Genomic DNA, 57,671 nt, shown 5'->3' with positions numbered 1-57,671 from the left:
GCTGGATCTGTTCATTTGCCAGGACATCTTTATGACGCAGACGACCATGCTCGCCGACGTCATCCTGCCCGCTACCTCTTGGGGCGAGCACGAGGGTGTCTTTACCGCATCCGACCGTAGCTTCCAGCACTTTGACGCGGCCGTTCCGCCCAAGGGCGAGTGCCGCCACGACTGGGAGATCTTCGCGGACCTGTCCACGCGCATGGGCTACCCCATGCACTACGACAACACCGAGCAGATCTGGAACGAGTGCATTAGCCTGTGCCCCAACTTTGTGGGCGCGACCTACGAGAAGATGGCTCCCGAGGGCGGCTACGCCCAGTGGCCCGTCAAGAGCACCGATGTGAACGACCACGGCACGGCCGACATGTTCGCTGGTGGCAAGTTCACCACCAAGGACGGCCGCGCCAACCTGATGGCACACGACTGGGAGGCGCCCTCCGAGCTTCCCGACGATGAGTACCCGCTCATCCTGTGCACCGTCCGCGAGGTCGGCCACTACAGCTGCCGCTCGATGACCGGCAACTGCAAGACGCTGGCACTGCTTGCCGACGAGCCCGGCTTTGTCCGCATGAATCCCGCGGACGCCCAGGCACGCGGCATCAAGAATGGCGACATCGTCTCGATCCACAGCCGCCGCGGCCAGGTATACAGCCGCGCCGACGTGAGCGACCGTATCAACAAGGGCACGGTCTATATGACCTACCAGTGGTGGATCGGCAAGTGCAACGAGCTGACCATGCACAAGGTCGACCCGGTCTCGCACACGCCCGAGGACAAGTTCTCCGCCTGCCAGGTCGACGCCATCGCCGACCAGGTTTGGGCAGAGGGCGAGGTGGAGCGTCAGTACACCGAGCTCAAGCAGGCTCTGGTCGACGCCGCCGCTCCCCAGGACGTTGAGCCTGGCGCCGCCAAGTTCGACGACGAGACGCACGTGAATCAAATCGTGTAGTCCCGTTCTCGTTGGCTTTTTGGGCCGGGCGTCCCGTACGTTCGGGAGCCCGGCCCGTTATTTTGAAAGGAAGTGGGGATGAACCGCTTCATCGACATCAACCCGGAGAGGTGCATCGGTTGCGGAACATGCCAGTCCGCCTGTGCCGACGCCCACCGGATGCAGGGTCTTCAGGATACGCCGCGCCTGGCGCTCGTGAAGACCGGCGGTATTTCGGCCGCCCTTGCCTGCCACCATTGCGAGGGTGCCCCCTGCGCCGAGGTCTGCCCGGTGAATGCCATCGAGCACGATGGCGATCGCATCCACGTCAAGGAGCAGGAGTGCATCGGGTGCAGGCTGTGCGCCATCGCGTGCCCCTTCGGAGCCATCCATCCCGATGGCACGTCTATCGCCGGTGTCGCAGGCATGTGCGACCCGACGCCTTCGTATCCTAAGTCCCTGAGCAGCCTGCTTACGTGGGCTCCCGGCCAGTACACCTGTGCTGTCAAGTGCGACCTGTGCGCCTTCGATCCGGACGGCCCGCATTGTGTGGCGGCGTGCCCCACCAAGGCGCTGACCGTCATGGGCGGCGCGGCCGATCGCGAACTCGACGAGGCCAAGCGCCTGCGCTCGATCGAAAACGGTCCGTCCGTCGACGTTACCGCTGTGGCCCAGGGTCTGTCCGAGAAAGCAGAAGGGAGCGTAAACAATGGATAGCATGACGCTGTTTATCGCATCGCTTGCCGTCTCGTGCATCGGTGCGCTCGCCTCGGTTCTGCTGATTAAGGCCGACAACGCCGCCAAGACCGCCGGCTGCCTGATCGGCGCCGTCGCCGCGGTGCTTTCGTTTGTGGCCGGTATCCAGGCCGTGCTGGGCGATGTCACGTCGGTCGACACCATCGTGTTCTTCCCGTTTGCCCATTTCCAGCTGCTGCTCAATCAGCTGTCCGGCCTATTCGTGGCGCTCATCTCGGTGCTCGCGTTTGCCGGTTCGATCTACGGTCTCAACTACTTTGATGAGTATCCGGGCAAAAAGGGCCGCGCCGGCTTCTTCTTTAACACCTTCGTGGCGTCCATGATGCTCGTCATCACCGCCGACAACGTGTTTTGGTTCCTGGTCGCCTTTGAGCTCATGTCGCTGACCTCGTACTTCCTGGTCGTGATAGAGGAGAACGAGAACTCCATCCACGGCGGTTGGCTCTACTTTGTGATCGCGCACGTGGGCTTCGTGCTCATCATGGCGAGTTTCCTTACCATGACCAACTTCGCTGCTGGCTCGTTTGCCTTTGCGGATTTCCGCGCTACGCAGTTTAGCCCCGCGGTCGCATCCGTGTGCTTCGTGCTCGCCTTCTTTGGCTTTGGCGCCAAGGCCGGTATCATCCCGCTGCACGGCTGGCTGCCCAAGGCACATCCCGAGGCGCCGTCCAACGTGAGTGCCCTCATGTCCGGTGGCATGATCAAGATCGGTATCTTCGGCATCCTCAAGGTTGGTCTCGACCTGCTCTCCGCCTCGGGCGTTCAGGTCTGGTGGGGCCTTATGGTCATGGTCTTCGGTGCGATCTCGTCGGTTCTCGGCGTGGCCTTCGCCCTGCAGGAGCATGACATCAAGCGCCTGCTGGCCTATCACTCCGTCGAGAACATCGGCATCATTCTGCTCGGCGTCGGCGCCTCCATGGCCGCCATGGCGCTCAACTCTGTCGGCATCGCCGTCCTGGCTTTGATGGCCGCCCTCTACCACACGTTTAACCACGCGATGTTTAAGGGCGAGCTGTTCTTGGGCGCCGGTGCGCTGCTGTACTCCACGGGTACGCGCAATATGGAGAAGATGGGCGGCCTGTTCCGTCGTATGCCGGCAACGGCCATCTGCTTTCTCGTTGGCGCGCTTGCCATCTCGGCCATCCCGCCCTTCAACGGCTTTGTGTCCGAGTGGTTTACCTACCAGTCGCTCTTTAACGCCGCCATGCAGGGCGACAAGGCCGTCATGATCGTGGCCGTGTTCGCTGCCGTCGCGCTTGCCATTACCGGCGCGCTGGCCGTCACGTGCTTCGTCAAGGCCTATGGCGTCTCCTTTGCCTCCGCGCCCCGCTCCGAGGCCGCGGCCAATGCCAAGGAGGTTCCCGCCCCCATGGTGTTTGCGCAGGGCCTGCTCGCAGCCATCTGCGTCGTGCTGGGCATTGGCGCTCCCGTGATCGCGCCCGTGCTGGTCGATGTCGCCGCGTCCGTGCTGCATCCGTACGGTGGCGTGTTTGCCGCCGAGGGCATGGAGCTCATGAACCAGTACTCCGGCGCTGCCACCTCCACGCCCGCGATCGCTCTTGCGCTCGTGGTGCTTGTCGGCCTTGCCTGCGGTTATCGCAAGCTCAAGACCGTCGGCAAGGTGCAGAAGTCCCAGCCGTGGGCATGCGGCTATGCTCCCAACGAGCATATGCCCGTCGTGGCCACGACCTTTGCCTCAGAGGTGTCCTGGTTTATGCAGCCGCTCTACACGCTGCGCGACCGCTGCACGGCCGTCTGCTGGTCCATCGCGCACTTCTTCCAGAAGCTCACCGGTGTGGCCGAGGCTGTGGAGCCCGTACCCGACAAGGTTCTCGTCGATGCCCCGCATAAGGGTGTCGAGAAGCTCGCCGACCTCGCGACTAAGCTCGAGGGCGGCAACTACAGCATCTATATCTGCTACATCGTCGCGGCACTCGTGGTGTTCCTCGTGCTCGCCGTGCAAATGGGTTAAGGAGGGGAGAGCATGAACAACATCGTACTTGCCGTTCTGCAGGGCGTGGTCGTTATGGCCGTCGCGCCGTTCTTCTCCGGTCTCGGTCGCGTGATCCGCGCCAAGATGCACAACCGTCGCGGCCCCAGCATCATGCAGGACTATCGCGACCTGGCCAAGCTCTTTGCGCGCCCCGAGTCCCAGAGCGAGGACGCGAGCTTTGCGCTGCGCATTATGCCGCCGCTGTTCTTCGCCGTCGCCTTTATGCTCGCTATGGGCTTGCCGCTCTTTACGGCGCAAAGCCCCATCCCGGTCTTTGGTGACGCCATCACCATCATGTACAGCCTGGCGCTCGCCCGCTTCTTCTTCGCCCTCTGCGGTGTGGATTCGTCCAACGCCTACGCCGGTATCGGCGGCGTCCGCGAGCTGCTCATGAGCGTGCTCATCGAGCCGTCCATGCTGCTGGCGCTGTTTGCCGCCGCCCTGGTGTGCGGTTCCACCGACATCGCCACCATGGGTCAGCACATCATGACGGGCGCCGTCGACGCGCCGGTCGCCGTGATCCTCGCCGGCATCGCCTTTGCAATTGCCTGCTACATGGAACTCGGCAAGCTGCCGTTTGACCAGGCCGAGGCCGAGCAGGAGCTCCAGGAAGGTCCGCTCGCTGAGCTTTCCGGCCCGTCGCTCGCCATGGCCAAGCTCGCCATGTCCATGAAGCAGGTCCTGGTCGTCGCCTGGTTCTGCGCGATCTTCGTCCCCTGGGGCGAGCCCGCGACCGTGGGCGCCGCCGCCGTTCTGGGCGCGGTCATCTTCCTGGTGAAGTGCCTGATCGACTTTGTCGTATGCGGCGTGATCGAGAACTCCTGCTCGCGCTCGCGTTTTAAGGTGCTCGGCAATCAGACCTGGGCCGTCGTGGGCATCGCCGTTCTGGCGTTTGTCTTCGTGGTCGTCGGCGTGTAGGAGAAGGGAGAAACAATGTCATTTGCAGTCAGTCTGTCCCTTCTCGGCTTGGTCGCTATCGCGGCCCCGATGGTGGCCTCGGTGCTCGTCGCCCTGTTCCCCCGTCCGTACGCCAAGTGGTTCAGCGTTTTGGGTGCCGCCGTCTCGACGGCCTGCACCATCGCCCTCGCCGCGAATTTCGCTGGCGCCGGCATGCCCGACACGCAGGTCCCCCTGATCTCGTTTGGGCAGACCCTCGTCATGGGATTCACCTTCGATCGCATGAGCACGCTGCTCGCGCCCGCCTTTGTGGGTATCGGCCTGTTTGTCGTGATCTATTCGATTCCCTATATGAGCGAGAACAACCGTGAGCATCCCGACGCACCGCGTCGTCGCTTCTACGCGTACCTCGCGACCTTCATCGGCGCCATGGCCGGTCTTGTGTACAGCTCGACCCTTTTGGGCCAGCTCGTGTTCTTTGAGATCACGGGTGCGTGCTCTTGGGGCCTCATTAGCTACTACATGACGCCTACGGCCAAGAAGGCCGGCATGAAGGCCCTGATCATTACGCATATCGGTGCGCTCGGCCTGTATCTGGGCGCCGCCATCGTGTTTGCCCACACCGGTACCTTCGCCATTACCGCGATTGCCGGTCTCGACGCCAAGCTCAAGGCTATCGTCCTTTTGCTCGTGCTGTTTGCGGCCTGGGCCAAGTCCGCACAGGTTCCCATGTACATGTGGCTGCCTTCGGCCATGGAGGCGCCGACGCCTGTTTCGGCCTACCTGCATGGCGCCTCGATGGTCAAGGTCGGCGTGTGCGTGTTCGCACGTGCACTCGTCTCTGCCGGCGAGATTCCCGAGATCGTGGGCTGGGTCGCCATTATCGACGCCATGGTCACCATGCTCTTTGGTTTCCTTATGTACCTGCCGCAAAAGGATATGAAGCGCCTGCTGGCCTTCTCCACGATCGCCCAGCTCTCCTATGTGTTCTTTGGTCTGGGCCTTTCGGTCTTTGGCAGCCAGCTGGCCTTTGATGGCGCCGTGTGCCACATCTTTAACCACGCTTTCGCCAAGACGCTGTTCTTCCTGATCGCCGGTTCGTTCTCCTTTACGCTCGGCACGCGTATGCTGCCCAAGCTTCGCGGCATCGTGAAGAAGTACCCGATCTCGGGCGTGGGCTTTGGTGTCGCGGCACTCGCCATTGCCGGCGTGCCGCCCATGAACACGTTCTTCTCGAAGTTCCAGATCATCGCCGGCGGCTTCTCTGTGGGCGCCGGCAACGTCGCGATCCTGGTGCTCGTGTGCATCATGGTCGCCGAGACCGTCGCCACCTTTGCCTGGTTCCTTAAGTGGATGGGCTATTGCCTGCCCGGCGAGCCGAGCGAAGAGGTCGCTGCGGGTGCCCCGCTTCCCCGCGCGATGGCGTTCGTGTTCATCGTGCTCATCATCATGGTCATCGTCAGCGGCCCGCTTTCGGCCAGCTGGATCGGTTAGGAGGTAGAACGACATGGGTTATTCGATCGTCAACATCCTTGGCGGCCTTCTGATCGTCACGTCCACCATGGTGGTTGTCTCCAAGAACATCAAACATTCCATCCACTGGTATGCGGTGCAGTCGCTGGTGCTCGTGGGGCTTCTCGCCACGCTCGGTGTCACCACTGGTGCGCAGGAGCTGCTTATGTGGGCTGGATCTGCCTTTATCACTAAGGTCGTCCTGGTCCCTTACATCCTCAACCGCGCATACAAGAAGATGGGCGAGCCGAGCGACGCATCGCTCAAGGCCGGCCTTAAGCCCGCGTGGGCCATTTGCATCATCGCCGTGGAGGTCGCGATTTGCTTTGCCGTCGTGACGCAGATCAGCCTGCCCACGGCCGAGGTCGCAACGCCTGCGCTCGCTATTAGCTTCGCTCACTTCTTTGTGGGCCTCACCTGCATCATCTCGCAGCGCAACATCATGAAGCAGATCTTTGGATACTGCCTTATGGAAAACGGCAGCCATGTGACGCTCGCGCTTTTGGCCCCCACCGCTCCCGAGATCATCGAGATCGGTATCGCCACCGACGCCATCTTTGCCGTCATCATCATGTCCATCGTCGTGCGTCGCATTTGGGACGACTCCCACTCGCTCGATGCGCGCGACCTGTCCGAGCTGAGGGGGTAGTCCATGGAAACGTTGATTCTCGCCCTGCTCGCGACTCCTTTGGTGTTCTCGCTGGTCATGGCGTTTTTGCCCAAGAACACGTCCTATAACGTGTTTGCCGGTCTCAACCTGGTCTCCGTCGCAGCCGTCCTGGTGCTGTCGATTGTGACGGCCGGTGACGTCCTTATGAGCGGCGACACCGCGAGCGCTCTTGGCCTGTGGTTCCACCTCGATTCGCTGGGCGCCATCTTTGTGCTGCTCATCGGCTTTATCGGTTTTCTTACGGGGCTGTTCTCGCTGCCCTATGTAAAGGCCGATATCGAGGAGGGCTCCATGCCCGCCGAGCGCGCCAAGCAGTATTTTGCGCTGTTTAGCCTGTTCGTGTTCACCATGCTGCTCGCGTGCCTGTCCAACAACATGATCCTTACGTGGGCCGCCGTGGAGGCAACCACGCTTTCCACCGTGTTCCTCGTGGGTATCTACAAGAACAAGATGGCCCTCGAGGCTTCTTGGAAGTATGCGATGGTCTGCACCGCCGGCGTGGCCTTCGGCCTGTTCGGTACGCTGCTGATCTACGCCAACGCCGCCGACGTGATTCCCAACGCCCACGAGGCCGCATTCCTGTCGTGCGTGCTGCCGTATGCCGACCAGTTCGACCCGACGCTCATGCGCCTCGCCTTTGCGTTTATCGTGATCGGCTTTGGCACCAAGGCCGGCCTGTTCCCCATGCACACTTGGCTGCCCGATGCCCACTCCCAGGCCCCGAGCCCTGTCTCGGCCCTGCTCTCGGGCGTGCTGCTTAAGTGCGCCATGCTTGTGATCATGCGCTTCTACGGCTTTATTATCCAGGCCGTGGGCGCCGAGTATCCGCAACTTTTGCTGCTGATCGTCGGCACGCTGTCCATTTTGGTGGCGGCACTCTCGATGTTTCGCCAGGACGACCTCAAGCGCCGCTTTGCGTACTCGTCTGTGGAGAACGTGGGCGTTATCGCCCTGTGCCTGGGTATCGGTGGCCCGCTGGGTATCGCCGCGGCCCTGCTGCACTGCGTGTTCCACGGCTTTACCAAGACGCTTGCCTTCTGCGTTTCCGGCAACATCCAGCACGCCTTTGGCACGCGTAGCCTGGCCAAGATCCAGGGCGTCGTCGAGGTTGCACCCGCAACCGCCGCGCTCGCCATCCTGGCACTGCTCGGTCTTGCCGCCTTCCCGCCCTTTGGCATGTTTATTTCCGAGTTCCTGACTTTTGTCGCCGGTGTTACCGCCGGTCCCATGTGGCTGGTCGTCGTGGTTGCCCTCGGTCTTACCGTGGCCATCTCCGCGCTCACCCGCATCGCACTCAAGTCGGTATTCGGCCATGCGCCCCAGGGCATGGGCAAGCATGAGGCCCCGGCGCTCATGCTTATCCCCGAAATCATCCTGGCTGTCATGATCTTGTGGTTTGGCATCGCCACCCCGCTGCCTCTCGTGCACGGTGTGGAGACCGCGACCGGCATCGTGCTCGAGCAGAGCACCGAGGAACTTCACGCGACGCCGATGTACCGCGCTGTGTTCGGTACCGAGACCGCTCAGAGCGAGGTGGAGTAACGAATGATTGAAACTGAGAACAAGGTGTATGTCCGTCGCTGCGAGAGCCATGTCGAGGCCCTGCGCCGCGCCGTTCCGGGCTGCATCGAGAAGGTCGAGTGGCAGTGCGAGGACCAGCTGACGATTACCGTCAAGCAGGACCGTCTGCCCGAGGCCGTCCACTACCTGTATTACGAGCGCTACGGTTGGATTCCCGTGATCATCGGCAACGATGAGCGCAGTCTGTGCGGCCGTTACGCCGTGTACTACGTCATCTCCATGGAGGGGGAGGACCCCGGCTGGGTGACCGTGCGCACCGAGGTCGATCCCGCCAAGATGACGTTCCCGTCCGTGACGCCGTTCGTCCCCGCCTGCGTGTGGGGCGAGCGCGAGCTTCGCGACATGTTCGGCCTGATCCCCGAGGGTCTGCCCGATCGTCGTCGCCTGGTGCTGCCCGACGATTGGCCCAGCGGCCTGTACCCGCTGCGCAAGGACTCCATGGACTACCGCTTCCGTCCCGCTCCCGCGAGCGATATGGAAAACTACGAGTTCTTGGCCGATACCAAGGGCAAGGAGACGACGCTCGTCCCCATGGGCCCGTTGCACATTACCTCCGACGAGCCCGGCCACTTCCGTCTGTTCGTTGAGGGCGAGACGATCGTCGACGCCGACTACCGTCTGTTCTACGTGCACCGCGGCATGGAGAAGGTTGCCGAGACGCGCCTGAACTATGACGCCGTGACGTTCCTCGCCGACCGCATCTGCGGCATCTGCGGCTGCGCCCACTCGGTGGCCTATGCCGAGGCCGTCGAGCGCGCCCAGGGCATTCATGTCCCGCCGCGCGCCCAGTACATCCGCGCCATCATGCTCGAGGTCGAGCGCCTGCACTCGCATCTGCTCAACATTGGCCTGGCGTCGCACTACACCGGCTTCGACTCCGGCTTCCAGCAGTTCTTCCGCGTCCGCGAGAAGTCCATGGACCTGGCCGAGAAGCTCTCCGGTCACCGCAAGACCTACGGTCTCAATGTGATCGGTGGCGTGCGTCGCGATATCCTGGCCGAGCAGAAGCTTTCCACGCTCACGACCATCCACCAGCTGCGCTCCGAGGTTCAGGAGCTCGTCGACGTCTTGCTCTCCACGCCCAACTTTATTGAGCGTACGAGTGGCATCGGCATCTTGGACCGCAAGATCGCACGCGACTTCTCGCCGGTTGGCCCGCTCATGCGTGGCTCGGGTTATGCCCGCGACGTGCGCTTTGACCATCCCTTCGACGGCTACGCCGATCCGGATATTCAGAAGATGCATGCCGCCACGGCCGACACCTGCGATGCCTTCGGTCGTACCGCCGTCCGCATTCAGGAGGTCTACGATTCGATCGACATGATCGAGACCATGCTCGAGAACTGCCCGTCGGGCCCCATCCTCACCACGGATTGGGAGTACACCCCGCACAAGTACGCCATCGGCGCCACCGAGGCGCCGCGCGGCGAGGATGTGCACTGGGCGATGCTCGGCAACAACCAGAAGTGCTACCGCTGGCGCGCCAAGGCCGCCACGTACAGCAACTGGCCGGTCCTGCGCTACATGTTCCGCGGCAACACCGTGGGCGACGCGGCGCTGATCGTCGGCTCGCTCGACCCGTGCTACTCCTGCACCGACCGCGTGACGGTGACCGATGTCGCCGCCAAGCGCGACCACGTGCTCGACAAGGAGCAGTTCGAGAACGTCTGGCGCGACAAGTCGCCGCTTGCGGGCGAGGGCACCATGGCCGCTCCGCTCGATGAGGAGGCGCTCTAATATGCTGAAGCTTTGGAAGGTCAACGCCAAGGCCGGCGACGCAACGGTCAAGTACCCGTTTGCGCCGTTTCCCACCAACAAGGACATGCGCGGCAAGCCCGAGCACAACGCCGAGCTCTGCATCGCCTGCGGTGCCTGCGGCGTGGCGTGCCCGGCCGATGCCATTCGCATGGACACCGACCTTGCGGCCGATACCATCACCTGGTCGATCGACTACGGTCGCTGCATCTTTTGCGGCCGCTGCGAGGAAGCCTGCCCCATGGAGGCCATCAAGCTCACCGAAGAGTTTGAGCTGGCCGTCATGAGCAAGGATGACCTCACCAGCAAGAGCGTCTATACGCTCGAGCACTGCTCGTGCTGCGGCAAGCCGTTTGCCCCGCATAAGGAGATCGACTACGCCAAGCGCCTGCTGCAAAAGGTCGGCGGCATGGAGGCCATCCAGGCCGCCCGTACTGTCGGTATGTGCCAGGAGTGTAAGCGCGAGCTCGACGCCCTGCGCGCCGCCTCGGCCGTAAAGACCGGCAACGCGCGCGGCATGGCTGCCAACGAGACGCTTGCGTCCGGCGAGCCCCAGGGCCCCGGCATGGAGTATCTGGGCGGCCACGGCGTGAACCCCGAGTATGTCGACCGCGAGCTCAACCCCGATGCGCCCGAGATTCCCGCCGGTCCTGCGCCGGTCGAGGGCATCATCATGGATTTTGATACGAAGGAGGAGTAACCATGGCCGAACCCACGCTTTTGCCCGAGCGGCTCCAGTACCGCCCGACCAAGATCGAGCTCGACGAGAGCATCGAGAAGGCCAAGGCGACCCTTCTTAAGAAGATCAAGCGCTCGGTGTACGTCTACCGTGTTGACTGCGGCGGCTGCAACGGCTGCGAGATCGAGATCTTCGGTTCCATCACGCCCGTCTTTGACGTCGAGCGTTTTGGCATCAAGGTCGTGCCCTCGCCCCGTCACGCCGATGTGCTGCTGTACACCGGCGCCGTAACACGTGCCATGCGCATGCCGGCCCTGCGCGCCTTTGAGGCCGCGCCCGATCCCAAGATCGTGGTGTCCTATGGCGCGTGCGGCTGCACCGGTGGCATCTTCTACGACAACTACTGCGTCTGGGGCGGCACGGACAAGATCCTGCCGGTCGATGTCTACATCCCCGGCTGCCCGCCCAGCCCCGCGCAGACCGTCTACGGCTTTGCCATGGCGCTTGGTCTGCTGGACCAAAAGCTCCATGCCGAGACCACGGTGGAGGCCGCCGGCGAGCAGGCCGATATCCTGCACCCCGGCGTGCCGTACAAGCTGCGCGTTGCCATCGAGCGCGAGGCTCGCGCCATGAGCGGCTACCGTTACGGCCGCGACCTGGCCAACGAGTTTATGGATACGCTCGAGGGCGCACCCAAGGGCGATATCCGCGGTGCCATGGCGCTGCTCATCGACAAGCAAGATGATCCTCGCCGCGTTGAGGTCTACTCGGCGCTGCAGGATCTGGTGCTGGCCGGGGGTCGCTAGATGGAACTCACGGACCGCTCTGGTTACTTTGCGGGCCCCGGTATGCTCGGTGGCTCCTTTGGCGATGCCTCGCGCGCAAGCGACGAGGCTGCCGAGGGGGTCGCCGACCCCTGCCTGGGCCATGCGCCCGACCAGGTGGTCTTTTACGAGCTCACGCGTAAGTTTGTGGAGACCGAGGAAGACGTTCCCCAGGAGGCCTGCGACGTGCTGTACTACACACTCGCCGTGGGCCACCACACTGGCGTGCTCGACTGCTTTGAGCCGCGCCTGTCGGTGCCGGTGGATGTGTTCTATACGCTTATCGACGCGCTGCCGGAGGGGGAGGCCAAAACCAAGTTTGAGGCCATCCGCTCCTTTGGTGAGTGCCAGCTCGACAAGGCGGCGGTACCGTCGCTGCTCGAGGCCTGCGACACGCTGCTTGACGAGCGCGGTTTTCGCGGGTCGGCCAAGGCTGGCATCTCGGTGTTCGACGACGACTTTGGTCTGCATGCCCAGCAAGTTGCGTTCTTAATGAAGTTCCGCGATCTGGTTGAACGCGTGCGCGATGTGTCGGGCGTGTATCTGACGGGAAGGTTGCAGTAATGGGTCGCGTTGTGGATGGACGTGTGAACGGTGCCCCGTTTGCGGGTATCGTGCTCACAGCGGGAAGCGTGCTGCGTGCCGACGATGCCGCCGGCCCCGTGCTCTCCAAAAAGATGGAGGACGCACCCATCGCCGGTTGGTACACCATCGACGGCGGTCAGACGCCCGAGGACGACATCATCGAAGTCAAGCGCGAGCGTCCGCCGCGTCTGGTTTTGGTCGATGCCGCCGACATGGCGCTGCCCGTCGGGTCCATCCGTTTGCTCGACAAGCGCGATGTGGCCCGCAAGTCGATGTTCACCACGCATTCGCTTCCTTTGTCGATTCTGATCGAAGAGATTGAGCAATCGTGCGATGATATCGTCTTCGTCGGGATTCAGCCGGGCGACACGGAGTTCTACAACCCCATGTCCCCGGAAGTCTTTGACGCCGTCGACGCCGTGTACGACGCCGTGGCCGCCAACGACTTTTTCCACTTTGTCCGCTTGGGGCAAGAGCAATAGGAGCGCTTGTCCCTGCTGATTAGGAAAGAAGTGATTGACATGGCAGATTCCAAGGTGGAGTACCCCGCTCCCGATTGCTTGGCGCCCGCCGCGATCGAGGCCAAGACCGAGGCCGCCGGCGTGACCAAGGCCAACCTGCCGGTCGCAAAGGCCTTTCTGTTGGCAATGTTCGCCGGTGCGTTTATTGCCTTCGGCGGCCTGTTCTTTACGGTGTTCTTGAGCGATAGCACGCTGGGCTGGGGCGCTCAGCGCGTCGTGGGCGGCCTGTGCTTTTGCCTGGGCCTGGTGCTCGTGCTGGTGTGCGGCGCCGAGCTGTTTACCGGTAATTCGCTTATGGTCTGCGCGCTCAAGAGCAAAAAGATCACCCTGGTCCAGATGCTCAAGGCTTGGGTCGTCGTATGGGTCGGTAACTTTGTCGGTGCCCTGTTCATCGTCTTTTTGGTGTACATGGCCGGCATTTACAAGCTCAACGGCGAGGCGGTCGCCAACTCCATGGTGAGCGTCGCCGCCGGCAAGGTGACGATTGACTGGGTGACGATCTTCTTCCGCGGCATCCTGTGCAACATCTTTGTGTGCCTGGCCGTGTGGATCGGTACCGCCGGCAAGACCGTGGTCGATAAGGTTGTGGGCATTCTGCTGCCCATCGCCGCCTTTGTGGCCTGCGGTTTTGAGCACTGCGTTGCCAACATGTATTTTTTGCCCATGGGTGCCGTGATGCACGCGTGCGGCTATGGCGCCGACGTCGCCGGCGCTGATGCGCTCAACGCCGCGGGCATTGCGTTTAACCTGTCCGCCGCCACGCTGGGCAACATCGTGGGCGGCGCGGTTCTGGTCGCGCTCGGCTACTGGTTTATCTACGCCAAGAAGTCCGAGGCGTAAGGTGCCGTCTGTTTGACGTCGGGCCTCCCGCGGGGCGTTGCCGTGCGGGAGGCTTTTTGGGTCTGGGGCCCGGTGCCGGGCTGTTGGCCTGTTGTGTTTGGCTGATGAAAGGGGTAATCGAGATGGCATCTGCTGTGAAGCGTGACGGTCGCGCCGTGGTGACCACATGCGGGGGATGCTATGCCGATTGCGCCTTTGCGGCCCATGTTGAGGATGGGCGTGTGGTGGCCGAGCTGCCGGTTGTGGGGCATCCGTGCGCGGCGCGTGCCCTGTGCGCCCGCGGGCGCCATCGCCTGGACATGGCGTTTGACGAGCGCGATCGCATCGTGCACCCCATGCGCCGACGAGCTGATGGCTCGGGGTTCGATGTAATTTCGTGGGACGAGGCGTTTGCTCAGATTGCCGAGCGTCTTTTGGGGATTGTTGACGAGTGCGGGCCTCGTGCGCTGGGCATGACGCTCGGCGTGCCCTCGTTCGACCGCTACTGGGCGTATCGTTTTATGCATGCGCTGGGCTCGCCCAACGTATACGGTGCCGACGGTGCCTGCGAGGTAAGCCGACTTACCGGTTGGGAGCACAGCCTGGGCCATAGTCCCGCTTCCGACCTGGTGCATACCGACTGCATCATGTACCTGGGGCGTTCCATTGTTGATTCGTCGACGATGGGGGCCGTCGATGCGCTCAACGATGCCCGTCGCCGTGGGGCGAAGATTATCGTGGTCGACCCCCGGCGCAGCGGCTCGGCTGCGCTTGCCGACCGCTGGCTGCGCGTGCGCCCGGGCTGCGACCTGGCCTTGCTGCTGGGCATCGCGCATGTCTTGATTGCCGAGGACCTGTATGACCACGAGTTCGTGACCCGCTATACCACGGGTTTTGACGAGCTGACGCAGGCGGCTGCTGTTTGGACGCCTGAGTGGGCCGAGTCGATGTGCGACGTGCCGGCGTACGATATCCGTGCGACTGCGCGTGATTTGGCTGCCGCCGCGCCTGCCGCTGTGGTGGATGCGGGCTTTCATGGTGGCATCGGTATCGCGTATGCCAATAGCACCCAGACCGCGCGCGCTATCTGCTTGGTCGATGTGCTGCTGGGCTGCATCGGGCATGTAGGCGGCGCGCTCAATCCGCCCACGCCGCCTGTGTTGGGCGACCTCGATCCCGCGCGCTTTGCGACGCCGCCGGTGCCTCGCGGGCCCAAGCTGGGGTCCGAGCGCTATCCACTGGTCGATCCGGTGCGCGGCCTGTGCACGACCATCGGTCAGTCGATACTGGCCGGCGATTTGCGTGGGCTCATCGTCTATGCTAGCAATCCCGGGGCAGGCTATGGCAACGCCGGAGCGTGGTTGGGTATTTTGCAGCAGCTCGACTTGCTCGTGACGATTGATATCCGCTGGTCCGAGACAGCGCGTGCTTCTGACTTCGTGCTGCCCGATGTGACGTATCTGGAGGCCGACCGCGGTGTGGGCACAGTCGTGGGTGCCAACGATTCGCGGGTGTTCTACCGCAACGCCGTGCTGCCTGTGCAGCATGACGACACACGTCCCGGTCGGGAGATTTTTGCCGGTCTGGCGCAGGCGTGTGGCGCGGGCGAGTACTTCCAGTTTACGTCTGACGATCTGGCGGCTGCCCAGGTGGCGCCTTTTGGGGTCAATCTGGACGAGCTCAAGAAGCGCGGCTGGGCCGACACGGGTGTTGTGTTGCCGTCGCGTACGGGCGAGCCGGCGATTCCCCTGGATGGCGGCAAAATTGCGCTGGCAAGCGACGTATGGGAACGAGCCGGCCTGGGTCGTGTGCCCGACTGGATCGCGCCCATGGTGGAGCCTGGCCCGGGGATGTTTCGTCTCATTAGCGGCAATCGACCCTTTGAGTCGCATACCTCGCGCAGGCTCGCGGCCCAAGGTGCCGCCGAGGCTGGGTCGGACCTGGATGCCGTGCAGATGAATGCCGATGCTGCTGTGCACATGGGCATCGCCGACGGCGAGGTCGTCGAGCTTGTGAGCGATATGGGCCGCGACCGCGTGCGCGTGGAGACGACGCCGTACCTGCATCCGGCGTGCATCTTTACGTCGGCCGCCCCCGGCGGGCGTTCGTTTGGTGCCGATGCCGGTGGCGCTCAAGCCTTGGGCGTGGGCCCGCTCGACCATACGCCGTTACGTTGGGACCCGTTGACGGGTGCTGCGCTCACCCAGGAAAACGCCGTTCGCGTGGAAAAGATCGCGGCGCGCGGGGATAATGACGAGTAATTGACTCAGCTGATGTATTTGACTGATCCACGTTTCTTTTGAAAGGCCGCACATGAGCGATAGCCAGAACATGTCCGATGAGGTGCGCGCCCGCCTGCGCGCCATTCCTTCCGTCAACGAGCTGCTTGCCGAGTGGCCGGTGGTGAAGGCGGCGGGGGAGACCTGCGACGCGGTGGTCCATGCTGCCGTGACGGCCGAGCTCGACGAGGAGCGCGCCGCGATTCGCGCCGGTGCCGCCCCGCGTTCCAAGCGCGAGCTGGCCTCGGCCATCGAGTGGCGTGCGCATCGCTCCGCGCTGCCGAGCCTGCGTCCCGCCGTCAACGCCACGGGTGTGGTCATCCATACCAATCTGGGCCGTGCCCCGCTTGCGGAGTCGGCGGCAAAGGCCGTGGCCGAGGTTGCGCGCGGGTATAGCACGCTCGAGTACAGCGTCGACACCTGTTCGCGCGGGTCGCGCAAGGAGCACGCCGCGCAACTGATCCGCTCGCTCACCGGTGCCGAGGACGCGCTCGTGGTCAACAACAACGCCGCTGCGGTGCTGCTGGTGCTGGCAACCCATGCCGCGGGCAAAGAGGTCATAGTCAGCCGTGGCGAGCTTGTTGAGATCGGCGGCAGCTTCCGTATCCCCGACGTCATGGAGGCCTCGGGTGCCAAGCTCGTCGAGGTCGGGGCCACCAACCGCACGCATCTGGTCGACTACGAGCGTGCCATCACGCCCGATACGGCGATGATCCTTAAGGTCCATCCTTCTAACTATCGCATCGAGGGTTTCCACGAGGAGGTGGGTTCTCGGGAGCTTGCGGCGCTTGCTCACAAGCATGGCCTGCTGTTCTACGAGGACCAGGGTTCGGGCGCGCTGCTGCCCGATGACATCTTGGTGCGCGGCGGCGAGGAACCCACGCCGGCTTCGGTTTCGGCGGGGCTCGATGTGGTGTCGTGCTCGGGCGATAAGCTGCTCGGTGCCGCACAGGCGGGCATTATCATGGGCCGTCGCGATCTGGTCCAGGCCTGCGGCGCACATCCGCTCATGCGCGCTCTGCGTCCGGGCAAGTTGGCGCTCACGGCGCTCGAGGCCACACTTCGCATCTACATGGACGGCGCCGACGTGGCCCATCGCGATATTCCGGTGCTCAGCATGCTCACGCTGCCGCAGGCCCATTTGGAACGACGTGCCCGCAAGCTGCGCGATCGTATGGTCGCCGGGCTCGATAAGGCTGGCTGCCCGTGTGCCGTGCAGGTGGAAATCGTCGAGGAGTCCTCGACGCCCGGCGGCGGTTCGCTGCCTACCGTTGAGCTGCCGACGATGTGCGTTGCCGTGCGCTTTGTTGACGAGCGCCTGACGGTCGACGCGCTCAAGCGCTCGCTTGTCCAGGACTTCGACACGCCGGTCGTCACGCGAACCTCGCACGATCGCATTTTGTTTGACGTCCGTACGCTTGTGGGCGACCGCGATATCGAGACGGCGGCGTCGACGCTTGCCGCATGCGTTGCCAAGGCGGTGCGCTGATGAGTGAGGCCGAAGCGTTGGTGGAATGCCCCGTTATCGTTGGCACGGCGGGCCACGTTGACCACGGTAAGTCGGCACTGATCGAGGCGCTGACCGGCAAGAATCCCGATCGTCTGGAGATCGAGCGTCGTCGCGGCATGACGGTGGAGCTTGGCTTTGGCGAGCTGGCGCTGCCGAGTGGCAAGATCGTGGGCCTGGTCGACGTGCCGGGCCACGCGCATTACCTGCGCGCCATGGTGCAGGGCGCCACGGGCATCGACGTTGCCGTGCTGGTGGTATCGGCCGTTGAGGGCGTGATGCCGCAGACCCGCGAGCACGTGCATGTGCTGGAGCTGCTGGGCGTCACACACATGGTGGTCGCGCTGACGATGTGCGACCTGGCCGATAGCGAAATGATTGAGCTGGCCGAGCTCGACGTGGACGATTTTCTTTCGGATACCGTGTTTGCCGACGCGCCGATGGTGCCTGTGTCGTCCAAGACCGGCGCGGGAATCGATGATCTGCTGGCTGCGCTCGACGAGCAGGTTGCCGCTTGCTGGGGTGCCTGCCGTGCCCGTGCCGAGCTCACCGATGCCGCACCGCGTCTGCCCATCGACCGCTGCTTTACGATCAAGGGCGCCGGTACCGTGGTGACGGGAACGTTACACGATGCGCCTGTTGCGGTGGGCGACGAGCTGATGGCTTTGCCGTCGCGTACGGTCTGTCGCGTGCGCGGGATTCAGGTGCATGGCGATACGCCGCGCGCGCTGCCTGGTCAGCGTGTGGCGCTCAACCTAGTTGGTGACGGTGTCGCGGCACTTGACCGCGGCGAGATGCTGGGCGTGGCGGATCGCTTTGGTCAGACGTTGCGCTTTATGATGACGTTCACCTACCTGGGCCGCGAGGGCGCCAAGCCGCGCGTGCTCGAGTCGGGCGCGCGTGTGCATGTGATGGCCGGCACGGCCGAGGTCGTCGGCCGCATCATGCTTTTGGAGGGCGAGGCCCCCATGGCGGTGGGCGAGACCCGTACCGTGCAGGTGCGCTTGGAGGAGCCGCTGCCGCTGCGAGCCGGAGACCATGCCGTGGTGCTGTCGTATTCGCCCGTTATGCTCATTGGCGGCGGGCGTGTACTGCTTTCGCGCTGCCGTCGCACGCGAGAGCTTTCGGCGGGGGAGCGCACGCTGCTTGCAGCGCTCGAGTCCGTCGATATCGCGGGCGGTGTGGGCGCTTGGTTGGCGCTGCAGACGCTGCCGGTTACGGCGATTGATGTTGCCGAGGCTTTAGATCTTGGTGTCGGCGAGGTCGATGCCGCACTGCGCGGGTTGGTGGCGCAGGGCTCCGTTCGCAAGCTTGCCGTAGGTGATGCAGACCTCTTGGCGGACGCCGTGGTGCTCGACGCCGCGATGGATGCACTGGCGGCGACCCTGTCAGCCATGCACGCGGCGGCTCCCAAGGAGACGGGCTTTACGCCCGGCGCCGTTGCCCATGCTGCGTGGCCTGCCGCTGATGAAGACGTTGCCGCGGCTCTGATTGCCGAGGGCTGCTCGCGCGGCGTATGCGCCGCCGAGGGCGCCGAGGTGTTCGACCCGCACTCCGCTGCCGCCGCGGCGCGTGTGGTGCGCGAGGCCTGCGAACGTATCGTTGCCTTGCTGGACGAAGCCGGCCTCGATACACCGACGTTGCCCGAGGTGGGCCAGCAGTTGCAGCTCGATCGCGACACCATGACGCGTGCCCTTCGCGAGCTTTCGCTCAACCGCTCGATCGTGAAGGTCGAGCGCGACGTTGCCCTGTCTGCTGCCGCCGAGGCCCATGCGCGCGAGCTTGTTGCCGCCGCTATCGCCGATGCCGGTGGCGCTGCCACCACGAGTGTGCTGCGCGAGGCGCTGGGTGTGTCGCGCAAACGTGCCATCAGCATCTTGGAGCACCTGGATGCCGTACGCTTTACGGTGCTCGACAAGGACGCCGGCGGCCTGAGGTCCCTGCGCTAGGCCGGTCACTCGCTCCCGCCTCCTCAGTTGCGGTGAAATAGTTCCTATTTGGAGGCTTTGGCAGCAAATACAGGAACTATTCCACCGCAACTTCTTGTTCGTCTTTTTGGGATGGAGCCGTTTCGGTTTGGTAAAATACCGCCGCACTTGGGAACGGATGGGCTCCGGTGGGCTCCGCGGTCCTCAAAACCGTTGCGAGGCGTGCAAAACGTCTTGGATGTGTTCGATTCACATACGTTCCCGCCATACGCTACCAGCGCTTTTGTGCTCGCGGTCTTGCTGCGTGCCGCAAAAGCGCTGTTTTGTTTTTGCATGGGTTTGCCGTGCCGCCCGCTTTATCGGCGACGGTATTTGGCTTCGTGTGTTGGGTTTTGAGCATGCCGATGGGGGTGGTTTGCCGTATGACTACCGTAAGACGGGCTGATCTTTCTTGTGTCGTTCAAGCGGGCGGGTTGTCGTCGCGCATGGGCTGCGATAAGGCGCGCATGGCGTTTTGCGGCGAGCCGCTCATCGAGCGCGTGCTGGGTCGACTGGCGCCAGTTGCCGGCGAGCTGGTCGTGACGACGTCGCGCCCTTGCGAGCTTGCCTACCTTGAGGAGCTTATGTTTGATGGCCTGCGCCCCCGCGTGGTGATGGACGTCGACGGTCCCGCCGGTGCCATGCGCGGCATCGCGAGCTCGTTGGCCGCGGCCCGATTGCCGCTCGTGGCGATCGTCGCCTGCGATATGCCGTTTGTCTCGCCGGAGCTCATCGGCGCGCTTGCCGATCGTGTTGAGGCCGAGGCGCTCGACGTGTGCGTACCGCGCGAGGAGCGGGGGATTGAGCCGCTTTGCGCCGTCTGGCGCCGTGACGCGTGTGCGCCGGTTGCCCAAGAGTTGCTCGCCTGTGACCGCCAGCGCATTCGCTGCCTGATCAATCGCGTTCAGGCTGGTTATATGGATGAGCCGCAGATCGTTAAGTCCGCGGGTTCGACGCTCTGCTTCGAGAACGTCAATACGCCCGAGGAGTTTGCGGCGGCCGAGTTACTCGCCTAGACGATTGGAGTTGCCATGTCTCACGATATTTGCCCCGACACGGGAGAGCCTTGCACTTGCGATGGCTCCGAGCCCTGTACCTGCGGCTGCGGTGGCTGTGGACATACTGCTGAAGAGGAAGCGGCCGCCGCGGCGTATCGCGAGGCACACCGCGAAGGCCCATCCGGTGATGCCCTCGACCACGAGCGCAAGATTATCGTGTCGTTTGACAGCACCTTCGACGTGATGGAATGCGAGCAGCTGTGCCTTGATGCCGGCGTGCCCGGGCGCATCATGCCTTTGCCCGGCTCCATTACCGCCGGCTGTGGGCTTTGCTGGGTCATGCCGTTCTCGGGCGATGCGCTCGCCGCCTTTCGCGCTGCCACCGAAGGCCGCGTAACCCCCGCCGACTACCATCAGCTCGTCCTCTAACCGCCAACACCACCACATTGGGGACAGGCACCTTTGTGGTGGTTTCGCTGCTTGAATGGCCTTCTTGTGGCATTACGAGTCAAAACCACCACAAAGGTGCCTGTCCCCAATGTGGTGGTTTGGAACACGTGGACGAAACAGGTTTGAAACACGCGATTTGCACGTCAGGTGCTTAAAAACGCTTCTACCTGCATCGTAATCAAAACGAAACATCTGCTCGTCGGCTTATGCGTAACTTTGCTGCAACAGTGCGATATTATCCATACTCGATAAAGCTCGCGGCGCATGGGGCGCCTCGAACGATACTTTTCTTTTCCATCAATTGGAGGAAGCATGAGCTACACGCAGAAAGTTCTCGACGAGCTCAAGGCCCGCTATCCCGAGCAGCCTGAGTTCATCCAGGCCGCGACCGAGATCCTCGGCACCATCCAGCCGGCGCTCGACGCCCACCCCGAGTACGAGGAGGCCGCCCTGCTGGAGCGCCTCGTCGCGCCCGAGCGCATCGTCATGTTCCGTGTTCCCTGGGTCGACGACCAGGGCAAGGTTCAGGTCAACCGCGGTTACCGTGTCGAGTTCAACTCTGCCATTGGACCCTACAAGGGCGGCCTGCGCTTTAACCCGACGGTTACCCTGGGCATGCTCAAGTTCCTGGGCCTGGAGCAGATCCTCAAGAACAGCCTGACCACCCTTCCCATGGGCGGCGGCAAGGGTGGCTCCGACTTTGACCCCAAGGGCAAGTCCAACAACGAGATCATGCACTTCTGCCAGTCCTTCATGACCGAGCTCTATCGCCACATCGGTCCTAACACCGACGTTCCCGCCGGCGATCTGGGCGTTGGCGGCCGCGAGGTTGCCTACCTGTTCGGTCAGTACAAGCGCCTGACCAACGAGTGGACCGGCGTCCTTACCGGCAAGGGCCTCTCCTTTGGCGGTTCGCTCGCCCGTACCGAGGCCACCGGCTACGGCTTGGTCTACTTTGTGGACGAGTACCTCAAGAGCCGCGGCGACTCCTTCGAGGGCAAGAATGTCGTCGTTCACGGCTCCGGTAACGTCGCCATCTACGCGGTCCAGAAGGTCGCCCAGCTCGGCGGCAAGGTGCTCGCCTGCTCCGACACCCATGGCTGGGTCGAGGATCCCGACGGCATCGACTACACCGTGCTCGAGCATGTCTACAACAAGAAGCGCTCTGGCCACGACAAGGGCGTCACGCTCGCCATGTACGTTGACGAGAAGCCCAACGCCGTGTGGCACGAGGGCGACGGCCGCGGCGTGTGGCAGCTGCCCTGCGACATCGCGCTGCCCTGCGCTCGCGAGAACACGCTGCTGCTCGAGGACGCCCAGGCGCTCGTCGCCAACGGCTGCAAGGTGGTCGGCGAGGGCGCGAACATGCCCACGACCATCGAGGCCACGACCTACTTCCAGGAGAACGGCGTCGCCTTTATGCCCGGTAAGGCTGCCAACGCCGGCGGCGTGCTCGTGTCCGGCCTGGAGATGAGCCAGAACGCCGAGCACCTGTCCTGGACCTTCGAGGAGGTCGACGGCAAGCTCGAGCAGCTCATGCGCGGCATGTTCCACAACGTGGACGACACCGCCAAGGAGTATGGCCAGGAGGGCAACTTTGTCATGGGTGCCAACATCGCCGGCTTCCTGAAGGTCGCCGACGCCATGCTTGCCCAGGGCGTCTGCTAAATCTTCGCTCGATATAGCATCGCAGAAGGCTCCCAGTCCTCTTGGCTGGGAGCCTTTTTTGATCCGCATGCGACGGAGGAAAACGGTTCATTTTGTCCCGACACGAGCTGTGCCCCCTCGTTTGGTACACTTAGAGGTACTGGACAAGTGGAGAGATGGGGGAGAACGTGCTCAAGTTCGGTACCTACGTCCGTGTTGGAAACGCGGCCGAAGCCTATGAGCTCTTGCAGAAGAACCGCAACAACAAGATTGTGGGCGGCGGCATCTGGATGCGTCTGGGCTCGCGTCGTGTGGCGACGGCGATTGACCTTTCGGCCTGCGGACTCGATCAGATCGAGGAGACCGAGACCGAGTTTCGCATCGGTGCCATGTGTACCCTGCGCCAGCTCGAGCGCCATGCCGAGCTCAACGCGCTTGTCAACAATGTGTTTGAGTTCGCCGTCCACGACATTGTGGGCGTGCAGCTGCGCAATACCGCCACGGTGGGCGGTAGCATTTACGGCCGCTTTGGCTTCTCGGACGTTCTCTCCGCCTTTCTCGCGCTCGATTCCTATGTTGAGCTGACGGGTGCCGGCCGCGTGCCGCTGGCTGAGTTTGTGAACATGGGCTATGTGCGCGACGTGATCGAGCACGTCGTGGTCGTCAAGCACGACTACCGCGCGAGCTACGAGGCCGTGCGCAAGGCCGCGACCGACTTCCCCTCCTTAAACGTCACCGCCGCCTGGTGGGACAACAGCTGGCATGTCGCCGTGGGTGCCCGCCCGCTGCGCGCGACCCTGCTGCAGGGCGAGGCATGTGGCCTTACCGCCGAGCAGCCTTCCGAGGACGAGCTGCGCTCCCTGGCCACGTCCGTACGCGCGCTGAGCTATGGCACCAACCTGTGGGGCTCGGCCGACTACCGCCGCCGCATCTCGGCCCCGCTGGCGATTCAGGCTGTGCGTCGCGCCGCCGGCATCGAGCTTTCGGCCGCGCTTGCCCGCGAGCTCGAGACCGTGCAAGTGCCTAAGTTTGCCACGGACGAGTATTCCTGCCGCCGCGTGCCCGGCGTCGATTCTAGCGAGGTGCGCTAATGGCTGCTAAACTCATCGATCTTTCCTTTACGCTCAACGGTCGCAAGGTCAAGGTTCAGATTGTCCCCGACACCATGCTCTTTGCGCTGCTGCGCGAGCAGGGTTGCGCGTCGGTGCGCTGCGCCTGCGAAACCACCAACTGCGGCCTGTGCACGGTGTGGCTCGACGGCGACCCGGTGCTGAGCTGCTCGGTTCCCGCCGCGCGTGTCGAGGGCCGCTCGGTCACCACGCTCGAGGGACTCAAGGCCGAGTCTGAGGCGCTTGCCCGCGCGATGGCTGCCGAAGGCGCCGAGCAGTGCGGTTTTTGCGCCCCCGGCCTCATCATGAATGTGCTGGCGCTTGCCCGCGCCGCCAAGGAGGACCCAAGCCTCGTTGCCACTCGCGAGGAGCTCTCGCGCCAGCTGGCCGGCAACCTCTGCCGCTGCAGCGGCTACGAGAGCCAGCTGCGCGCCATCGTCCGCTTCCTCAACGAGTCTGGCGTGCAGGTGGGCTTCGAGATGCCCGAGCTGCCCGTCAACGACACGAGCTCTGACGGTGTCTCCTACAAGCAGATTACCCACAAGCAGCCCAAGAAGGACTCGAAGGCCCTGCTCGAGGGTCGTCCGGTCTACACCGGCGATATGGTGCCCGCCGGCGCGCTCATCGTCAAACTCAAGCGCAGTCCCTATGCCCGCGCCAAGATTCGCTCTATCGATACGTCGCGCGCCCTGAAGGTGCCCGGCGTGGTGGGCGTATACACCTACGAGGACGTGCCCAAGCGCCGCTTTACCATCGCCGGCCAGAGCTATCCGCAGCCGAGTCCCTACGACCGCCTGATTCTCGAGAACCTCGTGCGTTACCAAAACGAAGAGGTGGCGATCGTCGCCGCCGAGACCGAGGAGGCCGCCGACAAGGCGCTCAAGCTCATCAAGGTCGACTATGAGGTGCTGGAGCCGCTGCTCGACTTTACCCAGGCGCTTGATAATGACATCGTGGTCCACCCCGAGGGCGACGTGACCTTTATGTTCCCGCAGGGCGGCGACGTTCCGCGCAACTTGGTATGCAGCGGTACCAGCGATTTTGGCGATCTTGATGAGGCGTTCGCCCAGAGCGACATCGTCTTTGAGCGCACCTACACCAGCCAGGCCACGCAGACCGCGCCCATGGAGACCTTCCGCGCCTTCGCGACGACCGACGCGTTCGGGCGCATCTCGGTGACCACCTCCACACAGGTGCCCTTCCACGTGCGCCGCATGGTCGCGCAGTCGCTCGACATCCCGCAGTCGCAGGTACAGGTCATTAAGCCGCGCATCGGCGGCGGCTTTGGCTCCAAGCAGACGGGCTGCTGCGAGATCTTCGTGGCGTTCGTCACCCAGCAGACCGGCCGTCCGAGCTATTGCTGCTACACCCGCGAGGAGACCATCACTGCGGGCAACTCGCGCCACCAGATGCAGATGACCGTCAAGCTGGGCGCCATGAACGACGGCACCATCACGGCCATCGACCTGCATACGTTGTCCAACGCCGGCGCGTACGGCGAGCACGCCACCACGACGATCGGCCTTTCGGGCCACAAGAGCCTGCCCATCTACAACCACGTGAAGGCGAGCCGCTTTAGCTGGGACGCCGTCTACACCAACACCAACCGCGGCGGCGCGTATCGCGGCTACGGTGCCACCCAGGGCCAGTTTGCCGTGGAGAGTGCCGTCAACGAGCTCGCCGACATGCTGCACATGGACCCCGCCGACCTGCGCCTTAAGAACATTGTGCGCGAGGGCGAGGTCATGCCGCAGTACTACAACGAGAAGCTCAACGCCTGCGCGCTCGACCGCTGCCTGCTGCGCGCGATGGACATGATCGGCTGGCGCGACAAGCCGCTGGCCGTCGACCTGGGCGACCGCGTGCGCGCCCTGGGCTGCGCGCTCACCATGCAGGGCTCGGGCATTTCCAACGTGGATATCGCCGGCATCGACATGCGCCTGGAAGAGGATGGCTTCATTACCATCGGCACCGGCGCTACCGATAACGGCATGGGCGTCGACACGATTCTGGCGCAGATTGCCGCCGAGGAGTTGGGCGTGGAAAGCTCGCTCATTGTGGTGCGAGGCGTGGACACCGACGTGTCGCCGTTCGACGCCGGCTCGTACGCGAGCTCCGGTACCTACGTGACGGGCCTGGCCGCCAAGAACGCCGCGACCGAGCTGCGTGAGAAGATTTGCGCCAAGGCTGCCCAGATGTGGGACGTGGACGCCGCCGACGTGGTCTTCGATGGCCAGTACGTGCGTCTGTCCGACGAGCGTGCCGCCCGCGAGAACGGCCGCTACCTCACGCTGCGCGACTTTGCCAACCTGTGCGTCAAGAACATCGCGGGCGGCGACGCGCTCACCTCGCATGCCTCTGCCTGCCTGCCCGTTTCGCCTCCGCCGTTTATGGCCGGCATTGCCGAGGTCGAGGTCGACAAGGCCACCGGCAAGGTGACCGTGGTGGACTACGCGGCGGCTGTGGACTGCGGCACCGTGATCAACGAGGCGCTCGCGCGCGTCCAGGCCGAGGGCGGCATTGCCCAGGGTATCGGTCACGCGCTCTACGAGATTGTTGAGCACGACGACCGCGGTCGTCTGCGCACCGGCAACTTTATGAGCTACAAGCTGCCCACGCGCCTGGATATCGGCAGCATTCGCGTGGCCTTTGAGCCGAGCTACGAGCCGACGGGCCCGTTTGGTGCCAAGTCGATCGGCGAGGTCGTCATCAACACGCCGCTCGCCGCCGTGGCCTCGGCCGTGGCGCACGCCACCGGCCACCAGGTGCGCTCGCTGCCCATCACGCCCGAGAAGGCCCTGCTGGGGGAGTAGCTGGTCAGCGAACAAGTCGTAATTGGCGGGGCGGGGCAACTCGCCCCGCCAATTGCACTCGTGGTGAGGTCGTGAGCCTATAAAAGGTGTGCGTGCGCTTGTCGCTCGTATCTGCTATCATTCCTAATCTGTGCGCTCATGCGGGCGTGGCGGAATTGGTAGACGCGCCAGATTTAGGTTCTGGTGGGATTCCCGTGAAGGTTCGAGTCCTTTCGCCCGCACCAACGCACCCGCGTCGGCTTAAGCCCTCGCGACGCTTGTTGCATAAAGGTACCAGCACCTCAGATAAGCTGGGCAGTATGAGGAGGAACGTGTTGAACATCACCGCTTCTGACGTCAAGGACGCCAAGCTCACCGCTACGGTCACCATCCCGGCCGCCGACGTCGACGCCGCGATCAAGAAGGCCTACAAGGACACCGCCAAGAAGTACCGCTTCCCGGGCTTCCGTGCCGGTAAGGCTCCCCGTCCGGTCATCGACTCTGCTCTTGGCGCCGAGGCTACCCTCGCTCAGGCCACCAACGACCTGATCGCCGCCAACGAGCCCGCCGTCCTCAACGAGCTGGACATCGTCCCCACCAAGAACGGTGACTACAAGGAGCTCGACCTCGCCAAGGATCACGAGGACTACACCTACACCGTCGAGTTCTCCCTGCGTCCCGCCGCTGAGCTCTCCTCCTTCGACGCCGTCGAGATCGAGATGCCCCCCGCGGAGGTCACCGAGTCCGAGATCAACAACCAGGTCGAGATGCTCCTCAACTACCGTGCCACCTTCGAGGACGTCGAGGGTCGCGCCGTCGAGGCTGACGACTATGTGACCGTCGACCTCAAGGCCGTCGAGAACGCCGATAACTTCGCCGCCGAGGGCCGCATGCTCATCGCCGGTAGCGACAGCAACCCCAAGGAGTTCAACGAGGCCCTGATCGGCGCCAACGTTGACGACGTCAAGACCGTCACCTGGACCGACGAGGTCGAGGAGGGCGAGGAGGCCGAGACCCACACCGTCGAGGTCACCGTCAAGGGCATCAAGGTCCGCAACACCCCCGAGCTCACCGATGAGCTCGTCAAGTCCGACTTTGGCTTCGACAGCATCGACGCTATGCGCGACGCCATCAAGCTCGAGATCGAGCAGGATAAGGCTTCCCGCCTCCCGGCCGAGAAGGAGAACCGTTGCGTCTCCGCTCTCGCCGAGCGCCTACAGCTCGACGAGATGGACGCCGACTACGAGCAGTCCGTCTTTGAGGAGCTTGGCCAGAACTTCCTGTCCAACCTCGCTGCCCGCGGCATGACGCTGGACACTTGGCTGCCCGCTTCCGGCCTGACCATGGAGCAGTTCATCGGTGACCTGCACAAGCAGGCCAACGACGTTGCCCGTGAGTCCCTGGCTCTCGACGCCCTCGCCCGTGAGCTCAAGATCGAGGTCACCGAGGACGACATCAACGCCGAGTTCGAGAAGGCCGGCGTCAAGGACGTCGAGGCTTCCAAGGCCGAGTTCATCGCCGATGGCCGCATGCCCGCCGTCCGCGAGTCCATCCGTCGCTCCAAGGCCGTCGACCACCTGGTCGAGAACGCCAAGGTGACCGAGGTCGACGAGACTGCCAAGGACGCCGAGTAATTCTCGCCACCTTGCCCACGAGCGCATGCGTGCGCCCGTGATGGGGTAAAGTTATAAGCCGGTTATCCGGTTGCTTCGTACGGTGCCAGCCAATGCATAGCATGCGGGCACCGTACGTTTGTCTAGAACCACTATTGGTCCGCAAGAGAGAAATGGAGATGCGTATGATCGCTAAGTTCGATTCCGCCCTCGTGCCATACGTTATCGAGCAGACGCCGCGCGGCGAGCGCAGCTACGATATCTATTCGCGCCTGCTCAACGACCGCATCATCTTTTTGGGCGAGGAAATCAACTCCGTCAGTGCCAACCTGGTCGTTGCCCAGCTGCTGCATCTTGAGAGCCAGGATGCCGAGAAGGATATCTCGCTCTACATCAATTCGCCCGGCGGCGAGGTCTACTCCGGCCTGGCGATTCTGGACACCATGAACTTCATCAAGCCGCAGGTCTCCACCATCTGCGTCGGTATGGCCGCGTCCATGGCCGCCGTGCTGCTTTCGGCCGGCGCCAAGGGCAAGCGCTTCTGCCTGCCGCACTCCAAGGTCATGATTCACCAGCCCAGCGGCGGTGCCCAGGGCCAGCAGACCGAGATTGAGATTGTGGCCGAGGAGATCAAGAAGACCCGTCGCGAGCTCAACCAGATCCTGTCCGACGCCTCGGGCCAGCCCATTGAGAAGGTCCAGGCCGATACCGAGCGCGACAACTACCTGACCGCTGCCGAGGCTCTCGACTACGGCCTGATCGACCGTATCGTTACCTCGCGCGATCTCGCCGCGAAGGACGCCTAGGATGGCAGGTAACATGCAGGACAACTTTGACGAGAACGGCAACCCCATCCGCTGCTCCTTTTGCGGAAAAGAGCAGGGCCAGGTCCGTCGCCTCGTAAAGGGCCCGACCAACATCTTTATCTGTGACGAGTGCGTCGCCGCCTGCTCCGAGATTTTGGAGGAGTCGCTGGCTTCGGACTTTATGGACGCTGCCCGCAACGGCAAGCTGCCGGGCTTCCTCAACGACCACGGCCAGGCTGCATCCCAGCCCGCCGTGGACCCCGAGACCGAGGGCTTTGAGCTCGAGGACGACCGCCAGGTCATCACGCATGTGCCGACGCCGCACGAGATCTATGACGAGCTTTCGGCCTATGTTATGGGTCAGGAGGACGCCAAGCGCGCCATGTCGGTGGCCGTGTACAACCACTATCGCCGCGTGATTGAGGGCGGCGCTGCGGTGTCTGCCTTTGATGACGACATGGGCTCGCAGTTCGATGACGATATGGACGAGGTAGAGCTCGCCAAGTCCAACATCCTGCTGCTCGGTCCCACCGGTACCGGTAAGACCCTGTTGGCCCAGACGCTCGCCCGCATCCTCGAGGTGCCGTTTGCCATCGCCGATGCCACCGCGCTCACCGAGGCCGGCTATGTGGGCGAGGACGTGGAGAACATCCTGCTCAAGCTCATCAATGCCGCCGATGGCGACATTGAGCGCGCCCAGGTGGGCATTATCTACGTGGACGAGATCGACAAGATCGCCCGCAAGGCCGAGAACCTCTCCATCACCCGCGACGTTTCGGGCGAGGGCGTTCAGCAGGCGCTGCTTAAGATTCTTGAGGGCACGGTGGCCAGCGTTCCGCCCACCGGCGGCCGCAAGCATCCCCAGCAGGAGCTGCTGCAGATCGACACGACCAACATCCTGTTTATTTGCGGCGGTGCCTTTGTGGGTCTGGACAAGATCATCGCCGATCGCGTGGGCAACAAGGGCGTGGGCTTTAACTCCGAGATCGCCGGCCCCACCTCGGTCGACGAGAACGACCTGCTGCGTCAGGTGCTCCCGCAGGACCTCAACGCCTTTGGCATGATTCCCGAGTTTGTGGGACGTACGCCCGTCGTCACCCAGACGCAGGCGCTCGACGAGGATGACTTGGTGTCGATTCTGACCGAGCCCAAGAACGCCGTGGTGCGCCAGTACCGTAAGATGTTCCAGCTCGAGGACGTTGAGCTTGAGTTTGAGGACGCGGCCCTGCACGAGATCGCCCGCATGGCGCTCGCCCGCAAGACCGGCGCCCGCGGCCTGCGCGCCATCTGCGAGGACGTGCTCCAGCAGACGATGTTCGACCTGCCCAGCGAGGAAGGCGTTTCCAAGGTCATCGTGACCGAAGCCTCCGTAAAGGGCGAAGAGCAGCCTCAACGTATCTACGGGTAAACCAGCCAAAAACGTGCTTGCAAATAGCCTCCGACCATCCGCGGTCGGAGGCTATTTTATATATACGCAATAACCCCAACTACCTGTGTTATTCTGTGTGGTTGTTTAAGCCTCAGCGAAGTCATATCAGACTGAAGTAATCGATACCTAAGGGGAGGAATGTAGGCCCGATTTTCGTAGATTCCGCACGAGTCGAAGACCACTTAATGTGGTCTTCGAGCGAGCCCAGGACCTGACCGAGCGAAAATCGGGCCTACATTCCTCCCCGACGGGCAAGGGAGAGATATATGGAAGAGATGCCCAAGAACTACGATCCGTCGACCAACGAGCCGGCGATCCTGCAGAAGTGGCTCGACGGCGGCTACTACAAGCGCCGTGAGGGCGTGGGCGACTGCACCGTCACCATTCCGCCTCCCAACGTGACCGGCAAGCTCCACATGGGTCACGCCACCGACGACTCCATCCAGGACGCCATCATCCGTATGGCCCGCATGCGCGGCAAGTCCACGCGTTGGGTGCTGGGTACCGACCACGCCGGTATCGCCACGCAGACTAAGGTCGACAAGAAGCTCAAGAGCGAGGGCATCAGCCGCCTGGAGATCGGCCGCGATAAGTTTGTCGACGCCTGCTGGGATTGGACCCACGAGTACGGCGGCATCATCGTCGAGCAGATCAAGCGCATGGGCTGCTCCGTCGACTTTGATAACGAGCGCTTCACCATGGACGAGGACTACGCCCAGGCCGTGCGCAAGGTGTTCTGCGACTGGTACCACGACGGCCTGATCTACCGCGGCAAGCGCATCGTCAACTGGTGCCCCAACTGCACCACCGCCATCTCGGACGACGAGGCCGAGTATAAGGACGAGAAGGGCCATCTGTGGCACCTGCGCTACCCGCTGACCGAGCCGGTCAACGGCCAGGACTACATCGTCGTCGCTACCACGCGCCCCGAGACCATGCTCGGCGACACGGGCGTCGCCGTCTCCCCGAAGGACCCCGAGAAGGCCGCCTTTGTGGGTAAGACCGTCAAGCTCCCCATCGTCGACCGCGAGATCCCCATCTTTGAGGATTGGCACGTCGATGCCAACTTTGGCTCCGGCTTTGTCAAGGTCACCCCGGCCCACGACCCCAACGACTACGCCATGGGTCAGGCCCACGACCTGCCGCAGATCAATATCTTCGACGAGCACGCGGTGGTCGTCGAGGGCTACGGCGAGTTCACCGGCATGAACCGCGACGAGTGCCGCGAGGCCGTCATCAAGTGGTTTGAGGAGCACGGCCTGCTCGATCACGTCGAGGACCTCGACCACTCCGTCATGCACTGCTACCGTTGCGACTCCGCGCTGGAGCCTTGGCTGTCCGAGCAGTGGTTTGTGGCCGTCGACAAGCTCAAGGGACCGGCGCTCGACGCCGTCAACTCCGGCAAGGTCACCTTCCACCCCGCGCGCTGGACGCAGACCTACACCACCTGGATGGAGAACCTCAAGGACTGGTGCATCTCGCGCCAGCTGTGGTGGGGCCATCGCATCCCCGTGTTCTACTGCGAGGACTGCGGCTGGGAGGACGCCCTCACCGAGGACACCGATGTGTGTCCCAAGTGCGGCGGTCATCACGTGCATCAGGACGAGAACGTGCTGGACACCTGGTTCAGCTCGCAGCTGTGGACCTTCGCCACACAGGGCTGGCCGCAAAAGCCGGAGCTGCTCGAGGGCCATCACCCCACGACGGCGCTCGTCACCGCGCGCGACATCATCGCGCTGTGGGTCGCCCGCATGGTCATGAGCTCGCTGTACTTCTTGGACGAGGTACCGTTTAAGGACGTCGTCATCTACCCGACGATCCTGGCCAAGGACGGCAGCCGCATGTCCAAGTCCAAGGGCAACGGTGTCGATCCCATGGACCTCATTGGTATGTACGGTGCCGACGCCATGCGCTTCAACCTGCTCACGCTGTGCACCAACAACCAGGACGTCAAGTTCGACGCGAACATCGACAAGAAGACCAAGAAGCTCATCGACAGCCCGCGCACTGACCAGGCCAAGTCGTTTGTGACCAAGATCTGGAACGCCAGCCGCTTCCTGCTTATGAACATGGAGGGCTACACGCCCGGCGAGCCCGTCGTGGAGACGCCTGCCGACGCGTGGATGTTCAGCCGCCTGGCCAAGGCTGTCAAGATGGTTACCGAGGGCATCGAGCAGTACACCTTTGGCGATATGGCCCGCGGCGTGCAGCAGTTCTTCTGGAACGAGGTCTGCGACTGGTACGTCGAGGTCACCAAGGCCCGCCTGAAGGGCGAGGGCCGTCTGCAGGCGCAGCGCAACCTGATCTTTGTGCTCGATACCTCCATTCGCCTGATGCACCCGCTTATGCCGTTCGTTACCGAGGAGATCTGGGATAACATGCCGGCGAGCGTGCTCGATCTGGACGCCGAGGGCAACGTGGATCGCGCCGAGGCGCTCATGATCGCCAAGTGGCCCGAGCCCGCCGACTACGCCAAGTACGTCGACGAGCCCGCCGAGCGCGCGTTTGAGCTGTGCCGCACTGTCGTTTCCGCTGCTCGCGCCACGCGTTCGCGCTACCGCTTGAGCCCCAAGGCCGAGCTCGACGTGGTCGTGCGCGCCGGTGCCGAGGATATTGAGAAGCTCGAGAGCCTGCGCTCCACGATTGAGCCGCTGGCCAACACGGCTTCGCTGGTTATGGGTACCGACGTCGAGAAGCCTGCCGCGAGCATTGCCGTGGTCGATAGCGGCGTCGAGGTCTTCGTGGTACTCGAGGGCAAGGTCGATCTTTCGGCCGAGAAGGCGCGCCTGGAGAAGGAGATCGCCGCGGCTCAGAAGGAGCTCGCTGGCTGCGAGAAGACGCTCGCCAACGAGGGCTTTGTGGCCAAGGCCGCGCCCGCGGTGGTCCAGAAGAAGAGGGACCGTGCAGCTGAGCTCAAGGAGATCCTGGTGGCGCTGACTGCTCAGGTTGCTGACTTCTCGTAAGGTTTACTCGGGGGCGCGTCCCGACGCTTTGCTCGCTACTGCGAACAGTCCTGCGCAAGACGGACAGCACATTAAGTGCTGTCCTTTGCGTGCGGAACTTGTATCGAGCAAAGCGTCGGGCCGCTCCCAGTTCGTTTACGTGGTTGTTTGCAACTGGTTAGTTAGGGCCACTTGGTTGTGGTCTTGATTCTGCTGCAAAGCGGTGTTTGGCTGATATTTTGAATGGGAGGGGCTCGTTGTTGCTTGCGGGCCTCTTTTTATGTTGAGGGGACTTTGGTTTATGCCTAAGCGTTCGGGGTCGTATTCTGTGCCGTTCTCGTTTGAGCTGCTTTCGTTTGATGAGGCTGTTGGGCTGGCTGCTGATACGGGGCGGATTTCTGGGGATGCTGGTCCGCTGCTCGAGACGGTTGTCGATATGCTCGATGAGCTTGGGCGTCCGGATGAGTATTTTGATTGCATCCAGGTTGCCGGTACCAATGGCAAGACTTCGACTACGCGTTTTTCGGCTGCTATCCTTCGCGGCGAGGGGCTCAAGACCGCGCTGTATACGTCGCCGCAGCTGGTGCGCTATCCCGAGCGTATGGAGGTTGACGGGCGCGTTGTGAGCGACGAGGCCTTTGCTCGTGGCGTTTCTGCCGCTGTTGAGGCGGGTCGCCGCGTGAATGCGCACCGTGTGGCGGCGGGGGAGCGCGCCTATTCCATCACGCCGTTTGACCTGCTGACGGCTGCCGCGCTTGTCGTGTTTGCCGAGGCCGCGGTGGATGTTGCCGTGCTTGAGGTTGGCATGGGCGGACGCTGGGATGCTACGAGTGCGACCGATCCCGTGGCCGTCGCCATTACGGGCATTGGGCTCGACCACACACGCATTTTGGGCGATACGCTCGAGGCCATTGCGGGAGAGAAGGCTGCGGTTATTAAGCCTGGGCGCCAGGTTGTTTTGGGCGAGGGCACGCATGAGCCGAGCGTTCAGCGCGTAATGGATACGCGCTGCCGCGAGTGCGGTGTGGTGCCGCTGGTGGTGAGCCATTCCACGACCAAGGTACCGGCACATGTGGGCGATACGGTGGAGTTCAGCTGCACCACGCCGCGCGCGATTTATACGTCGAGCATGGTTAAGCCGGCGTATCAGCCGCAGAATGCTGCGTGCGCGATTATGATGTGCGAGGGGTATCTGGGTCGCGAGCTCGATCATGACAAGCTCGATGCGTCGCTTATGGGCTGCCCCACGCCGGGCCGATTTGATGTGCTGGGAACTGATCCGCTCAAGCTGATCGACGCCTGCCATAACCCACAGAGCTGCGAGAACTTTGTGAGCGCGCTGGACGAGATCGATCCGTGCGTGGAGAATCGCCCCACGCTGCTGTGCGCTGCGCTGGCCGACAAGGACGTGGCGGGCATCGTTGACGTTCTGGTTCCGGCGTTCCCACGCGTGGTCGTGACCCAGACCGATTCCGATCGCGCCCTGCCGGCAGATGAGCTCGCTGCCCTGGTGGACGTCGATAAGCTCGCGGGCGTGTACCTCAGCGTGTCCGAGGCCCTCGCGGCCTTCGAGGCCGCGGACGAGCCCTTCGTAGCAGCCGGCACCATCACCCTAGCCGGCGAAGTAGCGGGGCTGCTCCGTTAACCCATCCCCTCATCAGTTGCGGTGAAATAGTTCCTGTTTTTGGGTTCTAACAGCCCATCCAGGAACTATTTCACCGCAACTTAGTTTGGGGACTTGGGGATGAGGTTAGCCTAGGCGGACCGGATCGTGGGGGTAGGCGTTGAGAATCTCGACGCCGGACTCGGTGACCAGGGCCAAGTCCTCGATGCGGACGCCGGTGCGGCCGGGGAGGTAGATGCCCGGTTCGATGGAGAACGTCATGCCCGGTTCTACGACCTGCTCGTTGACCAGCGAGACATCGCCCGGCTCGTGGTCCTGCAGACCGATCGAGTGACCCAGGCGGTGCGTAAAGTACTTGCCGTAGCCAGCGTCCTCGATCACGTCGCGCGCTGTACGATCCAGGTCGCACATGCGAACGCCCGGTGCGATGAGCGCCTCGGCGGCCTCGTTGGCGCGGCGCACGATGTCGTAGATGCGTGCCGTCTCCTCGTCCGGCTCGCCCCAAAAGAATGTGCGTGTCATATCCGAGCAGTAGTTGCGATGACGTCCGCCAATGTCGAACAGCACCACGTCGCCACGTTTGGGCACGGTGTCGTCGGGTTCATGATGCGGGTCGCCGGCGTTGGCGCCAAAGCTCACGATCGGAGGAAAGCTAAAGCCCTCGCAGCCGTGCTTGCGGTACAAGCCGAGCATCTGGTCGGCAATCTCGCGCTCCGTCACACCCTCGTGGACGAGTTTGATGGCGTCGGCCATCACAGCGTCGTTAGCTGCCGAGGACATGCGCATGAGTTCCTGCTCGGCGGCGTCTTTGTAGGTTCGCGCTGCGGTCACGGCAAAATCGCCCAGGAAAAACTCGCTGGCGGCGTGGCGCTCCATGAGCGGCATCAAAAAGCCGGAGCGCATGACGGTGTCGATGCCGAGCGGCTTGGTTGGGTCGATCTCACTCGCGATGGCGTCGGTCACGATATCGGTATCGGTGTGGTAGGCGACGCGGGCATTGTCGTATTCCGGCAGCTGGTGTAGAGCGTTGACTAGGATCACTGGCTCGGCATCGCGCGCGAGCAGCACACCGCAAAACCGCTCGAACATATCGGCATAAAAGCCGGTCAGATAGTAAATCGACCACGGGTCGTTTACGAGCAACTGCGCGCCGGGGTGCTGAGCCTCGAGTGCATCGAGCACGCGCGCCACACGCTGGTCATCGACATGTGCCATGAAACATCCTTTCGCTAGGCTGCCACCATGGTATCCCCAATGCCAGGGTAGTCAATTTGGGACGGGGCTATTTTAGCTACGTCTAACATGCGGAATGATTTTTCTGGGATGGGGATTAAATAATCATTGGGTGCCGAATGATTATTTCAATCCCCGTCCCAGAAAAATCATTTGAGCGAACGTTGGGGCAAAAGTAGTCATAAGAGGCCCGTTCCAAATGGGCTGGTTTCAAAAGTATGGCGGATTACGGGGCTGGACCTGTATTACTTGACCATGGGAAAAATCGTGAAATTAAAACCGCAGGTAGACGGCTTATCAAAAATCGAAAAATGTCGGTATGGATGGGGGCCTCCGAATCAGCCCCGTAATCCGGGGTGGTTTTGAAATGGCACTATAGTAGGCACAAGCTAAATACCGATTCCAAGGATAGTTGCGGTGGAATAGTTCCTGGATGCCGGGGTTTTGGCGGAAATCAGGAACTATTTCACCGCAATTGAGGAGGGGCGGGGTGGATGGCGGGGTAGCTAAAAGAGCGCCGTCCCAAATAAGCTACTTAGGTTGGGTCGATGTCCATGCTGGCGATGAGGTCGATGCCCGTGTTGAGGAGGTCTTCCAGAACGACGTCGCCCATACGGATAGGGGCGTCGATGATTAGGCCTCGGATGAGGTCCATGGCCTGGGCGTGGAGTGCCAGCGGGATGGCTTCGGCCGTGCGTACGGGCAGCAGCGCCTCGTCGCCGCCGGATACGGCCACGGTGGTGGTGAGCACACGCATGGGGCAGGTGAGCTCTTGATGCGCGAACTTATCACCGCGCGGGCAGCTGTTTCCGGTCACGGAGTGCACTTCTACCACGGCGCCGTCTGCGTCGCGCTCCACCTCCACGGTCAGAAGGCATTCGGATGGGCAGGTGGTGCAGTTGAACTGCAGCGTTTCAATCGCGTTTGTGCTCATGACTCTACGCCTCCTCAACGGGGTCGACGGACAGGACAATCTCGTTAACACCCAGGTCGAGTGCGCGCTGAATTACCTTTGCCGGTAGTGGGAAGCTCTCCATTACGCTCGGTTTAAACGGGCGGACCTTGCCTGCAAACATCTCCTCGTCGCCTGCCAGAATGCGCACGCGGGCGGCGTCGACCGGCCGGCGCACGCGGAAGCTGAGCTTGGTGAGCGCCACGGCCGTAATGCGTCCCGGCAGCGCGTATCCCGCAATGCCGGCAGGGGAGACGGTGAGCTCGCAGTCCGCAGCGACGCCCGCGCCGGTTTCCAGCGCGTGCGCCGCTGCAGCTGCGCCAGCCCTCTCGGACTCGGTCGTCACGTTGTCGGCCAGGTCGTGCACGTGCAGCACGTTGCCGCAGGCAAAGATGCCTGGTACGCCCGTCTGCAGGCTCTGGTCCACCACGGCGCCTCGCGTGCGCGGGTCAAGCTCTACACCCGCGGCAACCGAAAGCTCGTTTTCGGGAATCAATCCCACCGAAAGCAGCAGTGTGTCACACGGAGCAACGCGCTCGGTCCCCGGAATGGGCGCTAGGCGCTCGTCGACCTGGCTCACCTCGACGGCTTCCACGCGGTCGTGCCCGATCACGCGCGTGACGGTGGTGGACAGGTGCAGCGGAATGCCAAAGTCGTCCAGGCAGTTCTTAACATTGCGGCGCAGACCGTTGGCGTACGGCATAAGCTCGTACACGCCCTCGACGGAAATCCCCTCGAGCGTGCAGCGGCGTGCCATGATGAGCCCGATGTCACCCGAGCCCAAAATGACGGCGCGCGAGCCGGGTTTGAGGTTCTCGATATTGATGTATCGCTGCGCCAGGCCGGCCGTAAACACGCCGGCGGGTCGGCTGCCGGGAATCTTGATCTCGCTACGGGTGCGCTCGCGGCAACCCATGGCAAGGACGACCGCGCGCCCGGTGAGCTGCAGCATGCCGGTGGGGCTCATGAGCGTGACGGTGTGGGCCGCGGCGTCTTCCGTGGACTCGTCCGAATCAATCCCAAGCACCATGCTATTCAAGAACAGCGCGATGTCGATCGCGCGCACCTGGTCGATAAAGCGCTGTGCGTACTCGGGGCCGGTGAGCTCCTGCTTAAAGTGCGAAAGGCCAAAGCCGGGGTGGATGCACTGGCGCAGGATGCCGCCTAAGTGCTGCTCGCGCTCCACGATGGCCACGCGCGCGCCGGCCTTATGCGCCGAAAGCGCGGCCGCCATGCCGGCGGGCCCGCCGCCGATAACGACCACGTCGAATGCCTGCGTCGACACCGACGCTACGGCTCCTGCCTCTGCGCGTTCGTCGCGCATATCAAGCGTTGCCATCCTAGCGCACCCCCTTCAGCGGTCCCTCAACCAGCCACGAGCCAGTGTCCTCCAGCAGCACCTCGCTGGGGTCGCAGCCCAGCTCGCGAGCTAGAATCGCCACCACGCGGCTCTGGCAAAAGCCGCTCTGGCAGCGGCCCATGCCGGCGCGGCAGCGGCGCTTGACGCCCTCGACCGAAACCGCACCTGGGCGGCGTCGAATCGCGGCAACAATCTCGGCCACGGACACCGTTTCGCAGCGGCAGACGATCTTTCCCCATGCAGGGTCGGACTCGATGAGCTCCTCCTTGCGCACAAGTGGCGCACGGTCGAAGTCGTCCGGCGCGCGGCGGACGGGATCCCAGTCGGGCCGCTCGTGCAGGGCAACACCGGCATCGCGCAAGATCTGCTCCATGCGCTCGGCGATGGCTGGCGCGCTCGCCACGCCCGGCGACTGAATGCCCGCCGCCTGGAATAGGCCTGGCACCACGGCGGACTGCCCAATAAGAAAGTCGTTCGTCCCCTTTATGACCGGACGCCCGCCGGCAAACGCGCGCACCACGCGGCGTGTGTCCAGATCGGGCACCAGCTTGCGCGCACCGCTCAGCAGCGCGTTGACATCGGAAGCGTAGGTCTGCGTGTCGCCGGGCTCGCGCACGGCAGCGGTCGCGGTGATCACGGTGTTACCATGTACGGTGCCCGTCACGATAACGCCCTTCGACACCGGCGTCGGCACGGGGTAGAGCGGCATGAGCGTGCGCGGCTCCTTGTCCAGCACCACGATATTGCCCTGGCGCCAGACCATCTGGAACTCCTCGGCGCCCGCCATATGCGAGATGTCCGCGGCTCCGTTGCCCGCGGCGTTGATCAGGTAGCGGCAGCGCACGTCTCCGGCGGGCGTCGCCAACGTAAAGCGCGCGTCGTCGCCCGAGCCCGCGATTTCAATCGCCTCCACCGGTGCGGAGCGCATAAACGACACCCCGTTGGCAACGGCGTTTTCCAGCGCGGCGATGGCGACCTCAAACGGGTCGACGTAACCGGTCGAAGGGCACCACAGCGCGCACGTCGCCTCGGCACTGGCGCGCGGCTCTAATTCGTGGATGCGGTCGGGTCCGACGATCGACAGCTCGGGCACGCCGTTGACCAGGCCATTCTGGCGTAGCTTCTCCAGGTGCGCGCGGTCCTCGTCGTTAAAGCCCAATACCATCGAGCCGGTGCGGCAGAACAAAAAACCCAGCTCCTGGGCCCACGTGCCATACAGCTCGCAGCCGCGGGCGTTGACCTGCGCCTTTACCGTGCCCGGCGCCGGGTCGTAGCCGGCGTGTACCAGGCCGCCGTTGGCCTTTGACGCACCGAGCGCAATGTCGTTGGCCGCCTCGACCACGCAAATGGACAGGTCATAGCGCGCGAGCTGCCGCGCGATGGCGCATCCGGTGATGCCCGCGCCTACAATCGCGATATCAAACGTTTCTGCCACGGTGCCTCCCAGACGAGTTGACAGGCTGTCAATAAAACTATCCTACGGTCTGCACACCCCCAGCGCGGCGGCAATGCGGTGAACAGCCCCGCAACACCCGCCAACGGCAGAAGAGGGGAGACGCGGCAACGTCGACAACCTCGTCCGCCGACAACTACGGCAACCTTTCGTCTCGATCTGTAACAGTTGGACGAGGATTTGGGTTCCAGTTGTTACAGTTTGAGACATTCGGTTTGGACGGTTTTCTTTGTCTTAATCTGTAACAGTTAGCTGAGGATTTGGGTTCTAGATGTTACAGATTTAGATGAACCTATCAGTCGGTTTCGAATGTCTAAATCTGTAACGGTTAGACCTGTTTTTGCCGAGTTGTTGTTACAGATTGAGATATTTTAACGGGGGGCTCACCGTTCGTCTTGATCTGTAACAGTAAGAGGGGGTTTGGGGCCCAAGATGTTACAGATTGAGATTGAAGTCGGGGAGGGACCCTGTGTCTCGACCTGTAACATCTAGACCCGGATTCCGCTCACACCTGTTACAGATTGAGATGTTTGTGTCCGCGCCAGCCCCGCCCCTAGCCGTAGTCCCATATAAACAAACCCCGTGGTAAACTTTACCGGACTGTTAATATTCCGAAAGGTACCCGTAATGTCCAAGTACATCTCTGAGCTCATGTCGCCGCAGCTTATGGGCGTCGTCTATGCCTTCGTTGGCTTTATCATCGCCCTGTATGTGCTGTCGGTCGTCTATGTGTTCATCGACGCTCGCCGCCGCGGCGCCAGCGCCTACGTGGCATGGGGCATCATCGCCCTCATCCCGTTTGTAGGCCTCATTGCCTACCTGGTCCTGCGCCCGCACTCCTATGCGTCCGACCGCGAGGAGCAGGAGCTGGACATGGCTCTGCGCGAGCGCCAGCTTGCCCAGTACGGCACCTGCCCGCAGTGCGGCGCGCCCATCGAGAAGGACTTCGTCGTCTGCCCGGTGTGCGATACCCAGGTTCGCAACGTGTGTCCCAGCTGCCATCGCCCGCTCGATGCGCATTGGAAGGTCTGCCCCTACTGCCGAACTCGCATCCAGTAACGCATCCATCGCCGGGCCTGCCGCAAGCCACGGACACGCTGTAAGCCACGCGCGCCCCGCAGTCCCACCCCACACGATGAAGCATGCGTAGAAAATCGCCCGCCGTGCCATTAAGGTGCGGCGGGCGCTTGTATACCAAGGCAACCTGCCTATAATGATGCAAGTTAAAACGCCGAGCGCATCGCACGCACTTGCATCAGGCATCCGAGAGGAGAAAACATACCCATGAAGGCACTCTACAATGACGGTTCGGTGGCCGAGCTCCCGCAGGACGAGGTCACGCACGTCATCCGCCACTCCGCCGCGCACATCATGGCGCAGGCCATCAAGCGCCTGTACCCCGAGGCCGACTTTGCCTACGGCCCCGCGACCGACAACGGCTTCTACTACGACGTCGACCTGCCCGAGGGCGTCAAGATCAGCGAGGACGACTTCCCCGCGATCGAGGCCGAGATGAAGAAGATCGTCAAGGAGAACCTCAAGTTTTCCGTGTACGAGAAGCCCCGCGCCGAGGCCATCGCCCTTATGGAGGAGCGCGGCGAGAAGTACAAGGTCGAGCACATCGGCGACCTGGACGACGACGCCCGTATCACCTTCTACCAGCAGGGCGACTACATCGACATGTGCGTCGGCCCCCACATCTGCTACACCAAGGCGCTGAAGGCCTTTAAGCTCACTGGCGTCTCGGGCGCTTACTGGAAGGGCGACAAGGACAACAAGATGCTCACCCGCATCAACGGCGTCGCCTTTGCCACCAAGGAAGAGCTCGACGAGCACATGCACATGCTGGAGGAGGCCAAGAAGCGCGACCACCGCAAGATCGGCCGCGAGATGGACCTCTTTATGATGCGCGATGAGGCCCCTGGCTTCCCGTTCTTCCTGCCTAACGGCATGATCCTTAAGAACACGCTGCTGGACTACTGGCGTGAGATCCACCACAAGGCCGGCTACGTGGAGATCTCCACGCCGCTCATCATGAACAAGCAGCTGTGGAAGACCTCGGGCCACTGGGACCACTACAAGGACAACATGTACTCCACCGTCATCGACGACGAGGAGTACTGCATTAAGCCCATGAACTGCCCGGGCGGCGTGCTGGTGTACGCCTCCAAGCCGCACTCCTACCGCGAGCTGCCCATTCGCGCCGGCGAGATTGGCCTGGTGCACCGCCACGAGCTGCGCGGCGCCCTGCACGGCCTGTTCCGCGTGCGTTGCTTTAACCAGGACGATGCCCACCTGTTTGTTCGTCCCGACCAGCTGACCGACGAGATCGTGGGCGTTGTCAACCTCATCGACTCCGTGTACCAGAAGTTTGGCTTTAAGTATCACGTCGAGCTTTCCACCCGCCCCGAGGACTCCATGGGTTCGGACGAGGACTGGGCGCGCGCCGAGGAAGGCCTGCGCACCGCTCTGGAGAAGCTGGGTATGGACTACGAGGTCAACGAGGGCGACGGCGCCTTCTACGGCCCCAAGATCGACTTCCACCTGGAGGACTCGCTCGGCCGTACCTGGCAGTGCGGTACCGTGCAGCTCGACTTCCAGATGCCGCTCAACTTTGACCTGGAGTACGTGGACGCCGACGGCACCAAGAAGCGCCCCATCATGCTGCACCGCGTGTGCTTTGGCTCCATCGAGCGCTTTATTGGTATTCTGATTGAGCACTTTGCGGGCAAGTTCCCCACCTGGCTGGCTCCCGTGCAGGTCAAGGCACTTCCCGTCTCCGAGAAGAGCCGCGACTACGCGCACGAGGTGTGCGCCAAGCTGGAGGAGGCCGGCATTCGCGTGGTCTGCGACGACCGCGATGAGAAGATTGGCTACAAGATCCGCGAGGCCCGCAGCATCGACCGCGTGCCCTACATGCTCATCCTGGGCGAGAAGGAGGTCGAGGCCGGCAACATCTCCGTCCGCGATCGCTCCAACGAGACCGTTCAGATGAGCGTCGACGAGTTTGTTGCCAAGGTGACCGAGGAGATCAAGACCCGCGCCTAAGGTAAGCTTCACAACAATTTACAAAGGCGACCGTCCACAAAGGGCGGTCGCCTTTTTTCTTACCAAAATAAGAAAAGCCGCTGGTTGAGCGGCTTTTTTTGTTGCACAAAAAGGTACAGGTTTTTGTAGAGGGGTATGGAGATGTACCTACTAGCAGTACATTTTGCGTAATCTGGGCAAACGCTGATTGATTGCTCGTATAATGTCATCTGTCGAAAGATACAAAAACCTGTACTTTTGCGACTGCGCCTAGCTGCGAGCGAGAAGCCTGTTCTAAACGCCCCTGCATTTGCGTGCATCGCAAAGCCAAAAGAGGGGGCGAGAACATGGAACAGACGACACGGCGCCAAGAGCAGCTGCCGGGCGCATTTAATGGCGCCACCACCAACAGCCAGCACGGCCGCGTCCGCTGGTATCTGGTTCACACCCCCCATGGAAAAGAGCGCGAGACCTGTGAAAAGGTCCGCCCCATTATCCCGCACGAGCTGATGCAGGACGCTTTTGTAATGCAAAAGGAGTTCTGGTTTAAGCGGGACGGCGCATGGTCGCTCCAAACCAAACCTATGTACAAGGAATATTTTTTCGTCGCTACGCACGATGCCGCCGCGCTCGATAGGGCTTTGGCCCAGTTGAGCTTTGGCTGTCGCATCGCCGGCAGTAGGGAGCGGGCGTACATGCCCATGCCGGATGACGCGCAGGACTGGTACCGCAGCGTGCTGGACGACGACGGCGTGGTGCGCAACAGCGTCGCCCGCATAGAAGACGGCGTGTTGCACATAGAGCAGGGGCCCTTGGTGGGGCAAGAGGCCCGCGTAAAGAAAATCGACCGTCATAAACGCTGGTGCCTGGTAGACGTGGGCGAGGGTGACTCCGCATTTAGGGAGTTACTTCCGCTCGACGTGCCCAGCAAAACGTAAGGGAGACGTTGTACCAGCAAATCGTTCGTTTTTTGAATTCATGGACGGGGGGGGGTTCCTGGGGACAGGAACGTGAGTTTTATTGTGGCTGCTAAAGAAGTAACAGAGAGCTGTGCATCAGTGGGGGACGCACTGGCTTTCAATCAGATTAAGCCGAGCGGTACGCTTGGCTATCGCTTTGTTAAGAGGCTGTTTGACCTGGTGTTCAGTCTTTTAATGAGTGTACTGCTGCTTATCCCCATCGCCATTGTGTGTGCGCTCATTAGCCTTGAGACGCCCGGCAGTCCTATGTATACGCAAGAACGCGTTGGCAAGGGCGGAAAGACAATCAAGATTTTCAAGCTTCGCAGCATGGTCACCGATGCTGGCGATGTGCAGAAGTATTTGAGTCCCGAGCAGCTGCATCAGTGGGAAGTCGAGCGCAAAGTCGACGATGACCCCCGCATTACCAAGGTTGGGCGGTTCATCCGTAAGTGCTCTATTGACGAGATGCCGCAGTTCTTGAACGTGCTGAACGGCGATCTTTCCGTCATTGGCCCGCGTCCCATTACAAGGGATGAGCTTGAGCAGCACTTTTCCGACGAGGAGAAGGCTGAGCTGCTCTCTGTTCAGCCCGGCATTACGGGCCTGTGGCAGGCGACCGACCGCAACGCTGCGACCTTCGAGAGCGGCTTACGCCAGAAGATCGAGCTCCGCTACGTGCGTAATCGCTGCTTCCGCATGGACTGGAAATGCTTCACCGGAACTTTCGGTGCCATGTTCGGCAAGAAGAGGACGGGGCGATAGATGGCTAATCCTATTCGAGTCGCACAGATAGTTGGAAAAATGAACGGCGGCGGCGTTGAAGCCGTCGTTATGAATTACTACCGTCATATCGATCGCAGTAAAGTGCAGTTCGATTTCCTTGTCGATTCCGATTCGACTCTTGTTCCCCGCGAGGAGATTGAATCGCTCGGTGGCCGAGTCTTCGAGATTCCGCCCTATCAGCATGTAATTGAATACCAGCGAGAGCTCCACCGTCTCTTTAAACAAGAGGGCTGGAAGATTGTTCATAGTCACATCAACGCTCTTTCCGTCTTTCCACTTCGCGCTGCGAAGAAGGCGGGCGTCCCCGTGCGTATCGCCCATAGCCACTCTACGAGCGGTAAGGGTGAGTATGCCAAGAATGCTCTTAAGGCTGTGCTGAAAACGCAATCTAACCGGTATCCGACGCATTGCTTTGCATGTAGCCGGTTTGCCGGTGAGTGGCTTTTCGGCAAAGATGCTAACTTCGAGGTTGTATACAACGCTATTGATTTGAACAGCTTCCGCTTCAATGCAGAGGCTCGCGAACAAGCGCGAGCCGACCTGGGCCTTGTTGGCGGTCAGTTTGTAATTGGGCATGTTGGTCGGTTTATGGCGCAGAAGAATCATCCGTTCTTGATTGATGTTTTCGCCGAAGCCGCAAAACGCCGCGACGACGCTGTCCTGTTGCTTGTCGGCTCCGGTGAAGACGAGGACTCCATAAAGGCATTGGTGGATGAACACGGCCTTTCAGACTGCGTTAAATTCTTGGGACAGAGAAACGATGTAAATCGACTATACCAGGCATTTGATGTGTTCGTTCTTCCAAGCCTTTATGAAGGCCTGGGCCTCGTTGGTGTCGAGGCTCAGGTGTCTGGTTTGCCATGTCTGCTAAGTGATGTTATTCCGCGTGAGGTGGATGTAACAGGGGAGTGTACGTTTCTGCCCATTGATACTCCTGTCGAATGGGCTGATGCGATTTGCTCTCTTTCAAAAAAGTCTTATGAGGGACGTAAATCCACTTCTCTTGATTCATTTGCAAATTACAACATTGATCAACAGGCTGATTGGCTTTCAAGGCGATATTTGCAGCTAGCAAACGGAGACATAATTTGATGGACAAAAGAGTCAAAAACGTCATTATTGTTGATGACACTGCTGATAATTTTGGTGGAACTGCCCAAATCGCCTATATCACTGCCGTGGTTCTTCGTGACTGCGGATATAACGTTATTTACTTTGCTGGTTGCGGGCCAATACATAGCCGCCTTAACGGTTTTAGGGTTGTTGTCGCAAATGAAAGGCCGTTTCTCGAATCGGCTAATAAGGTTTCCGGTGCCATTAATGGGCTGCACAGCGGTAAAACTTATAAGAAGTTTTGCTCTCTATTAAACGAATTTAATCCTGATGACACTGTCGTACATGTCCATTCATGGACTCATGCGCTTTCATCTTCAATTTTTGATGCTATTGCCGATTTAGGCTTTAACGTGCTCGTTACGCTCCATGAATATTTTCTTGTATGCCCTAATGGTGGGTTTTATGATTTTAAGAAGCATGAAATCTGCCATTTGAAACCATGTTCCGCAAAGTGCATCCAATGCAATTGTGATAAGAGAAGCTATGGACAGAAGCTGTATCGAGTGGCTCGCATTGCTCTTCAAAATCGCTCAATCAGGCGTGCTCATCCAAAGTTTTGTTATCTTTCGGATTTTACCTACGACATTATGCGTGGTAGTGAATTTGATGATGGCATGCCATGCATTCTTCCCAATCCTATTTCTGTTGAAGGGGAGCTTTCGCTTGGTGTGCCATCTGAAAAGAACGGCTATTTGTTTGTGGGCCGTTTTGATAAGGAGAAGAACCCTGAGTTGTTTTGTAAGGCGCTTACATCTTTGGGCTTACCAGGAACATTATGTGGATCTGGTCCTGAGTTCGAGAGACTAAGAGATGCTTACCCAAACCTGAATTTTTTGGGTTGGTGTGATAAAGATGTTCTCGCAGACCAGTTCAAATCAAATAAGGCTTTGGTGATGACTTCATCTTGGTATGAAGCTTCGCCTTTGGTGTGCCTTGAAGCTATGCTCACCTCTGGTATTCCTTCAATTGTTCCCGAGACCTGTGGAGCTATTTCATATATCAGGGATGGCGAAAATGGTCTTCTTTTTAAAAACGGTGATGTCTCCTCTCTCTGTGAAGCGATTTCTAAGCTAGAAGACGACAGATATTACGAAATGCTTTGCGAGTCAACCAGGCGCTTGTTGCCTTCTCTTCAAGAAGACCGAAGCTATGAGACTTACGCAAATCGAGTTAGCAATCTTTACGAGGGGCTATATGTTTAAGAGGGTTATATATATTGTTAAGTCCGACTTGGCGTTCTATCCCCCCTGTATGTCACAAATAAGAATGATTAAAGATTTGGGCGTACAGATTGAAGTTTGGTTTGGTTCCAGCAAGGATACGGCCAAGGAAATTTTAAGAAGCCAGGGTATTCCATTTACGGAACTCGTTGATCCTCATTTGAGTGTTGGCGGAAAACTGGATACATTGAATAACTGGACTCATTTTCGTAAGGCGGTTCTCACTCGTTTGAAACATGAGCCAAAGGACTATCTCATTTGGTTTGGAACTGCTGAATCTGCGCTTCCACTTTATGGGGCACTTTCTGGTATTCCCTATGTGGCTACGGCGTTAGAGCTGTGTGATGATCAGCCGACAAAAGAACGTTTATTTGCGGCGGTTTGTCGCAATGCTCTTGCAGTTACGTGCTGCGAGTTAAATCGTGCCTACTATATGAAAATTAAATGGGGGCTGAACTCGCTTCCCTCAGTTTTCCCGAATAAGCCATACGGGCTCAAAGCAGGTGAAATCCCCTCTGTTTCAACAAGCGCCACAAAGCAGATCTTGGATGAGATTGACGGAAGAAAGATCCTTCTTTACCAGGGTTTATTCCAGCGCCCCGAATATGTTGCGCCGATTGCTGAGGCTCTTCGTATGATGGAGTCTGATTACGCTTTCGTTCTTATGGGAAAAGATCGCTACGGTACGACTGAACGAATGAAGGAGATTTACCCGGATACTTTTGTGTATGGTTTTGTTCCGGCGCCAAAGCATTTGGAAATTACTGCAAGGTCGCGAATTGGCGTCGTGCTTTATGATGACACATCGCTTAATAAGGCCTTTTGCGCGCCTAATAAAATATATGAGTATGCGGCATTTGGCCTCCCTACGCTTGCTAATCGTTTGCCGGGCTTGGTTTCAACTGTTGAGGCCAGCGGCAGCGGTAAGTGCGTTGACTTTGAACCCGAATCAATAGCCGATGCTATTAAGCAAATCGATCGGCAATATGAAAAATTTTCGGCATCTGCTTTTAGTTTCTTCAATTCGACTGATAACACGCAAGCGATGCGCTCGCTGCTTGTTAAGCTGGGCTGTGTAAAATAGTGGAAAGATATTTAATGAGCAGCATGAATCCTGCTAAGGCAAATACGCATCTTAGGGCTAGCAAAATTAAACTATCCGATTTATGTATTTACATTGGTATTTTGTATGTCTTTAAGCTGGGCTCAATTTCATATTTAATTCCGAAATTTGGTGTTGTTTACTACGGTCTTGCCGCAATTCAATTACTGCTCGCGCTGTTTGTTTATGCTCGGGGCGATGTTCGGCTGAATAAAGTGCATTTTGGAATTGCTGGATATTGTGCCACTCTACTATTTTCAACATACGTAAATGATGTACCGATGCAGATATCACTCAATGAGGTATTTTGTTTATTGCCTCTATTGGTGACAGCAGACATGCTGTTTTATAGAAGAGATATAGAGCTAGTTCGACGCGTATCAAGATTTTCAATTCTAATGATTTCGCTCAATACCTTTACTGGCCTTATTTTTCCAAATGCAATGTTTCGAGATGTGACTGGTGCGCCCACGATATTTCTATTGGGTGCAGACAACTCTCTTATCCCCATTTATATGGTTTCCTCTGTTTTGGAAATGTATAAAAGAAATCTTGACAATGCGGCTTGTTGCATTCCAGTTGTCTCACTCAGTAATTTGCTCCTCTTTTCAATGCTAAGGGATATTGCGTCTGGCAAGTTGGTGGGTGTTTTACTGATCCTGTTTCTAACTGTAGCTTACCTTTATAAGTCTTTCAGATTTTCTTTTTCGTTTGCTGTAGGCGTTAATATCGCCTTTTTTGCGATTTTCGTTTATGGGCAAAGTACAATTAGCGGCTTAGCTGGGATTTTTGAACTATTAGGAAGAAATTCTACCTTTACCGAGCGTTCATTTTTATGGGCATTTGGTTTTAGACTAGTTGCCATGAGCCCTTTGCTTGGCTTAGGCAGCTACAGCGCTGCTAGTTTCAATAATCTTGTTAGGGCGCTAACAATTACCGGACTATTTAATACTGGCAATCCTCATAACAGCTATTTGTCTATATTAATTTCCGGCGGGTTGCTTGCATTTTCCTTTGTTGTATTTACTGTCCTTCAGGCGAGGGTTAAACCTTCGGATTCCTTATTTAACATTTTTTTATTCACCTTTTTATTGCATGCGCAAGTGGAGGGACGCGATATCGTCTATATCTTCTTCATCGTGATTGTCATTTATAGGTTTTTCCATTCTGATAATCAGCTTTCGTTGCGAGAAGATAGCCGGGCTGCAATTCAATCGTTTATATAGGATATCGATAATTAGGATGGTTAAAGTGAAAGATCTTTGGGCCGTAAAGTTAATATACAACCGCTTGAGGCGTGCTTTGCTTGCTTCGAGAATAAATCGTCTACTGGGAAATGAAGATCAGAAGAACTTAAATACGCTATATCGCGATGCTCTTCTTATTGCTCATTCATTTGAGAAAGCTCTTTGTATTGAAGGCTGTCGCGATGATTTTGGAACACAAAAGGCCGACCGTCTCCTTGATTATTTAACGTTTGCAGCAAAAGATCCTTCTTTTGATAATCATTCATATGCTTTTACCGAGTCCATGGCGGCACTTGAGAACTGGCTTGTTCGTCGAGCTCAGCTTGGACTTGATTGCTCTAAATGGCAGCCTGGTTTTGAATCGCTCGCTGAACAAACTTCATATGAAGTTGGCCTAATTGACTTGAGTGATAGGGCTGGAATTGTTTCCGATTCTTTTGCTTCTGTCTCTGATTGCGATAAGAATGCGATCAATTTTATTAACGGGAGACATAGTGTTCGGTCATTTGATTCAGCCCCTGTTCCTCAGGAAACGCTGACGCAAGTTGTTGAGCTTGCGCAGAGCGCGCCTTCGGCGTGCAACCGCCAACCAAGCCGCGTGTATTTTTCCGGACCAAAATCTGCTCAGGTTATCTCCGCTGCCGTGCGTGGCAATAAAGGGTTTGAGCAATCAATTTTCCAATGGGCAGTTATTACTGCCGATACTTCTCTGTTTTCCTGTGCCGAATATGACCAATGGTTTATCAACGGCGGTATCTATCTCCAGTCCTTTGTTTTGGCTTTAAAGGCTTATGGGATTGGTTCATGTATTTTCCAGTGGGTTGTTGGTGACTCGGGAAAAGAGATGCGCTCGTCCTTAGGCATTTCAGCAAATGAAGTGATCATTGCGGTCGTCGGATTTGGCTATCCAAAAGAAACGTTCGCGAGACCCGTTGCACGGAGAATGCCTGTTTCCGAAGTCGCGTGTTGGGCAGATTAACGTTGGAATGCTCGCTGGAGTATTATTTGATTGGGATTTATTAAATGAAAATTGGAATCATTACCTACCATTTTGCCCGCAACTACGGTGCGATCTTGCAGTGCTACGCACTGCAAGATCAGCTTTGCTCCATGGGTCATGATGTTCGGGTGCTTAACTATCAAAATGTTCGTCAGGAGCGCAATAACTCCCTTCATCACAAAAGGGATGGTTTTCTATCAAATTTAGCGGTTAATGTCGCGTTGCTTCCTTTTGAACTTAAAAGGCGCTCTAAGGAGCGTAAATTTGCTGAATACGAGTCGTCTCACCTTCACTTGACGCCTCGGTTTTACGCTATTGAAGAGATGCGCGACTTTGTTAATAAGGAAGGCTTTGATCTTCTTATCTCTGGCAGTGACCAAGTTTTCAATCCTAATATTGCCGATTTCGATGAAGCTTTCTTATTTCCCTTCGAAACGTCAGCTCGTAAGGGTAGTTTTGCGGCGAGTCTTGGCAGCGCGACCGAAACCGATCTAACTCCTTTTTCTGACGACTTGACTTCTTTTGATGTCCTCTGTGTAAGAGAGAATTCTGATGCGCCCGTGGTTAATCGCTTATGTGGGCGGTCGCCCGAGGTGGTTGACGACCCCGTGTTCCTTTTGGATTCAAAGCGCTGGGCGCAGGCTGTTGATACTACGGTTGAAGACCGTGGGTATGTTTTGGGCTACTACATTAATAAAGAGGCTTCCGTTCGATATTTGGAGCTTACTGAGCAGGCTGCATCTGAGCTTGGATTGCCCTTGAAGGTTATAAATGTGCGTTATGGGCGGGACTCATTTAAGCCCGAGATGATTACTGATGCTGGCCCCGAGGATTTCCTTAAGCTATTCGCGGGAGCTTCTTTTGTCTGTACGGACTCTTTCCATGGAACGGCGTTTTCACTGCTATTCGGAAAGCGTTTTGTGTCTTTTGAACCCAAATCAAATTCTAGTGACTTCCGCAAGAGGGATCTATTAAACAAAGTGGGAGAACCTTGGAGAAGCGTTGCGGTCGATTCTACTTCTGCGAGCGCCCTTGTCAGTGAGTTGTGTGGGCGTTCTGCTCCCGCTGCTCAAGATGGAATCGGGCGTGTTCGCGAGGCACAACTGCTGTTCCTCGAGAAGATGACGAAGGAGAATTAGTTTGGCATTTAAAGAGAAAAAGCTTCTCCAGAATACTGGCTGGCTGCTTGCGCTGCAGGCAATTAACATTGTGTTGCCTTTTGTTACGGTGCCTTACGTTACCCGCGTGTTTGGCGCTGAGCGGTATGGCGTATTCTCTATTGCTCTTAATTGGATAACTTATTTTCAGCTTGTTGTTGAGTTTGGTTTCAACCTGAGCGCAACGAAAAAGGTCGTTGAGGTTAAAGATGGGGAAGAGCTTAACGACCTCGTGTCCGCTGTCGTTATTGCTCGACTGGGACTTGTTGCCGCCTGCTTTGTCGTAGTAATAATTCTCGGTATTACGTCGGCTGCAACCGGGGACCAGCTATCCTGTATGCTTGCGTTGTTTTCTATGCTTGTTGGCATTGCTTTACAGCTTAACTGGCTTTTTCAGGGTTTGCAGGACATGAAGGTCATCACTATAGCCACGGCGGCTGCGCGAGGGCTTTCTGTCATTCTGATTTTCCTCCTTATAAATAACCCCGGTCAATTGATGCTTTACTCGTTCCTGTATTCAATTACTTTCCTTGCCTCGGGTGTTATTACTCATGTATTTGCTTGGAAGCGCTATGGGATCAAAATGGGTTTTGCATCTATAAAGCAGATACTATGTGAGATGCGAGACGGAATGCCGATTTTTCTTTCATCTGCCGCCGGCAAGATTATTGGAAATGTTGGCGTTACGGTGCTCGGCGGTTGCCAGCCAAGTGCGGTCGTTGGCTCGTATGCTGCCATTTTGAAGGTGCCGCAAATGGCAAGCCTGATGTTTACGCCTGTTGGTCAAGCGCTGTATCCGCGTGTAAACGAAGAACGAATGAAATCTCGGCGCTCCGCGGCGCGGCTTGTTGCTAAGTTTGGTATTCCCGTGGTCGTATTGTTTGCGGCTGGTTTATTTGGCATGGCGATCCTTCGCAATCCGGTAGTGGAGATTCTCTATGGCAAAGAGTATCTAGTTTGCGCCGATACACTCATTCCGCTTGCTATCTGGGTGTTGCTGGGCATCGTAAACAATTTTCTCGGTGTTCAGCTTCTCATTCCTTTTGGGTATCAATCTCTTTATAGCTTGCTCATGATAGTCGATTCCATCCTTTCCTTGGTACTCAACGTTTGGCTTGGTCATGGTTGGGGCGCCATGGGCGTGGCATCTGCGATTGCGATATCCGAGGCCGTCCTAACGATAGCTTTGTTTTTAGCTCTTCTTTCTGTAGTGAGGCAATCGTCCGCTGTTTCTTATAGCTCTCATGCCCATAAGGCTCAGCACATGAGAAAGGACCGATAATGAAAAAAATCATGCTCGTCTTCGGCACCCGCCCGGAGGCAATCAAGATGTGCCCGCTCGTCAACGAGCTGAAGGCACGTTCGGATGAGTTCGAGACCGTCGTGACCGTGACGGGCCAGCACCGCGAGATGCTCGACCAGGTGCTGCGCGTCTTCGACGTGACTCCCGCCTACGACCTGGCGATCATGAGGCCGGGCCAGACGCTATTCGACGTGACATGCGACGTGCTGCTCAAGCTCAAGGCGGTCCTCGAGGACGAGAAGCCCGACGTCGTCCTGGTCCACGGCGACACCACGACCAGCTTCGCCGCTGCGCTCGCGTGCTTCTACCTGCAGATCCCGGTGGGCCACGTAGAGGCGGGCCTGCGCACGCACGACATCTACAGCCCCTGGCCGGAGGAGTTCAATCGCCAGGCCGTCGACATCGTGAGCGAGTATTACTTCGCCCCCACGGAGGCCAGCAAGCAGAACCTGCTCGGCGAGGGCAAGCCCGAGTCCAAGATCTGGGTCACCGGCAACACCGGCATCGACGCCCTGCGCACCACCGTGCGCGAGGGCTACTCCCACCCCGAGCTCGACTGGGCCGAGGGCTCCCGCCTCATCCTCATCACGGCGCACCGCCGCGAGAACCTGGGCGAGCCCATGCACCGCATGTTCCGCGCCATCCGCCGCGTGATGGAGGAGCACCCAGACACCAAGGCTATCTACCCCATCCACATGAACCCGCTCGTCCGCAAGGCGGCGCACGAGGAACTGGACGGCTTCGACCGCCTGCACATCATCGACCCGCTCGAGGTGCTCGACTTCCACAACTTCATGGCCGCGAGCCACCTCATCCTCACCGACTCGGGCGGCATACAGGAGGAGGCCCCGAGCCTGGGCAAGCCGGTGCTCGTCATGCGCGACACCACCGAGCGCCCCGAGGGCGTGGCCGCCGGCACGCTGAAGCTCGTCGGCACCGAGGAGGACGTGATCTACCTCGAGTTCAGCCGCCTGCTCAGCGATCAGGCCGAGTACGAGGCCATGAGCCATGCATCGAACCCCTACGGTGACGGGCATGCGAGCGAACGCATCGCGGACGTGCTTGCGCAGTAGTTTTCTCCGAGCTGTTTTATGAAGCTGCTCTTTTGGAACATAAACAAGAAAGACAATGCCGACCTTGTCGTCACGCACATGCGAGAGGAAGAGGTCGGCATTGCGGTTTTTGCTGAGTTTTTGGAACTGACTTTTCAAATTAGCTGTTAAATAGAACTGGTTGTGGTGCCGTCAAGAATCTTTCGCAAATTGATTTAACCGGCCTCAGCCCTGTCCTCTTCTAGCCCTCCGTCTTTCACTCCGGCCCGTCCATCTCCTCCAGCTTCGACATATCCAGCTACCTCCTCTTGCCCCATTTGTGCTCCGCTATGTACTTCAGCCTCGCCGTCACCAGCATGAGGGCCGAGCTGCCGTCCGGGAAGGTCCCGACGACCCTCGTCCTCCTCTTGATCTCGCGGTTGATGCGCTCGATCCCGTTGTTCGTCCTGATCCGGCGCCAGTGCTCCGGCGGGTATTCCGTGTAGGCCGGCGTCTCGGCGAACCCGTCGCGCGCCGTCCTCGCGGCCGCACCGAGCCGCATCGACTCCAGCTCGTTCGCCACCTCCCCGGCTTTTCTGCCACATGCCTCGTGCGATTCTTGCGCGCGGATCGCCTTTAACATACGCGCCACGGCCTTTCGCCTGGTCACGGCTGACCTGGCGCTGGCCATGTCACACTTGAACTCCGAGCCCCGCGGCGCACTCGGCTTCGTGACGCCCGCGCGCTCCTTCAGTGCGATGCTCGGGGAGGACGCGGCGGCGTTGCTGGACGCCTACGGTGTGGGGGACGTGCCGCTCGGTGATCTCGACCTGACGTCGGGGCTCATCGAGGGGCACGCGCAGAGAGGGGCGATGCCCCACTGGCCTAGCCTAGAAGAATAACGGAATAGACGGACCGACCGTCCGGCTGAGTCTGAGAAGAGCTGCCGGGCGGCGGGCGGAGCATGGCCGCCGGACCTATCAAACATATTTCCACCATTCCTTCAACTGGGAAAATGCCGCCCCCGGGTCCCGGATGGGACCTCGGGGGCGTTCGGCTAACTGCGGGAGCGAGCCATTAGCTCAATGTGGTCGGCTGGGATCGGAAATCAACCTACAAAGTGAGTTAACATCTTTAGCGTGCACGTTCAGATGAACCATGGTTTTACGCATTTCGACAATTGTGTAACTGTATAGAAGAATTCAAAACTAACGGTTTATTTATTGCTTATGGGAATGAGTGGAATGCAGGCGCGAGCACGTATTACCTGATGAGGGGAGACGCAATGAATGACTTACAAAATAACGATATCAAAGCTAATGCCCAGGCGGGCGCTGTAAATATTTCGACAAATGACGTGTCCTTTCAACCAACTGTTAACCTAGGTATTAATGGACGCGGTGATATTGCGTCGTTCCCTGCGCGATTTATTCGTAGCGCACGTAAGGCTCTTAACCCCATTGGGGCCGCTCGTGACGAAGCGGAGATGCGGAGCATCGAAGCGAGCTCTATAGCGGATGTTGTTGCAATCTATAAACGGGCGTTTCCGACTTTTACTGATGGCCAGCTATATTTAATGGCCCATGGTTATAACACGAGCGCTTCTCAGGCAGATAATTTGCTAAATGTTCTTGAGCGCGCGGGAAAAATGTCAGATTCGAATAGAGTTGATGAACTGCCGGAGTCCTGCATTGATCTTGACATCCATGGAGCTCAGACAGCCTATGACGATGATCTGAGGGAGATGTGGGCGAAATTGATTTCTCAAGAAGTATCGTCAGGTCGCGCTCGCTCTAAAAGAACGAAGAAAATACTTGAACAAATGGATTCGGAAGAAGCGAATCAGCTGTTTTCAATTCTTCGGTGCTGTCTATGGGCGAAAGTGGGGCCCAATTCGGTATTTACTCCAATCCCGGTTCTCCTTAAAACCACAGAAGATGATTCTTGGACATACAATGGGGGCACAATTTCATATGAATCTGTCGTCGCCATGGATTCGCTGGGACTACTTTCGTCTAATGACTGGATAACGTTCACGCTTGAGCCTAAAGGCGGTTTGAATCTATTTTCTTCATCGTCTCATGTGCTACTTATAAATAATAAGGATGAGAAAATCGAAATTAATCTCGGCTATGCCAAATTTTTGAAACCGGGGATAGAGCTCATTGAGATTCTTGACGTGCCGATGGACGATCGGCTCATGTCCGTAATGGATGCAGTTCTGGAGACTGACGTTATTTATAAACCTTTAGACTAACTCAAGTAGATACGCTGGTTGCTCTCGCAGGTGCCCTGGTGGCGTGTGAGGCCGCTTTCGTCCGGGCACTAGTTGAGACTGTGGTCGTACTCCAGCTGGTCGAGCGTCCAGTCGTGGAGCCACAGCGCCATGTCGTATTCCGAGCCGTTTGTCTCTTGCCTGCACAGGCCCACGGCGCTGTTGACGATCTGCGTGACGCTTGGGCGGGCGGCATCGTTTATGGTCACCTCCGCCGTGGTGCGCAGGTAGTAGATGCCTTTGTCGTTTTGGGGGTCGTTTCTGTCGTTGTCCATAAAGTAGAAGTAGATGCGGTATGTGCCCGATGCCGTGAAGTCAAAGGTAAAGTCGTGGCCCGCGGTGCCTAGACTGTGGTAGCTGGACCATGCCGGGCGCGACGGGTCGCAGACGCTTTCCTGGCTGCCGCCGTCCCAATAGGTGGGCACGTCCATGCGCGCCTTGGCCTGGGACGAGCCGTTGGCTTGGGTTACGTGGAAGGTCGTCGCAGTGCCCGCGGGGGCGTCGTTCCACGAGATGGTGAAGGTGACGCCGTTTTGGGTTGCCGTGGCGGAGTGGGCGTAGCCGGTTTGTGACGTGGTGGAGATTGCGGCGGGCGTGGGGGTGGTTTGGGCGCTAAGGGATGTGGTGGGGGTGTCGGTTGCCGGGCCGGTTGCGGCGGCGGTGTCGTTAGCGCTTTCCGTGCTGACTTCGCTGGTGCCGGTGGATGTTGCGGTGCTGTCCTCTGCGGTATCTGCTGTCGCGCTTGTGTTGGTGACGTATTCGGCCTTGCCTGTGTCGCTGCTCGTGGCGTCGGCTTGCGCCTGCTGCTCGGCTGTTGCCCGAGGCTGTATGGCCTCCGCGATGGCTGCCATAGGCATCGTCGCGCCGACCATGGACGTGCACGCGATCGCGCAGAGCAGGTAGTAAAGGGGTCGTTTCATAGCGGAGCCTCTCGGTGAGCAGCCAATAGGGTCCGAAGGCAGCTCCAGGCCAGCACTCCGCACATATTTTGTTGGGGTTAATTTTACGGGAACCCCAGTCAACATCAGCGAACTTTCTGGGGAATGTTGGGGGGAGGGGGAGGGAGTTGGTCCTCGGCCTCGCTGTGCGCTGATGTCTTTGCCCTCAACGATGTGCCCGTCGGCGAGGAGCGCGAAGCGACCAATCTGAACAATGACAATCCACCCGTCTGTGCATCCAAACTCCTGGATTATGCACATCGGGATTTTCACGGTCTTGTCGGTGATATTGTCTCGCGGACCGTGTGCATGCATTAGCGTGCATGCATTAGATGGAGGAGTCCTTGTATCCGTAGAGGCGCACCAGCATTTTCGATGCGACCGCCGTCAAGACAATTGGGTGTGCATCAAGGCGCTGTTAACTGCATGAGCCGATTTCTTATATCCTGTTTAAGCAAAGCAAGAATGGGGAATAAAGCTAACTGCCCATCGCGAACTGGCGATGGGGTACGCTACTGCCGTCAATATCGCAAACGACGAAATTCCGACGTTCGCAACATTGACACCAGCGTTGCCTGCTGCTAGCTGGATAAGAGCCTCGATGGTCATAAGTACCAATTCCTCGCTTTCGTCTAGTATGCCATAGGCAAGCATTGTTTTAGGTGGCCGCGAAAGCGTTGGTCGCACTTGCTGCGCCTTTGATTAGCCTGTCCGGGGAGGGTTAGCCGCCGCTTGTTGATCCGGACAGGTTGATTTATTTGGGGGGTATTTTGGCCGAGTTCGGCTTATAGGACAAAATGTGTGTCCACTTTAGGGGCATCGGCGC

At 59.7% G+C, this 57,671-nt stretch carries 45 protein-coding genes and 2 tRNA genes (1 of these 47 running past the window's edge); 41 read left to right on the top strand and 6 right to left on the bottom strand.

Translation table 11 applies throughout. The annotated features are described in order from the left end of the window. The 28 genes from fdhF to DW180_RS05655 all read left to right on the top strand — a co-directional run. Positions 1-952 carry the final stretch of a formate dehydrogenase subunit alpha gene (fdhF, locus tag DW180_RS05785; RefSeq protein ID WP_118237875.1) on the top strand. 1,271 nt of this gene lie to the left of the window's left edge, so the window shows 952 of its 2,223 coding nt (coding positions 1,272-2,223); its start codon lies beyond the left edge, outside the window; the stop codon is at positions 950-952. A gap of 78 nt (positions 953-1,030) precedes the next feature. Further along, a complete protein-coding gene (locus DW180_RS05780; RefSeq protein WP_117746396.1) occupies positions 1,031-1,648 on the top strand; it encodes a 4Fe-4S dicluster domain-containing protein in 618 nt (205 codons plus the stop codon). Further along, on the top strand, positions 1,641-3,659 hold the full coding sequence (hyfB, locus tag DW180_RS05775; RefSeq protein WP_118237873.1) for a hydrogenase 4 subunit B: 2,019 nt from the start codon (positions 1,641-1,643) through the stop codon (positions 3,657-3,659). Before DW180_RS05780 ends, hyfB begins: the two co-directional genes overlap by 8 nt. 12 nt (positions 3,660-3,671) lie before the next feature. After that, the gene (locus tag DW180_RS05770; RefSeq protein WP_118237871.1) at positions 3,672-4,598 is read left to right on the top strand and encodes a respiratory chain complex I subunit 1 family protein; all 927 of its coding nucleotides are present in this window, start codon (positions 3,672-3,674) and stop codon (positions 4,596-4,598) included. Positions 4,599-4,613: 15 nt separating this feature from the next. After that, positions 4,614-6,071: a hydrogenase 4 subunit D gene (locus DW180_RS05765; RefSeq protein ID WP_118237869.1), complete on the top strand. Its 1,458-nt coding sequence runs from the start codon at positions 4,614-4,616 to the stop codon at positions 6,069-6,071. Positions 6,072-6,084: 13 nt separating this feature from the next. Further along, positions 6,085-6,738 carry a hydrogenase 4 membrane subunit gene (gene hyfE / locus DW180_RS05760; RefSeq protein ID WP_118237867.1) on the top strand — a complete coding sequence of 218 codons (654 nt, stop codon included), beginning with the start codon at positions 6,085-6,087 and terminating at the stop codon, positions 6,736-6,738. Positions 6,739-6,741: 3 nt separating this feature from the next. Beyond that, positions 6,742-8,301, top strand: a complete 1,560-nt coding sequence (locus tag DW180_RS05755) for a hydrogenase 4 subunit F (protein WP_118237865.1) — start codon at positions 6,742-6,744, stop codon at positions 8,299-8,301. A gap of 3 nt (positions 8,302-8,304) precedes the next feature. Continuing rightward, positions 8,305-10,077, top strand: a complete 1,773-nt coding sequence (locus DW180_RS05750) for an NADH-quinone oxidoreductase subunit C (RefSeq protein WP_118237863.1) — start codon at positions 8,305-8,307, stop codon at positions 10,075-10,077. A 1-nt stretch (position 10,078) separates the two neighbouring features. Next, the gene (locus DW180_RS05745; protein ID WP_118237861.1) at positions 10,079-10,795 is read left to right on the top strand and encodes a formate hydrogenlyase complex iron-sulfur subunit; all 717 of its coding nucleotides are present in this window, start codon (positions 10,079-10,081) and stop codon (positions 10,793-10,795) included. Between the two features lie 2 nt (positions 10,796-10,797). Next, complete coding sequence (locus DW180_RS05740) at positions 10,798-11,580, top strand: NADH-quinone oxidoreductase subunit B family protein (protein ID WP_006234107.1); 783 nt, start codon at positions 10,798-10,800, stop codon at positions 11,578-11,580. Further along, positions 11,581-12,162, top strand: coding sequence for a formate hydrogenlyase maturation HycH family protein (locus DW180_RS05735; protein WP_118237859.1), 582 nt, complete (start codon positions 11,581-11,583; stop codon positions 12,160-12,162). It begins immediately after the preceding gene. Continuing rightward, entirely contained in the window at positions 12,162-12,665 is a 504-nt protein-coding gene (hycI, locus tag DW180_RS05730; RefSeq protein ID WP_118237857.1) for a hydrogenase maturation peptidase HycI, read from the top strand. Before DW180_RS05735 ends, hycI begins: the two co-directional genes overlap by 1 nt. A 39-nt stretch (positions 12,666-12,704) precedes the next feature. After that, complete coding sequence (locus DW180_RS05725) at positions 12,705-13,544, top strand: formate/nitrite transporter family protein (RefSeq protein ID WP_118237855.1); 840 nt, start codon at positions 12,705-12,707, stop codon at positions 13,542-13,544. 122 nt (positions 13,545-13,666) lie between these two features. After that, positions 13,667-15,784 (top strand): molybdopterin-dependent oxidoreductase, encoded by a 2,118-nt coding sequence (locus tag DW180_RS05720; RefSeq protein ID WP_158570946.1) that lies wholly within the window; start codon positions 13,667-13,669, stop codon positions 15,782-15,784. 52 nt (positions 15,785-15,836) lie between these two features. Then, positions 15,837-17,291 carry an L-seryl-tRNA(Sec) selenium transferase gene (selA, locus tag DW180_RS05715; protein ID WP_199569895.1) on the top strand — a complete coding sequence of 485 codons (1,455 nt, stop codon included), beginning with the start codon at positions 15,837-15,839 and terminating at the stop codon, positions 17,289-17,291. Beyond that, the gene (gene selB / locus DW180_RS05710) at positions 17,291-19,258 is read left to right on the top strand and encodes a selenocysteine-specific translation elongation factor (protein ID WP_158570945.1); all 1,968 of its coding nucleotides are present in this window, start codon (positions 17,291-17,293) and stop codon (positions 19,256-19,258) included. Before selA ends, selB begins: the two co-directional genes overlap by 1 nt. Before the next feature lie 149 nt (positions 19,259-19,407). After that, a tRNA-Sec gene (locus DW180_RS10240) sits at positions 19,408-19,504 on the top strand. A gap of 131 nt (positions 19,505-19,635) precedes the next feature. Next, on the top strand, positions 19,636-20,292 hold the full coding sequence (locus tag DW180_RS05705; protein WP_117790753.1) for a molybdenum cofactor guanylyltransferase: 657 nt from the start codon (positions 19,636-19,638) through the stop codon (positions 20,290-20,292). A gap of 15 nt (positions 20,293-20,307) precedes the next feature. Next, positions 20,308-20,703: a DUF3343 domain-containing protein gene (locus tag DW180_RS05700; protein WP_117790752.1), complete on the top strand. Its 396-nt coding sequence runs from the start codon at positions 20,308-20,310 to the stop codon at positions 20,701-20,703. 333 nt (positions 20,704-21,036) lie between these two features. After that, complete coding sequence (gene gdhA, locus DW180_RS05695; RefSeq protein ID WP_118237849.1) at positions 21,037-22,392, top strand: NADP-specific glutamate dehydrogenase; 1,356 nt, start codon at positions 21,037-21,039, stop codon at positions 22,390-22,392. Positions 22,393-22,547: 155 nt separating this feature from the next. Further along, positions 22,548-23,462 carry a xanthine dehydrogenase family protein subunit M gene (locus tag DW180_RS05690; RefSeq protein WP_118237847.1) on the top strand — a complete coding sequence of 305 codons (915 nt, stop codon included), beginning with the start codon at positions 22,548-22,550 and terminating at the stop codon, positions 23,460-23,462. After that, complete coding sequence (locus tag DW180_RS05685) at positions 23,462-26,293, top strand: molybdopterin cofactor-binding domain-containing protein (protein ID WP_118237845.1); 2,832 nt, start codon at positions 23,462-23,464, stop codon at positions 26,291-26,293. The genes DW180_RS05690 and DW180_RS05685 overlap by 1 nt, the downstream gene beginning before the upstream one ends. A gap of 140 nt (positions 26,294-26,433) precedes the next feature. Continuing rightward, positions 26,434-26,517: transfer RNA gene (locus DW180_RS05680), tRNA-Leu, on the top strand. 87 nt (positions 26,518-26,604) lie between these two features. Continuing rightward, positions 26,605-27,906 carry a trigger factor gene (gene tig / locus DW180_RS05675; protein WP_158570943.1) on the top strand — a complete coding sequence of 434 codons (1,302 nt, stop codon included), beginning with the start codon at positions 26,605-26,607 and terminating at the stop codon, positions 27,904-27,906. 164 nt (positions 27,907-28,070) lie between these two features. Further along, positions 28,071-28,691, top strand: coding sequence for an ATP-dependent Clp protease proteolytic subunit (locus DW180_RS05670; RefSeq protein WP_022095182.1), 621 nt, complete (start codon positions 28,071-28,073; stop codon positions 28,689-28,691). A 1-nt stretch (position 28,692) separates the two neighbouring features. Continuing rightward, complete coding sequence (gene clpX / locus DW180_RS05665) at positions 28,693-30,099, top strand: ATP-dependent Clp protease ATP-binding subunit ClpX (RefSeq protein WP_118237842.1); 1,407 nt, start codon at positions 28,693-28,695, stop codon at positions 30,097-30,099. Between the two features lie 287 nt (positions 30,100-30,386). Next, positions 30,387-33,083, top strand: a complete 2,697-nt coding sequence (locus DW180_RS05660; RefSeq protein ID WP_118237840.1) for a valine--tRNA ligase — start codon at positions 30,387-30,389, stop codon at positions 33,081-33,083. 280 nt (positions 33,084-33,363) lie between these two features. Further along, positions 33,364-34,707 (top strand): folylpolyglutamate synthase/dihydrofolate synthase family protein, encoded by a 1,344-nt coding sequence (locus DW180_RS05655; RefSeq protein ID WP_118237838.1) that lies wholly within the window; start codon positions 33,364-33,366, stop codon positions 34,705-34,707. A 105-nt stretch (positions 34,708-34,812) separates the two neighbouring features. Here DW180_RS05655 and DW180_RS05650 read toward each other — a convergent pair whose 3' ends face one another. From DW180_RS05650 to DW180_RS05635, 4 genes are all read right to left on the bottom strand, one after another. Further along, positions 34,813-35,901: a Xaa-Pro peptidase family protein gene (locus DW180_RS05650; protein WP_118237836.1), complete on the bottom strand. Its 1,089-nt coding sequence runs from the start codon at positions 35,899-35,901 to the stop codon at positions 34,813-34,815. Between the two features lie 553 nt (positions 35,902-36,454). Then, entirely contained in the window at positions 36,455-36,853 is a 399-nt protein-coding gene (locus DW180_RS05645; protein WP_118237834.1) for a DUF1667 domain-containing protein, read from the bottom strand. 4 nt (positions 36,854-36,857) lie between these two features. Then, a complete protein-coding gene (locus DW180_RS05640; RefSeq protein ID WP_118237832.1) occupies positions 36,858-38,210 on the bottom strand; it encodes an NAD(P)/FAD-dependent oxidoreductase in 1,353 nt (450 codons plus the stop codon). Between the two features lies 1 nt (position 38,211). Beyond that, on the bottom strand, positions 38,212-39,666 hold the full coding sequence (locus DW180_RS05635; RefSeq protein WP_118237830.1) for an NAD(P)/FAD-dependent oxidoreductase: 1,455 nt from the start codon (positions 39,664-39,666) through the stop codon (positions 38,212-38,214). 645 nt (positions 39,667-40,311) lie between these two features. Between DW180_RS05635 and DW180_RS05630 the strand changes: the two genes are divergently transcribed. From DW180_RS05630 to wecB, 12 genes are all read left to right on the top strand, one after another. Next, on the top strand, positions 40,312-40,743 hold the full coding sequence (locus DW180_RS05630) for a zinc ribbon domain-containing protein (protein WP_055251579.1): 432 nt from the start codon (positions 40,312-40,314) through the stop codon (positions 40,741-40,743). A 225-nt stretch (positions 40,744-40,968) separates the two neighbouring features. Next, on the top strand, positions 40,969-42,732 hold the full coding sequence (gene thrS / locus DW180_RS05625; protein WP_055251577.1) for a threonine--tRNA ligase: 1,764 nt from the start codon (positions 40,969-40,971) through the stop codon (positions 42,730-42,732). Positions 42,733-43,058: 326 nt separating this feature from the next. Next, on the top strand, positions 43,059-43,649 hold the full coding sequence (locus tag DW180_RS05620) for a hypothetical protein (protein ID WP_118237828.1): 591 nt from the start codon (positions 43,059-43,061) through the stop codon (positions 43,647-43,649). Between the two features lie 120 nt (positions 43,650-43,769). Further along, complete coding sequence (locus DW180_RS05615; RefSeq protein ID WP_199569894.1) at positions 43,770-44,435, top strand: sugar transferase; 666 nt, start codon at positions 43,770-43,772, stop codon at positions 44,433-44,435. After that, positions 44,436-45,548: a glycosyltransferase family 1 protein gene (locus DW180_RS05610; RefSeq protein WP_118237826.1), complete on the top strand. Its 1,113-nt coding sequence runs from the start codon at positions 44,436-44,438 to the stop codon at positions 45,546-45,548. Further along, a complete protein-coding gene (locus DW180_RS05605) occupies positions 45,548-46,774 on the top strand; it encodes a glycosyltransferase family 4 protein (RefSeq protein ID WP_118237824.1) in 1,227 nt (408 codons plus the stop codon). Before DW180_RS05610 ends, DW180_RS05605 begins: the two co-directional genes overlap by 1 nt. Further along, positions 46,767-47,876, top strand: a complete 1,110-nt coding sequence (locus DW180_RS05600) for a glycosyltransferase (protein ID WP_158570942.1) — start codon at positions 46,767-46,769, stop codon at positions 47,874-47,876. Before DW180_RS05605 ends, DW180_RS05600 begins: the two co-directional genes overlap by 8 nt. Before the next feature lie 14 nt (positions 47,877-47,890). Continuing rightward, on the top strand, positions 47,891-49,120 hold the full coding sequence (locus tag DW180_RS05595; RefSeq protein ID WP_118237820.1) for an O-antigen ligase family protein: 1,230 nt from the start codon (positions 47,891-47,893) through the stop codon (positions 49,118-49,120). Between the two features lie 25 nt (positions 49,121-49,145). Continuing rightward, positions 49,146-50,120 (top strand): nitroreductase family protein, encoded by a 975-nt coding sequence (locus DW180_RS05590; protein WP_233545196.1) that lies wholly within the window; start codon positions 49,146-49,148, stop codon positions 50,118-50,120. 44 nt (positions 50,121-50,164) lie between these two features. Further along, the gene (locus DW180_RS05585; protein WP_118237816.1) at positions 50,165-51,280 is read left to right on the top strand and encodes a polysaccharide pyruvyl transferase family protein; all 1,116 of its coding nucleotides are present in this window, start codon (positions 50,165-50,167) and stop codon (positions 51,278-51,280) included. A 1-nt stretch (position 51,281) separates the two neighbouring features. Next, positions 51,282-52,580 (top strand): flippase, encoded by a 1,299-nt coding sequence (locus tag DW180_RS05580; RefSeq protein WP_158570940.1) that lies wholly within the window; start codon positions 51,282-51,284, stop codon positions 52,578-52,580. Beyond that, the gene (gene wecB / locus DW180_RS05575) at positions 52,580-53,674 is read left to right on the top strand and encodes a non-hydrolyzing UDP-N-acetylglucosamine 2-epimerase (protein WP_118237812.1); all 1,095 of its coding nucleotides are present in this window, start codon (positions 52,580-52,582) and stop codon (positions 53,672-53,674) included. Before DW180_RS05580 ends, wecB begins: the two co-directional genes overlap by 1 nt. 277 nt (positions 53,675-53,951) lie before the next feature. On the opposite strand, the gene DW180_RS05570 is transcribed toward wecB, so the two are convergent. Further along, entirely contained in the window at positions 53,952-54,275 is a 324-nt protein-coding gene (locus DW180_RS05570; protein WP_158570939.1) for a transposase, read from the bottom strand. 642 nt (positions 54,276-54,917) lie between these two features. Here DW180_RS05570 and DW180_RS05560 point away from each other — a divergent pair. Then, a complete protein-coding gene (locus tag DW180_RS05560) occupies positions 54,918-55,889 on the top strand; it encodes a DUF2806 domain-containing protein (protein ID WP_233545194.1) in 972 nt (323 codons plus the stop codon). A 68-nt stretch (positions 55,890-55,957) separates the two neighbouring features. Here the strand turns inward: DW180_RS05560 and DW180_RS05555 are convergent, their stop codons facing one another. Beyond that, on the bottom strand, positions 55,958-56,827 hold the full coding sequence (locus DW180_RS05555) for a hypothetical protein (protein ID WP_147357379.1): 870 nt from the start codon (positions 56,825-56,827) through the stop codon (positions 55,958-55,960). Positions 56,828-57,671: the final 844 nt, after the last annotated feature.

Source organism: Collinsella sp. AM16-21, from assembly GCF_003471905.1.
Lineage (GTDB): Bacteria > Actinomycetota > Coriobacteriia > Coriobacteriales > Coriobacteriaceae > Collinsella.
This window is presented reverse-complemented; position numbering and strand designations above follow the sequence as displayed.

What these genes read in the sequence shown, in the direction of transcription:
- DW180_RS05555 (WP_147357379.1), bottom strand. Translation starts at nt 56,827, where the DNA reads ATGAAACGACCCCTTTACTACCTGCTCTGCGCGATCGCGTGCACGTCC.
- DW180_RS05660 (WP_118237840.1), top strand. Translation starts at nt 30,387, where the DNA reads ATGGAAGAGATGCCCAAGAACTACGATCCGTCGACCAACGAGCCGGCG.
- DW180_RS05645 (WP_118237834.1), bottom strand. Translation starts at nt 36,853, where the DNA reads ATGAGCACAAACGCGATTGAAACGCTGCAGTTCAACTGCACCACCTGC.
- DW180_RS05620 (WP_118237828.1), top strand. Translation starts at nt 43,059, where the DNA reads ATGGAACAGACGACACGGCGCCAAGAGCAGCTGCCGGGCGCATTTAAT.
- DW180_RS05610 (WP_118237826.1), top strand. Translation starts at nt 44,436, where the DNA reads ATGGCTAATCCTATTCGAGTCGCACAGATAGTTGGAAAAATGAACGGC.
- DW180_RS05765 (WP_118237869.1), top strand. Translation starts at nt 4,614, where the DNA reads ATGTCATTTGCAGTCAGTCTGTCCCTTCTCGGCTTGGTCGCTATCGCG.
- wecB (WP_118237812.1), top strand. Translation starts at nt 52,580, where the DNA reads ATGAAAAAAATCATGCTCGTCTTCGGCACCCGCCCGGAGGCAATCAAG.
- DW180_RS05595 (WP_118237820.1), top strand. Translation starts at nt 47,891, where the DNA reads ATGAGCAGCATGAATCCTGCTAAGGCAAATACGCATCTTAGGGCTAGC.
- clpX (WP_118237842.1), top strand. Translation starts at nt 28,693, where the DNA reads ATGGCAGGTAACATGCAGGACAACTTTGACGAGAACGGCAACCCCATC.
- DW180_RS05560 (WP_233545194.1), top strand. Translation starts at nt 54,918, where the DNA reads ATGAATGACTTACAAAATAACGATATCAAAGCTAATGCCCAGGCGGGC.
- DW180_RS05670 (WP_022095182.1), top strand. Translation starts at nt 28,071, where the DNA reads ATGATCGCTAAGTTCGATTCCGCCCTCGTGCCATACGTTATCGAGCAG.
- DW180_RS05690 (WP_118237847.1), top strand. Translation starts at nt 22,548, where the DNA reads ATGGGGGAGAACGTGCTCAAGTTCGGTACCTACGTCCGTGTTGGAAAC.
- DW180_RS05780 (WP_117746396.1), top strand. Translation starts at nt 1,031, where the DNA reads ATGAACCGCTTCATCGACATCAACCCGGAGAGGTGCATCGGTTGCGGA.
- DW180_RS05705 (WP_117790753.1), top strand. Translation starts at nt 19,636, where the DNA reads ATGCCGATGGGGGTGGTTTGCCGTATGACTACCGTAAGACGGGCTGAT.
- DW180_RS05585 (WP_118237816.1), top strand. Translation starts at nt 50,165, where the DNA reads ATGAAAATTGGAATCATTACCTACCATTTTGCCCGCAACTACGGTGCG.
- hyfE (WP_118237867.1), top strand. Translation starts at nt 6,085, where the DNA reads ATGGGTTATTCGATCGTCAACATCCTTGGCGGCCTTCTGATCGTCACG.
- DW180_RS05755 (WP_118237865.1), top strand. Translation starts at nt 6,742, where the DNA reads ATGGAAACGTTGATTCTCGCCCTGCTCGCGACTCCTTTGGTGTTCTCG.
- thrS (WP_055251577.1), top strand. Translation starts at nt 40,969, where the DNA reads ATGAAGGCACTCTACAATGACGGTTCGGTGGCCGAGCTCCCGCAGGAC.
- hyfB (WP_118237873.1), top strand. Translation starts at nt 1,641, where the DNA reads ATGGATAGCATGACGCTGTTTATCGCATCGCTTGCCGTCTCGTGCATC.
- DW180_RS05740 (WP_006234107.1), top strand. Translation starts at nt 10,798, where the DNA reads ATGGCCGAACCCACGCTTTTGCCCGAGCGGCTCCAGTACCGCCCGACC.
- DW180_RS05630 (WP_055251579.1), top strand. Translation starts at nt 40,312, where the DNA reads ATGTCCAAGTACATCTCTGAGCTCATGTCGCCGCAGCTTATGGGCGTC.
- selA (WP_199569895.1), top strand. Translation starts at nt 15,837, where the DNA reads ATGAGCGATAGCCAGAACATGTCCGATGAGGTGCGCGCCCGCCTGCGC.
- DW180_RS05640 (WP_118237832.1), bottom strand. Translation starts at nt 38,210, where the DNA reads ATGGCAACGCTTGATATGCGCGACGAACGCGCAGAGGCAGGAGCCGTA.
- DW180_RS05725 (WP_118237855.1), top strand. Translation starts at nt 12,705, where the DNA reads ATGGCAGATTCCAAGGTGGAGTACCCCGCTCCCGATTGCTTGGCGCCC.
- DW180_RS05745 (WP_118237861.1), top strand. Translation starts at nt 10,079, where the DNA reads ATGCTGAAGCTTTGGAAGGTCAACGCCAAGGCCGGCGACGCAACGGTC.
- DW180_RS05735 (WP_118237859.1), top strand. Translation starts at nt 11,581, where the DNA reads ATGGAACTCACGGACCGCTCTGGTTACTTTGCGGGCCCCGGTATGCTC.
- DW180_RS05720 (WP_158570946.1), top strand. Translation starts at nt 13,667, where the DNA reads ATGGCATCTGCTGTGAAGCGTGACGGTCGCGCCGTGGTGACCACATGC.
- DW180_RS05655 (WP_118237838.1), top strand. Translation starts at nt 33,364, where the DNA reads ATGCCTAAGCGTTCGGGGTCGTATTCTGTGCCGTTCTCGTTTGAGCTG.
- DW180_RS05685 (WP_118237845.1), top strand. Translation starts at nt 23,462, where the DNA reads ATGGCTGCTAAACTCATCGATCTTTCCTTTACGCTCAACGGTCGCAAG.
- DW180_RS05600 (WP_158570942.1), top strand. Translation starts at nt 46,767, where the DNA reads ATGTTTAAGAGGGTTATATATATTGTTAAGTCCGACTTGGCGTTCTAT.
- selB (WP_158570945.1), top strand. Translation starts at nt 17,291, where the DNA reads ATGAGTGAGGCCGAAGCGTTGGTGGAATGCCCCGTTATCGTTGGCACG.
- gdhA (WP_118237849.1), top strand. Translation starts at nt 21,037, where the DNA reads ATGAGCTACACGCAGAAAGTTCTCGACGAGCTCAAGGCCCGCTATCCC.
- DW180_RS05650 (WP_118237836.1), bottom strand. Translation starts at nt 35,901, where the DNA reads ATGGCACATGTCGATGACCAGCGTGTGGCGCGCGTGCTCGATGCACTC.
- DW180_RS05770 (WP_118237871.1), top strand. Translation starts at nt 3,672, where the DNA reads ATGAACAACATCGTACTTGCCGTTCTGCAGGGCGTGGTCGTTATGGCC.
- DW180_RS05750 (WP_118237863.1), top strand. Translation starts at nt 8,305, where the DNA reads ATGATTGAAACTGAGAACAAGGTGTATGTCCGTCGCTGCGAGAGCCAT.
- DW180_RS05570 (WP_158570939.1), bottom strand. Translation starts at nt 54,275, where the DNA reads ATGTTAAAGGCGATCCGCGCGCAAGAATCGCACGAGGCATGTGGCAGA.
- DW180_RS05700 (WP_117790752.1), top strand. Translation starts at nt 20,308, where the DNA reads ATGTCTCACGATATTTGCCCCGACACGGGAGAGCCTTGCACTTGCGAT.
- hycI (WP_118237857.1), top strand. Translation starts at nt 12,162, where the DNA reads ATGGGTCGCGTTGTGGATGGACGTGTGAACGGTGCCCCGTTTGCGGGT.
- DW180_RS05605 (WP_118237824.1), top strand. Translation starts at nt 45,548, where the DNA reads ATGGACAAAAGAGTCAAAAACGTCATTATTGTTGATGACACTGCTGAT.